Here is a 54,366-nt window from a genome sequence, read left to right as displayed (position 1 = left end):
GACAACAAGCGGTCCCCCCCGCCCGACGAAAACGGTGGCAGCCTGAATGGACATATGCGCCACCGACAGGCCGACCGCACCACCCGGCCCGGCCTGCGTTGGCCATAGCGGAGCCTGAAGCGCGGGCAGCAGCAATGGCACGGCCGCAATGTCCGCCGCGATGACCGGCAGCGCGCAGACCAGTGCAATGATACGCAGCAGGGCCGATGCCAGCCCATGGTGCCGGATCAGCCGCCACCCCCATGCCAGCAGGCAGAAAATAGCCAGGACATCCACGATCCCGAAATTCTGGAGCATGAAATCAGCCATGTACGCGCCCGGCCGGCCCAGCAGGTTGTCAGGCGGCTGCGCGCTGGATGTATTGGCCGACGGATCGCGTGGATCATAGCTCCACAAGGCAATGGCAAGACACAGCGCCAGACTCCACAACCCCAGTCCTCCCGCTTCGGTCAACCGGTCGCGCAGGCGCGACCGCACCGGGCCAGAGGACAGCGAGTCAGGGACAAAACGGCTGAAAATCGCCAAAAATCCATATCCTGATCATAGGCCCCGGCATGGGCATGCCAACAGGGACCAAACGCACAAGGGAAATGACCATTGCACTTCATTTCCGTCAAACGACACCACTATAACCCCGTCCACACCATAGACAGAAGGCCGCTGGCAAAAATACGGCAATCAATTATGCCGCGTCGTCCGCCCCGTGTCGCCATGCATACAGGCACGCGGCCCCATGCCTGCGTTCAAGCAGAAGCCGGTCAGCGGCAACCGGGGCGGATTCCGCCGCCGCCGTTTCAACCACCACCAGGGTTGCGGGATGCAGCCAGCCGCCACGTTCCAGCACCACCAGCGCGCGGGTGGGCAGATCCTGGTTATACGGGGGATCCAGAAAAACCAGATCCACCGGGCCGGATGCGCCACGCACTGGCAGGCGCAGCATATCCATCGCACGGATCATGACGCGATCGCCCATGCCGCAGACCGTGACATTTTCACGCAAGGCCCGCAGGGCGGCGCGGTTCTGTTCGATAAACACGGCACTGGCGGCACCGCGCGACAGGGCTTCCAGCCCCAGCGCCCCTGTGCCGGCGAATCCGTCCAGAACGCGCGCGCCACGCAAAAAGTCTATCCCCGCCCATGGCGCATGGGCGAGCGTGTCAAACAATGCCTGCCGCACACGGTCCGCCGTGGGGCGCGTGGTCTGCCCCGGCGGCGCATGCAGGGTGCGGCCGCGACAGTCACCCGCGATGATACGCATTACGCCCTGCGCTGCGACTTGGCGGCAGGCAGGCCGGGTACCTGTTCACGGATGACCTTGCCGGTCACTTCCTCCAGTTCACCACGCTGCAGCGTGCCAAGCTGGAACGGACCGTATGACGTGCGGATCAGGCGGCTGACATGCAGGTTCAGTCCCCGCATGACCTTGCGGACCTCGCGGTTCTTGCCTTCACGCAGGGAAACGGTCAGCCATGCATTGTCCCCCTTGGCGGAATCCAGCTGTGCCTCGATCGGGCCATAGCGCACGCCCTCGAATTCACTGCCATGAGCGAGCGAGGCCAGCATCCGTTCATCCACCACCCCGAACACCCGTACGCGGTAACGACGTATCCAGCCATTGCTGGGCAGTTCCAGCCTGCGGGCCAGTTCGCCATCATTGGTCAGCAGCAGCAGGCCCTCGCTGTTCAGGTCAAGCCGCCCCACGCTTATGACACGCGGCAGTCCCGGCGGCAGGGAATCGAACACGGTCGGGCGGTCTTCGGGATCGCGATGGGTTGTCACCAGACCATCGGGCTTGTGGTACCGCCACAGCCGCGTGCGGTCGGGCGCGCTGACCACATTGTTGTCCACCTGAACGATATCGCCCCCGTCCACGAACGTGGCCGGATGGGTGACGACCGCGCTGTTCAGCCTGACCCGGCCTTCGGCAATCATGCGTTCCGCATCGCGCCTGCTGGCAACGCCAGACCGGGCCAGCCATTTGGCAATACGGTCACCCCGTTCCTGGTTAGATGGGGGGGAATGGTCCTGTGTCATGTTCGTGTCTGCCTCGCCGCGTCGATCAACCCTTCGAACAGGAGACGGTCCCCTGCCGATATGCCAAATTCCGGATGCCACTGCACCCCGATGCAAAATGGATGGCCGGGCAGTTCAATGGCCTCGACAACCCCATCAGGCGCTGTAGCACAGATTACCGCCCGTCCTGCATCCCCTACTGCCTGATGGTGGGACGAATTCACCGCCAGCCGGTCCCGACCCACCAGCCGCGCCAGATGCGTACCGGCGACCACATCCACCCCGTGCCCGGGTTCATCACGCGGATTGGGCTGCTCATGCGCAAGGGCTGCGGGATAGGTATCGGGAATGTGCTGTACCAGTCGTCCCCCCAGCACGACAGCCAGAAGCTGCATGCCGCCACATATGCCCAGAACAGGAATGCCACGCATCATGGCGGCATGGATCAGGGCCGTTTCCGCTGCCGTACGCCGGGGCTTGGTCTGCACGCTGGCATGCTGGCCGAATGCGCCATATTGATCCGGGGGCACATCAAACGCACCGCCGGTCACCACCAGGGCATCCAGTCGCGCAACCATGGCTGCCGCCTGCGGCACGTCATGGCCCAGAGCGACCGGCAGCCCGCCGCAGGCCGCGATCATGTCCATGTAATTCTGGCGGATCGCATACCATGGAAAACGGGAATATCCGGCCCTGTCATCCGTTGCGGGCGGTTCACTGTCCAGTGTGACCCCGATCAGGGGAGGATGGGATGTCATCCTGCCTGCCATGGAAACTGTTTCAGAAGTCTGCTCACGCAATATCCTGCAGATCAGTAAGAAAATTTTTGGTGAAGCTTTTTCCAAAAAGCTTCAGGAAGTGCCCCCTTAAAAAATAGAGACACCCGAAACTTTCATTACTTTTTATCAAGGGGTTCTTTTGCAACAGTCCTTAACGGAAGATCCGGCCAAAAGAAATGGCAATGCGACTACGTGCCATTGTCCCATGCCCCACCGGAACCAGAATACAAAAAATCCCCACCGGCGATGCCGTGATGGGGATTTCTGTGATCCTGTTAAACCCTATGGTGGGCGCACAAGGGCTCGAACCTTGGACCCGCTGATTAAGAGTCAGCTGCTCTACCAACTGAGCTATGCGCCCACAGGGTTACCCGCTTGGGTGAGAGGGCTTCTAGCAGCCACCCCATTGTCTGGCAAGAGGAATTTTTGACTTTTTTGAAATTCCTACTGCTGCAGCAGTCGCAGCAGGCCATCAAACTGTTCCAGCGAACGGTAATCAATGCGAATGCTGCCGCCCTTCCCGTCAAAGGCGATCTGCACCTTCAGCCCCAGTCTGGTGGCAAGGTCGCGTTCCAGTGCAGCAATTTCAGGATTGCGCGCGATCTTTTCCGCCTTGTCACGCGCGGCAGTTGTCTTGCGTTCCTGCTGCTTGGCCAGAGCTTCCGTCTGGCGGACATTCAGCCCCTGCGCCAGAACGATTTTCAGTGCCGCAACGGGGTCGCCATGTGCCAGCAGGGCACGGGCATGCCCCGCCGACAGACTTTGATGACGCACCGCATCACGCACTGGTGGCGGCAACTGCAACAGGCGCACCATGTTGGCGACATGCGGACGGGACTTGCCAATCGCACTGGCCAGTTCATCCTGGGTCAGGTCGTAATCGTCCAGCAGGCGCTGCAGACCCTCGGCTTCCTCAATGGCGTTGAGGTCGGCACGCTGGAGGTTTTCCACCAACGCCGCCGCCATGGCGTCCCCATCATCCAGCGGGCGGATATGAACGGGCACATCATGCAGGCCCGCAATCTGCGCGGCACGCCAGCGGCGTTCCCCCGCAATGATCTGATAGACCCCCTTACGTCCCGGATGCGGCCGCACAAGGATGGGCTGCAGGATGCCACGCACGCGAATGGAACTGGCCAGTTCATCCAGCGCGCCGGGTTCCATCTGCTGGCGTGGCTGGAAAGGGCTGGGTTCCATGACATCAATCGGCAGGCTGGAAATGGCTTCGGGCGTCTTGCGTGCTTCAACCGCCGGTGCGGCAGGCAGCATGTTGACCTGCTCACCCAGCAGGGCAGCCAGTCCGCGACCGAGACGGGGGCGACCGGCATCCTTCTTGGTTTTCATAAGCTGGCTTTCCCTTTCCGTACTGCATGCAGTCCCAGACGGTCCGTGACTTCGGTGGCAAGCGCCTGATAGGCCAGACTGCCGGACGAACGCTGGTCGTAATTCATCACCGGCTGTCCATGGCTCTGCGCCTCGGAAATCCGGATATTACGGGGAATGAGGGTTTCCATCACCCTGTCCCCAAAGAAGCTGCGGGCATCATCCGCCACCAATTCCGATAGGTTGTTACGCCGATCGTACATGGTCAGCACAATGCCATCGAGCTTCAGTACGGGATTGAGTGACTGCCGCACACTGTTGACGGTCCGTACCAGCTGGCTGATGCCTTCCAGCGCGAAGAATTCACATTGCAACGGCACGATAACGGATTGTGCCGCCACAAGGGCGTTGAGGGTCAGCAGGCCCAGACTGGGGGGGCAGTCGATCAGGATGACATCATATTCCGCCCCGACCTGCGCCAGCGCATCACGCAGCCGGTATTCACGCCGGTCGGACATGACCAGTTCCAGTTCCGCCCCTGCCAGTTCCGTATCCGCCGCAATCAGCGACAGGCCAGGCACGGCGCTGGGCTGCACCACGGCGGCGGCCCGTTCGCCGTCTTCCAGCATGGCGTACGTGCCGCTGCGGCGGGCATCATACCCTACACCCAGTCCGGTCGAGGCATTACCCTGCGGGTCCATATCGACAAGCAGGACCTTCAGTCCCGATGTCGCCAGAGCCGCCGCCAGATTGATGGCCGTGGTTGTCTTGCCCACACCGCCCTTCTGGTTGGCCAGCGCAATAATGCGGGGGGAAGATGCAAGCCCGCTTCCCGTATCATTCATTGTTGTAGTCTCTGACACGCCTGATATCGCTCAATTCTAGAATCACACCATCCGCATTTGTACGGCTTGGAATCCGGGTTGCCGCCATACGCCAGTCGGCGCTGGCTGTTGTCAGTTCATCTTCTGCATTCCTTCCTTTCAGAAACAGGCAGAAGCCATCTGGCCGCAGGAAGCGCGTCCCCCATTCCAGCAGGCGCGACAGGGGTGCGAGCGCGCGCGCCGTCACGACCTGTGCGGGGGGCACGTCAGCAACCTCCAACCGCTGCGCACAGACACGGACCTGCACCCCCGCCACCCGTGCAGCCTCACGCAGGAAGGCGGCCTTGCGCTGGTCCGATTCGATCAGTGTCACCTGCGCATCCGTGGCGCAGGCAATAACCAGGCCGGGGAAACCGCCGCCGGACCCCATATCCACCAGACTTATGGGGCCGGATGGAATCAACCGCGCCAGTTGCAGGCTATCAGCAATATGACGCGACCATAAATGCGGCAGATCATGGGGCGAGACAAGATTGATCCGCTGGTTCCACCGCAACAGGATATCGGCATAGCGTTCCAGCCTGTCACGTGTTTCACGTGAAACATCGGGCGCGTCCGTCATACTGCGACCTGCCTTTGCCGCACATGCGCCAGCAGGGCAACCAGCGCCGATGGCGTAATGCCGGGAATACGCTGTGCCGCGCCAAACGTTACAGGCCGGACGCGCGACAGCCGTTCCTGCATTTCCGTGCTCAGACCACCAACCCGGGCATAATCCAGATCCACAGGCAGGGTCATGCGCCCTTCGCTGGCAAGCTGGCGAATTTCACGATCCTGCCGGGAAATGTAGCCGCTATAGCGGGCCTCGGTCGCCAGATGCTGGGCCACACGGGGCGGCAGGTCCGCAAACCATGGCGCGATCCGGGCAAGCGTTTCGGGCGATGCATCCGTAGCCAGCACATCCACAAGCGTGCGCGCGCGCCCATCAGCCGAAACATTCACCCCGGCCCTGCGCAGGATGTCCGGGTTATAGGTTTCATTGCGGGCACGCTCGGTGGCGGCTTCGATCGCGGCACAGTCCATACGGTATCGCTGTGCACGCGCCGTCCCTACGCAGCCCCATTCCAGTCCACGTGGGGTCAGCCGCAGGTCGGCATTATCGGCCCGCAGGGTCAGGCGGTACTCGGCGCGGGACGTAAACATGCGATAGGGTTCGGATACACCCTGCGTGGTCAGGTCATCGATCATCACGCCGATATAGGCATTTCCACGGTCCAGTGTGACACCTTCCTGCCCCGCAGCACAGCGGGCGGCATTGACACCGGCCAGCAGGCCCTGCGCCCCGGCTTCCTCATACCCGGTCGTGCCGTTGATCTGACCGGCAAGGAACAGGCCGGGCATGTTTTTCAGTCCCAGCGTGGGCGCCAGTTCGCGCGGGTCTACGTAATCATATTCCACCGCGTAACCGGGCCTGACGATCCGGCAATGTTCCAGGCCCGGGATGCTGCGCAGCATTTCCACCTGCACGTTTTCAGGCAGGCTGGTGGAAATACCATTGGGATAGACCAGTTCCCCATCGGGCGTGCCGGGCAGGCCTTCGGGTTCAAGGAATATCTGATGGGACTCACGCTGCGCAAACCGTACGACCTTATCCTCGATCGACGGGCAGTAACGTGGCCCCCGTCCCGAGATCGCCCCGCCGTACAGGGCGGAAAGCTGAAGGTTTTCACGTATGATCTCATGCGTGCGCGGTGTGGTAGCCGTGATGCGACATGACACCATGGGGTTGGTAATGGTGTCCGTCATGCGGCTGAAGGGTTCTGGCACGGCGTCGCCCCGGTCTTCCGCCAGAATGTTCCAGTCGATGCTGTCGCGCGCGATGCGGGCGGGTGTGCCGGTCTTCAGGCGCCCCATGCGCAGCCCCAGTGCGGCCAGACGTTCGCCCAGCGCATTCGCGGGCCGGTCCCCTACCCTTCCGGCCGGCTGGCTGTCATGCCCGACATGGATTGTCCCCCGCAGGAACGTGCCCGTCGCCAGAACCACTGCACCACAGACGAAGGTACGACCATCTTCACAGACAACGCCCTCGACCCGGCCCTGTCCATCGACCAGCAGGTCCCCCGCCGCGCCTTCGACAATATCCAGTCCTTCGGTCTGTGCCAGCAGATCCTGTATGGCCTGACGATAGAGTGAGCGGTCCGCCTGCGCGCGCGGACCATGCACGGCTGGCCCCTTGGAACGGTTCAGCAGCTTGAAATGAATCCCGGCCCGATCGGCCGCAACCCCCATCAGACCGTCAAGCGCGTCAATTTCACGCACAAGGTGCCCCTTGCCGATCCCGCCAATGGCCGGATTGCAGGACATGATGCCGATGGTCTCAAGACGGTGCGTCAACAGCATCGTCCGCGCGCCCGTACGCGCGGCGGCAGATGCCGCTTCGCACCCCGCATGACCGCCACCCACGACAATCACATCATATACGCGACTCATCCCCGCACTTCCCCTATTTGCCAATGCAGAACTGGCCAAACACCGTATCCAGCAGGGCTTCCACATCCACCGCCCCCGTCAGCCGCCCAAGGGCGCGCATGGCCAGGCGCATTTCCTCTCCGCGCATTTCAGGCCATGCCATCATCTGTGCCCGCCCGATATAATGGACCGTTTCCTCTATCGCGGCACGATGCCGGGCGCGGGTAAACGGTGCGCTGGCCCGATCGGCAGTCAGGGCACGCGCCCTGTCGGCCAGAACATCCCTTAGCACATCCATGCCCGCCCCCGTGAGCACGCTGATCCCTATTACGCCATCAGGCGCGGGTGACAGGTCGGTCTTGTTGCATACCAGTACACCATTCCCTTCCAATCGGGATGGTGGAGGATTACCTGCAAATACATGCACTACGCAATCCGCCTGTTTCACGTGAAACAATGAACGTCGCACGCCTTCGGCTTCAATCTCGTCATCGGTTTCACGCAGGCCCGCGGTATCAACCAGCGTGACCGGCACATCCCCCATCACAACCCGGATTTCAATCGCATCACGCGTCGTGCCTGCACGGGTGGACACAATGGCGGCATCCCGCCCCGCCAGCGCATTCAGCAGGCTGGATTTGCCAACATTCGGTTCCCCCACAATGGCAAAAACCAGTCCACGCCGCAGACGCTCGGCCCCTTCACCAGTTGCCAGATAATCCTGCATGGTCGCGTGCAGTACCCGCAGGCCATTCACCAGTTCCTGCTCCACTTCCGGGGGCAGTTCCTCATCAGGGAAGTCGATCAATGCTTCCTGATGCGCCAGCAGCACGCGCAGCCTGTCGGCCCATTGCTGGTACAGGCGGCTCTGTGCCCCATCGACCTGTGCCAGCGCCTGTCGCCGCTGGGCCTCGGTCTCGGCGTCGATCAGATCGGCAATCCCTTCCGCCTGCATGAGGTCAAGACGCCCGTGCATAAACGCGCGGCGACTGAACTCCCCCGGTTCGGCAGGGCGTGCGCCCAGTGCCACCAGCGTATCGGCCACGGCATTGATGACCGCTGGCCCCGCATGCAGGTGCAGTTCTGCGCTATCTTCGCCCGTATAACTTTCTGGCCCCGGAAACCACAGCACCAGTGCACGATCCAGCAGGATGGGCGCATCCCCATCCCGTCGCCACAGCCCCCGCAGCGAGGCCCGGCGTGGCGCGGGCAGACGACCGCACAGGCTTTCCACAATCCTGCCGGTACCCGTACCGCTTAACCGCATGACGGCAATGGCGGCGCGGGACAGGCCGCTGGCGAGCGCGAAAATGACGGGGGGATGACGATCACTTTCCTGCACAAACATCTCCATGGTGGCCATCATCATTTTGTCAGTTCCGGGAACGGCGTTATCGTTCACCTCTTTGTCCTGATCAAGGTGACTCATGCCACAACTTTCAATGCATTCGCCACTCGCACCCCTGACCGTCTCCGCCGAAGATGGAAAGATCGTGGCGCTGGACTGGGGCTGGGGCCGCGATCAGGAGGAAACGCCGCTACTGCTGGAATCCCGTGCCTGGCTGGACGCCTATTTTGATGGGGAGGCCACACTGTGCCGCCTGCCCCTTGCCCCGTATGGCACACCCGAGCAGCTACGCGCATGGCAGTTCATGCAGACCATTCCCGTAGGCCAGCAGGTTTCGTGGCGGGAAGCGGCCCGCCTGGCCAATGTTTCAACTGACACCATCATCAGTGCCTGTTCGGAAAATCCCATTCCCATTCTGATCCCCTGCCACCGCATCGATTTTACTGACTGTCCCCAATACGATCCCGAAACCTATCCCGGTGATGAAGGGGCGCGCGACCGGCAGTTCCTGCGTGACCTGGAAACCCTCTCCGCATCACCGCTGCCATAAACCCACCAACAGGGATTACAGGACATGAATACCGTCATCCGCATCCATGAATATGGGGGACCTGACGTCCTCCGCACCGAAACGCTTCCGGTTCCCACCCCGGCGGCAGGCGAAGTGGTGCTGCGGCAGGAAGCCATCGGGGTCAATTTCATTGATACCTATTTCCGCACCGGACTGTACAAATTCCCTACCCTACCCGCCGTGCTAGGTATGGAAGGGGCTGGAACCGTAACCGCCATCGGTCCCGGCGTGGACACGATTCAGCCCGGCATGCGCGTGGCCTATGTCACGACACCGGGTGGCTATGCCACGTTCCGCACCATTGCAGCCGACAGGCTGGTGGTATTGCCCGATGACATCTCCGCCACGACCGCTGCCGCCATCATGCTGCGTGGCCTGAGTACGCATATGCTGCTGCGCGAGGTCCATCGCGTCCAGCCCGGCGAGGACATTCTGGTCTATGCCGCCGCCGGCGGCGTGGGGCTGTTGATGTGCCAGTGGGCACGTCATCTGGGCGCACGCGTCATTGGCGTCGTCTCAACGGCGGAAAAAGCGGAACTGGCGCGGGCCAACGGGGCGGCGGATGTCATCATCGGCACGGACCGGATAAAGGAACAGGTCAGCGACCTGACCAACGGGCGCATGCTGCCGGTCGTTTATGACAGCATTGGCCGCGATACCTTTGAAACCAGCCTGTCCTGCCTTGCGCCACGCGGTCTTATGGTCAGCTATGGCAATGCATCGGGCGCGGTGACGGGTGTGAATGTCGGCACGCTGGCAGCCCATGGCAGCCTTTACCTGACGCGCCCGGCCCTTACGACCTATATCGCGCAACGCCCAGCACTACTGCATGCCGCCAACGAACTGTTTGAACTGGTAAGGCAGGATATCATCAAGCCGCGTATCGGTCAGTCCTTCCCCCTGACCGCGGCGGCACAGGCGCATATCGCCCTTGAATCACGCAAGACCACCGGCAGCACGATCCTGATCCCCTGAGATAAAGCCCGAATAACAGAAGTTTTCGGGTGTCGCCTTTTTTCAAAAAGACAGCGTCTTCTGAAGCTTTCTGAAAAAAGCTTCTCCAAAAACTTCTCCTTTCAAAAACAAAAAACCCCGGCTTTGCAGCCGGGGTTTTTTTAATCCGTCACGAAACAACCCGGTCAGGTATTCATCGCGTCGAAGAAGTCGTGGTTGGTCTTGCTGTATTTCAGCTTGTCCAACAGGAAGTCCATCGCATCCATGGTACCCATCGGGGCAAGGATACGGCGCAGGACCCACATCTTGGCCAGATCGGCCCGATCGACCAGCAGTTCTTCCTTACGCGTGCCGCTCTTGGTGATGTCGATGGCGGGGAACGTACGCTTGTCAGCCAGCTTGCGGTCAAGGATCAGTTCGGAGTTGCCCGTGCCCTTGAACTCTTCAAAGATGACTTCATCCATACGGCTGCCGGTATCGATCAGCGCGGTCGCGATGATGGTCAACGAACCGCCTTCCTCGATATTACGGGCCGCACCGAAAAAGCGCTTGGGACGCTGCAGCGCATTGGCGTCCACACCACCGGTCAGCACCTTGCCCGATGAGGGCACGACAGTGTTGTAGGCACGGGCCAGACGCGTAATGGAATCCAGCAGGATCACGACATCGCGCTTGTGCTCGACCAGGCGCTTGGCCTTTTCCAGCACCATTTCGGTGACCTGCACATGACGGGTCGCGGGTTCGTCAAAGGTGGAGGACACGACCTCACCCCGCACGGAACGCGCCATGTCCGTCACTTCTTCCGGCCGCTCGTCAATCAGCAGCACGATCAGGAACACTTCGGGATGATTTGCGGAAATGGAGGACGCGATGCTCTGCAGCATCACGGTCTTGCCGGTACGCGGCGGGGCGACGATCAGCGCGCGCTGGCCCATGCCGATGGGCGAGACAAGGTCGATTACACGGGACGTGAAATCACGGTTCGGGGTCTTGCCCTTCCCCTTTCCATTGGCGGGCGGCTCCGCAGTGCCCCCCACAGCCGAATTCTCGACTTCCATCTTCAGGCGGCGTTCAGGGTAGAGCGGCGTCAGGTTATCGAAGTTGATCCGCTGGCGCACGGCCTCGGGCGGTTCGAAATTGATCGCGTTGACCTTCAGCAGGGCGAAATACCGCTCCCCGTCGCGCGGGGCGCGGATCTGACCCTCGACCGTATCACCGGTGCGCAGGCCGAAGCGGCGGACCTGACTGGGGGAGATATAGATGTCATCGGGGCCCGGCAGGTAATTGGCTTCCGGTGAGCGGAGGAAGCCAAATCCGTCAGACAGAATTTCAAGCGTACCGTCCCCATAGATGGCCTGATCATTGTCAGCCAGCGTCTTGAGGATCGTGAACATCAACTCCTGCTTGCGAAGAGAAGATGCGTTTTCAATGTTCAGACTTTCAGCATAAGCCAGAAGGTCTGCTGGGGATTTGGCCTTGAGTTCGGCGAGTTGCATGCAGGATATGCCTATAAGTGGGCAGTTCACGAAAGGAAAGAGAAGCCAGCAATCAGTGTGAGAAGGCGCGCCGATAAGGGGCCTCTGACCATATTCTGATGAAACGGTTTGATGCAGCTTAACTGAGAGGTGGGAATCCCGGGGCCGCCATGAAATGGCATGCTCTGGAATGCGCAGACCATATGCCTTTAATCACGTGGCGTCAAGCATACGCACGCCCCTATGCCACGGAATCCCGGCATCATCGCGATGATTATACTGTCATCGCCCCTGTAACGCGCCATGATGTCAAAATATTCGCATGCCCCCTACCGGGGCTGACCGCGTCTGCACTGATGGATGCATGCGTTCACGATGCTGCCTGAAGGCTGCGTGTTCAGAACCCGATGACCGCATCCCCACCAAAGGTGAACATGCCATTGTTGCGTCCGCCATTGAACGGCATGGTGCCATTCAGCGCCCGGTCAAACCGTATTTCGGGGCGCAGCATGAAAACCCCGACATGATGGCCAAGCTGGGGACGGTAACTGACACCCAGCGTCATTTCGCCATATGTCGTGCCATGGCTGGAGGCCGATGGCCCGGGCACGACCGCCCCCCCCGTTCCGGCCAGTGCCTCCATGTAGGAATTGTTCCCGCGGAAGGTCGCAACCATGGCGTTGTTGTTGTCGCGGTATATTTCGCCACGGTAATTGAAGGTCAGGTCGCGGTTGATGCGGTAGCTGAGGAAGCTTACGAAACTTTCCGCATCCACCCCCGCGAACTGCCCGCGCGCGCCGATGCCACGCGTGCCCTCGTCATGCAGGTAATTGAATTCCGCCGTCAGGCTCAACCGGTCATTCACCTGATAATAGGCACTGATATCATTCCAGAACCGCTGGGTATGATCGGCTTCATAATGGCCAATGGCGCGCCACGAATTTTCCGGCCCGACACGGCTCAGTTCCACAATACGCAGTTTGCCATGCGCAAGGTTATTCAGGTTGAAACCGAAATATCCGGCTGGCGCGCTGTTGTTGTCCGCATGCCCGAATGATGTCTGGTTGCCGGTATCAATGCCGAATGTCACATCCACCATGGGCGTCACATGCCAGTTGAACATCGCGCCCACATGTTCAAACGGCACGGAATATTCGGATGTATAGGCCAGCGTGTAAAAGGGCCGGGATGTCGGATCCAGTCCTTCCACCCCCATCGGGGCCTGCAGGATCCCCGCCTGCATGTCCAGCCCGCCATGCGTCAGCCACGGCAGGTGGACATCCATGTGCGCCTGCGCGGGGATCAGCTGGTAGCGTGCGTTCCATTCCCGGTCACTGATGCCCAGGACCTGATAATAGCGTGCGTCCGACCCGTACATGCCCTCCAGCGTAAAACCGACCTGGTATGTGTTCCGGTGCGGATCGATCGCCTTGTTCAGCGTGAATTCGGCCTGGTTCAACTGGACCTGATTGGCATGATCGGCAAGGAAGTCGCCATAGTTGTAACCGGGCTGGGGACGTGCGGGATTGGCCATGATCCCGCCGTCGACCTGCGCACTCAGGGTAATGTCACCCAGCCACCGGGCAAGGCCCGTGTTGCCGTCATGCCGCAGGCTGGAAAAGACATGAACCTGCGCATGCGCCACGGTGGGCAGTCCACCCAGCAGCCCGGTGAGGACCACAAAACATCCCAGCGTACGGTTCGGTTTCATGATGGTCTTTATTCCTCCCCGGCATCGGCATACCCGGGCAGGCACCGATTATCCGCGCGCGCTCCGGCATTCATGAATTTTCTTTTATTTTGTTTCCCTCATCATTGAAACCTAAATCATTGAAATGATTCGATAATATAATAATCATGAAGACGATATGTCAGGAAATGATGACTATTTCCCCAGCCACCCACGCCGCCAGAACCAGATCAGCGGCAACACCACCGTGGCTGCCATCAGGGCAAGGGAATACCAGTAACCGTATTTCCAGTTCAGTTCGGGTATATCATGGAAGTTCATGCCATAGATGCCCGCTACCAGCGTGGGAGCCACGCCAATAAAGCTGACCACGGTCAGTATCTTCATGCCATTATTCTGTTCGATGCTGATAAATCCAAGCGTCGCATCAAGCAGGAACTGCACCTTGTTGGCCGTCTGGGATACGAAGTCGTTCAGTGAACGGATATCGCGCCCTACCGTGGCCAGCCGCGACTGCAGCCGTTCAGACAGGTCATGGCGCTTGTTTTCCCCCAAGAAGATGGAAATCCGTTCCAGCCCCAGCAGGCTGTCGCGCACGGATGAACTCAGGTCACCCGACCGGCCAACCCGGCGCAGCATGTTGCGCAGCAGGGCGCCCGCCTGCGCCTGGCTTGGCTCCTCGGACTGGAATACATCCTTGGACATGCCATCAAGCGCCTGTCCCAGATGTTCCAGGATATCGGCCAGCCGGTCCACGATGGCTTCCAGCAGCATGATCCCCGCCTCGTTGGCGGCCAGGGGTTCAGCCTGTCCCGCCACGTCCCGCGCAACCACGTCAAACGCGCTGAACCCGGTATAACGGATGGTCAGGAGCCGACCGGGCATGAGTACGAAACCCACGGGGGATACGAAAAAGTCATCCGGCGTCTTGCGCACCAGTGGCGTGGAAAGATAGACGCCAGTCCCTTCGGTAAAGAGGCGTGATGAACTTTCGATCTCATCCAGCTGCGCGCGGGTGGGCACACGCAGGCCCGTTACCTCGGCGGCAAGGGCCTCCTCCTCCTCGGTGGGACTGAGCAGGTCCAGCCAAGCCGCACCTGTTGCATCCTCCGCAGTCGTAACGGTCCGGGCCGGCGCACCGGGACGATGGGCTAGAAACATGGGCGGTCTTTCTGTGGTTCGGGTCGTTGTTCATCCATCATGCGACAGCAAACATGTCAAATCATGACATGCCCCACGATATGGCAGGGGGCTGGTATTTTACCGCCATCCGGTCCAGAATCGCCTGATACGCGGCCCGGGACGGCTGCATGATGATACCATTGAGCCACGCACCTATTTCTTGCGGAGTAGCGAAGTTGAGCGCAACAGACACACAGGCAGGCGCCAACAGCCTGCGCAGCGGGCCGGACGGTCGCGGCCGTTTTGGAATTTTTGGCGGCCGTTTTGTCGCCGAAACCCTGATGCCGCTCCTGCTGGAGCTGGACGGCGCGTACAAGGCGGCGCAGGCGGACCCCGAATTCCGGCGGGAACTGGATTATTACCTCAAGGATTATGTCGGTCGTCCCAGTCCGCTGTGGTTCGCGCGCCGCATGACCGAACAGCTTGGCGGCGCGAAAATCTACATGAAGCGCGAGGAGCTGAACCACACCGGTTCCCACAAGCTCAACAACGTCATGGGGCAGATCCTTCTGGCCCGCCGCATGGGCCGCACCCGCATCGTGGCTGAAACCGGCGCGGGCCAGCATGGCGTGGCCACCGCGACCGTGTGCGCGCTGTTCGGCATGAAATGCGCGATCTACATGGGTGCCACCGATGTCGAGCGCCAGAAGCCCAACGTGTTCCGCATGCGGCTGCTGGGTGCCGAAGTCGTGCCCGTTACCGCAGGTGCCGGCACGCTGAAGGACGCGATGAACGAAGCCATGCGCGACTGGGTGACCAACGTGCATGACACCTATTTCCTTGTCGGCACGGTGGCGGGGCCGCATCCCTATCCGCAGATGGTGCGTGATTTCCAGTCCATCATCGGCGTGGAAACCAAGGAACAGATCATGGCCGCCGAAGGTCGCCTGCCTGATACGATCGTGGCCGCGATCGGTGGCGGGTCGAATGCCATGGGCATCTTCCATCCCTTCCTTGATGACCCCGAAGTCCGGCTGATCGGTGTCGAGGCCGCGGGCTGCGGGCTGGACAGCGGACGCACCGCCGCCTCCATCGAACGCGGCAAGCCCGGCGTGCTGCACGGCAACCGCACCTATCTTCTGCAGGATGAAGACGGGCAGATCACCGAAGCCCATTCCATCAGCGCCGGTCTGGACTATCCCGGCGTTGGTCCCGAACATTCATGGCTCAGTGACATCGGGCGCGCCGAATATGTGGGGGCAACCGATGAGGAGGCGCTAGACGCCTTCCAGCTGTGCACCCGGACCGAGGGTATCATCCCCGCACTGGAAAGTGCCCACGCCATTGCCTACGCCGCGAAGATCGCGCCCGAGATGGGCAGGGACAAGATCATTGTCATCAACATTTCCGGCCGGGGGGACAAGGATATCTTCACCGTCGCCGAACATCTGGGAGTGAAACTGTGAGCCGCATCGCCCGCCGCTTCGCCACCCTGCGCCAGCAGGGCCGTGGCGCCCTGATCCCCTATGTCGAGGCCTGCGACCCGGATTACGACACGTCGCTTGCCATCCTGCGCGGCATGCCCGGTGCGGGTGCGGACCTGATCGAGGTAGGGGTGCCCTTCTCCGACCCGTCAGCCGATGGCCCGACCATCCAGAAGGCCGCGCTGCGCGGGCTGAGGGGTGGTTCTTCCATGAAGCGCGTGCTGGAAATGGTCGCGGCCTTCCGCGCAGGCGATGACGAAACCCCGATCATCCTGATGGGCTATACCAACCCCATCGAGGCCTATGGCCCCGAACGTTTCTGCGTGGATGCGAAAGCCGTGGGCGTGGACGGCCTGATCGTCGTGGACATGCCGCCGGAGGAAGCCGACCTGCTGGCTGGGCCTGCGGCTGCGGCCGGTCTGGACATCATCCGCCTTGTCGCCCCCACCACGCCGGACGACCGGCTGCCGGTGGTGTTCAATGGCGCGTCGGGCTTTGTCTATTATGTCAGCATCACCGGGGTGACGGGCACGCGCACCGCCAGTACCGATGAACTGGCCCATGCCCTGCCCCGCCTGCGCCGTGCCACCGACCTGCCCATCGCCATCGGCTTTGGCATCCGCACGCCCGAACTGGCCGCAAACGCCGTGCGCGCGGCTGACGCTGCCGTCGTAGCCTCCGCCCTGCTCAACACGCTTGAGGGCACGCTGGATCCGGATGGTCGGGCGACAGCCCGCACCGTACCTGCGGTACTGGAACAGCTACGCGGGCTGGCGGATGCGGTGCATGCTGTAAGCAAAACGGGTTCAAAATAATACATTGATGAAAAACAGAAGTTTTTGGGCGCCGTCTTTTTTCAGAAAGATGGCGCCTTCTGAAGCTTTTTGAAAAAAGCTTCACCAGAAACTTTCTTATGGTTTGCAGGGTGTTTTACGGATGGCTTTCCGCGACACCCCCTGCAATGACAATCTGGCCCAATCGTTCATCTGCCTGTATGGAACAGGCCTCCAGAAAGCTTAAGGGAGAGGCAACATGAGCTGGCTGACCGAATATGTCCGTCCCAAGATCCGCGGCCTGCTCAAGCGGGAAGTGCCGGACAACCTGTGGACCAACTGCGAATCGTGCGAGCAGATGATCCTGACCAAGGACCTGCGCAAGGCGATGAATGTGTGCCCGCATTGCGGCTACCACATGCGCGCCACCGTGCCCGAACGGCTGGAATGGACGTTTGACAACGGGGAATATACCCGCATCGAATTGCCCAAGGTGCCGGTTGACCCCCTCTCCTTCCGTGACCGCAAACGCTACACGGACCGGCTGAAGGATGAACGCGCCAAATCCCAGCTTGATGAATCCATGGCCGTGGCCCATGGGCAGATCGGCGGACATAACGCGGTTGTCGCCGTCATGGCGTTCGAATTCATCGCGGGCACGATGGGTGCGGCACTGGGTGAGGCCTTTCTGGCTGCCGCCCGCCTTGCCATCCTGCAGCAGTCGCCGCTGATCGTCTTTACCGCATCCGGTGGCGCACGCATGCAGGAAGGCATGATCAGCCTCATGCAGATGCCGCGCACCACCGTGGGGGTACAGATGCTCAAGGAAGCGGGGCTGCCCTATTTCGTCGTGCTGACCAACCCGACCACGGGGGGCGTTTCCGCATCCTTCGCCATGCTGGGTGATGTGCAGATTGCCGAACCCAATGCCCTGATCGGCTTTGCCGGGCAGCGCGTGATCGAGGACACGGTGCGCGAAAAGCTGCCCGAAGGTTTCCAGCGTGCGGAATACCTGCTGGAACACGGCATGCTGGACATGGTGGTCAAACGCGGCAACCTGCCTGCAACCCTTGGGCAGCTGATCGGGCAGCTCAACTACCGCCACATCGCGCCGCGACCCGCGGCCTGACCCCGAACAAGGGCGCACCCCATGAATGCTCCCGCGCTCGGGCCGGAATTCGTCGGCCGGACAGGGCAGATACTTGAACGGCTGAACCGTCTGTATCCGGCCCTGATCGACCTGTCGCTGGCCCGGCTGGAAACGCTGCTGGCGCGCCTTGGCCACCCCGAACGCCACCTGCCACCTGTCGTGCATGTGGCAGGCACGAACGGGAAAGGCAGCACCTGCGCCCTGATGCGCGCCATAGCCGAAGCGGCGGGATGGCGGGTGCATGTGCTGACATCGCCGCATCTGGTGCATGTGACCGAACGCTTCCGCATTGCGGGCAAGATCGTGACGGAACGCGAACTGGCAGGCGTTCTGGAAGAAATCGAACAGGTCAATGCGGGCGCGCCCATTACGGTGTTCGAAGTCCTGACGGCGGCAGGTTTCATGCTGTGCGCGCGCCACCCCGCCGACCTTGCGATTGTCGAGGTCGGGCTGGGCGGACGTCATGACGCCACCAATGTGCTTGAACGTCCGGCAGCATGTGCGATCACAGCCATCTCGATGGATCACGAGGCCTTCCTTGGCAATACGCTGGGGGCCATCGCGACCGAGAAGGCAGGCATCATCAAACCGGGTATTCCCGTCACCACCGGCCGCCAGCCAGCCGAAGTCATGGACGTACTCATGCGCACGGCCCACACGCACGGCAGCCCCCTGTGGCGGCGTGACCATGAATGGTCCATTGCCCCCGCGCCAGATGGCGGCAGCCTGCGTTACCATGACCGTCATGGTGCGCTGGACCTGCCCCTGCCCGGCCTGCGGGGTGCCCACCAGATCGACAATGCCGGTCTTGCCATCGCTACCCTGCGCGCCAGTGGCCTGCCCCTGCCACAACAGGCATGGGCGGGGATTGCACAGGCCCGCTGGCCCGCACGGATGCAGCGCCTGTCCGGCGATCTGGCAAGCCTGCTGCCTTTGGACTGGGAATTATGGCTTGATGGCGGCCACAATCCCGGTGCGGGCGAAGTGCTGGCACAGGTGATGGAAGAATGGACGGACCGTCCCACGCATTTGATCATAGGCATGAAGCAGACCAAGGACGCCACCGGCTTCCTGTTGCCCCTGCTGCCACGTGCGGCCTCCATTCAGGCCGTGGCGGAAAAGGACCAGCATCTGGCGCAGCCTGTGGCGGACATTATCGCGGCGGCTGGTGGCCGGGCCATGGCTGGTCCCACCCTGCATGCCGCCCTGACGCATCTGGCAGCCACAGCGGAGCCGGATGCCCCACCCGCCCGCGTCATCATATGTGGCAGCCTGTATCTGGCCGGTGTTGCCCTGCAACTTGATGGCTGGCAGCCCGACTGACGGACCAGCCCCTGCAGACGCAGCCCCTCCGCAATAGAAACCGTGTTGAAAAGGGTATCTGCCTGCGGGTTGATGCCAGACGGACCGGTCACGAAAACTGCACCAGAATATAAAAGAAGTTTTTGGTGAAGCTTTTTTCAAAAAGCTTCGAAGAACGTCGTCTTTTTGAAAAAAGGGGGGCATCCAAAGACTTTTATTCCGAAATCATTTCCACTTATCCAGTACCACAGGCCGCTGTGCCGGGACGGACAGACAATAAAAAACGGGTGCAGCCATGAAGGCTGCACCCATGCACCATATCGACCACGGTACAGATGCCATCCGGCCTGCTTACTTGCTGTCAGGCAGCAGCCTGCCCTGCCCGATTTCACGCAGCGGCAGGCCCGCCATAAGACGCTGCTCGATCTTTTCCAGGGACATGTCACGTGTCTCCGGGATGAAGCGCCACGTCACCAGCACGAAAAACAGGTTGAATACGGCAAACAGCCAGAAGGTCGGCCCATTCCCCATCCATTGCAGCAGCGACAGGAAGCTTGCCCCCACGATCATGTTGGCGATCCAGTTGGTCAGCGTGGAGATGGAAATACCCAGGTCACGCCCCTGAAGCGGCTGAACCTCCGAACACAGCACCCAGATCAGGGGACCGGCGGACATGGCAAAGCCGGAAATATAGATCAGCAGCATGAAGACCGAGATGATCTGTTCCGTCTGCCCCAGATTGTGCCGGTTCAGCATGAAACCAAGGCAGCCCATGCCCACGGCCATGATGATGAAGCCGGTATACAGGATGGGCTTGCGCCCCCAGCGGTCCACCAGGCCAATGGCGATAAAGGTGGCCAGCATGTTCACCAGCCCCACCATGGCGGTGCACCACAGCTGCGCAGGCCCGACGTAACCGGCCAGCGCGAAGATCTTGGGGGCGTAGTACATCACCACATTCACACCCGCGAGCTGCTGCATGACCTGCAGCGTCATGCCCAGGAAGATGGAGCGGCGGAAATTACGGTTGTTGCGCAGCAGGCTCCAGCCGCGCTGCTTCTGCTGAAGCTGGCGGCTGATATTCTGGATTTCCTGCATGGCGGCGCTACGGTCGTCACGCAAATCCACCAGTACTTCCAGCGCTTCCTTACGCCGGCCACGCATCATGAGCCAGCGCGGGCTGTAAGGCAGGAACAGCACACCGATCAGGAACAGCACGCCCGGCACGGCGGCAATGGCGAACATGCCGCGCCAGTTACCGGAATAACTGAACATGGTATTGCTGAGGAACGCGATGAAAATACCCGCCGTGATCATGAGCTGATACGTCGAGATCATGGCGCCACGCGCCTGCTCACTGGCGATTTCGGACAGGTACAGGGGGGCCGTGAATGCCGCCACCCCGATCGCCAGCCCCATGATCAGTCGCCCCACGATCATGGTCGGGATCGACCATGCCAGCGCGCAGGCCAGTGACCCCACCACAAACACCGCAGCCCCCACCAGCAATGCATGCTTGCGCCCGATCTGGTGCGACATCCAGCCACCGCACAGGGACCCTACGGCCGCGCCACCCATCATGGCGCTGACAATCCATTCCTGCTGCATCGTGCTGGCATGGAATGTCTGGGCCAACAGGTCCAGCGCACCGGATATGACCCCGATATCCAGCCCGGCCATAAGGCCGGCAAGCGCCGCAAGGCAGCCAATGATGAGATTACGCAGACGCGCCGTGTCGAATCCGGTCGCTGCGGGCTGATTTTCCATGAAAGCCGGTCCTTTGATATTGTTCTTGTTTGCCGGTGATCAGATTATTCCTGCCGGTTAAGGCCGGTCAGTAGAAAGAACGATACACCATATCTTCGCGTCCGGTCAGGATCATGTTCCAGCAATTCATCCATTACAAATCGTTTTACCCTAAAAACGACCGGAATATCCGCTATATGCCCTGCCATATCGTCCGCTTCCATGACTTCCATCATGTTTGCAAGCCATAGTGCCACGCCGGGACGCTCCGTCAGCACCAGTGGCGCGCGCGGTGAAAACACGATGGTGCCCCGGGCCCGGATCGTTTCCAGGTCCGCCTGCGTCGTGACATGGTACAGATATGCATCCGCACCCTCACCCGCCCGTAACTGTCGCACGTCCACCGTGGCCAGGCCAATCGCCGCGATATCAAGATAGGTCAGCACATGGCGGATGCCGGGCATGGGTGCAGCAAACATGTCAGGCTGGTCCGTAGCCGACGGGACGGCCGGGGCATCGGTCGCGCGTCGCGACGTCCTGCCGGGCTTCCGACTGCGTGTGAGGGCGGCAAAGGGCAGTTCGGCCATCCGGCCTTTTCGGCGTTGCACCATGTCCGTGCCCCATCCATGACGGGCCGTTACGGCCTGTTGTGGTCAATCCGGTCCTTCACGCGCATGCCGCGCACAGGCCCTCCGCCTCTATGGTGGTCTGGCGGACTGAAAAACCACGCGCCCGCGTAACCTCCAGCAGCGCCTTGAGGATATGGGGATCATCCAGTTCCGTCACACGGCCGCATTTGCTGCAGATCAGGAACTGCGCGGCATGGACATGCCCATGACAGCCATGCCCCGATTCCAGCATGTGCCGGCAGCCGGCAAAGGCGGACAGGCGTTCGATCTTGTGAATCAGCCCCTGTTCCATCAGGAAGTCCAGCGCCCGGTACACCGTGGGCGGCGCCACGGGCCTGCCACGGGTCGTGCGGATCTGTTCCAGCAGGTCATAGGCCCCCAGTGGCCGGTCCGCCGCCAGAACCAGCCCCAGCACCAGCCTGCGGATTTCCGTCAGCCTGACGGCGCGCGCCAGACATACAGCCGCCGCCTGATCAAGCAGGGTTTCCACCCCGTCGGGCAGACCGGTTCCGGCCGTCTGTATCGTGCGGGCCACTTCTGGTGCTCCTGTGTCCGGTTACCGGCATGCTCCCCGCGCCCGATCTCAGCCGGGCCGGATCAGTCCGGCAGATGATCCGCCCACATGGCCATAAGCGCCACGAAAAGGGCAAGGCCAGCATGTATCCAGATCAGCCCACGCAGCGTCAAGACAGGAACCCGGTCCGTACGCATGCCTGCCCTGCCGGGTGTATCCTCCATGCCGTCGCCTCCCTGCGCCTGTCGGTCCATCTGGTCCGTCATGGCGCAAAAGACTGGATTTTTCCTTAATCCGGAACGTGCGGCCTATTTATCATCATCATGGGGCAACATGTGGTAGGTACGGTTGAAATAGACCAGCCCACCGCGCGGGCTGCTGTTACGCAGGCTTTCCACCGCGCCAAACATGACGCTGTGGGTGCCGACTTCCACAATGCGTTCGATCCGGCAGTCCAGTGACAGCACGGCCTCATCCAGCACCGGCGCGCCGGTGGTCAGCGTGTCCCAGTGGCCGGAACGGAAGCGTTCCGCCTGTTCCAGCGGGCTTGCGAACACACCGGATATGTCCTGCTGGTCGGCGGCAAGCACGTTGATGCACATGGCCGCATCGACACGAAAACGATCGCGCACCCGTGAACTGCGGTTCAGGCAGACCAGCACGGTCGGCGGCGTATCGGTGACCGAACAGACGGCCGATGCCGTAAAACCCGCCGGATCATCAAGTGTTCCGGTCGTGACAACGTTTACCGCCGCGCCAAGCCGCGCCATGGCGTTGCGAAAGGTGAGGGCGTCAATCCCCATGGTGCTTATGCCTCAGTAGCTGTTGCATGCCTGTGGTCCGCACGCAGCCGTGACGCCGGACGTTAGCGGGGGTAGCGCATTCTGTACCGGTTGAACACAGCAAACAGCACAAGGAGGCACCATGGACACCGGACTGATCCACATAAACCATACCGGCCGGCTGGGACGCATCACACTCAACCGGCCCTCGGCACTCAATGCCCTGAACATGGACATGCTGGCATGCCTTGATACCTGCCTGCGCGCATGGCGCGATGACCCGGCTATCGAGACCGTGCTGATCGACAGCGCAAGCCCGCGCGCCTTCTGCGCAGGGGGCGATATCCGCGCCATCCGCGACCGGCTGGAAACAGGGGGGCTGGAAGACGGGGCCATGCCATTCCGGCGCAGCTACCGCCTTGCCTCCGTGCTGGCCGGGTATCCCAAGCCGGTAGTGTCCTTCATGGATGGCATCGCCATGGGGGGCGGTATCGGGCTGGGCGGGCATGTCCGCTACAGGGTCGTGACCGAACGCGCCATCCTTGCCATGCCCGAAACCGCCATTGCGCTGACGCCGGATGCGGGCGGGTCCTACCTGCTGTCCCGCGCGCCGGGACTGAGTGGCCTGCGCCTTGCGCTGACGGGGGGACGAATGAACGCGACACAGGCCATTGACGCGGGCTTTGCCGACCGGATGGCCCCTTCCGGCATGCTGGACACCATAAGGCAGGCCCTGACCCACCTGCCTGCGGGACGGGTGATGGACAGCCTGCCGCCATGCCCACCCATGGACGCAGGACCGGATACGGCGACCATTGCTGCGGTATATAATGCCCCTGACATGCCCGAACTGCTGCGCAGGCTGCAGGCCCATCCGGCCGCATGGGCGCGCGATGATCTGGCCGCCCTGGGCCGTGCGTGCCCGTTTTCGCTGTGCCTGACCCTGGCTGCCTGGCATGCCGCCCGCGCCCTGCCGGACCTGGACCATGTGCTGGAGCAGGAATTCCAGCTGGTCTGCCACCTGCTGCAACGCCCGGATTTTACCGAGGGCGTACGTGCCCGCCTGATTGACAAGGATAATGCCCCCCACTGGATACCCGACCACGTCGATGCCGTTTGTCCGCATGACATTGCGGCCTGCCTGCATGACCATGCCTGTCTGCCGCTTGGGCTGGTGACCGCCAGTCCGGATCGGCAATGATTAATTATCACACGTAAAGTATATGAAAATGCCATTTTCCGATCATTACACACCCCTTGCCCATCACAGCCGACTTGGGAATGAATTCTATGACGTGGTGCAGGCCGCGACTTTCCCTGCCCACATCCTGCGCTACCGTAATGATGACGTGTCGCCCCGTATCGGTCTGGACACGCTGACCGATGCCGAATGGGTGCGCCATTTCGGGTATTTCGATCCCCTGCCCGGATCGCTGCCACAGCCACTGGCCCTACGCTATCATGGCCACCAGTTCCGGTCGTACAACCCCGACCTTGGCGATGGGCGGGGCTTCCTGTTCGCGCAGCTTGGGGACAGTGTTGACGGCCGTGTGCTGGACATCGGGACCAAGGGCAGCGGCACCACGCCATGGTCACGCGGCGGCGACGGCCGCCTGACGCTGAAGGGGGGCATACGCGAAATCCTGGCCAGTGAACGGCTGGATGCGGCAGGCGTGCGCACGTCACGCACGCTGAGCGTGGTGGAAACGGGTGAAAACCTGCATCGTGGGGATGAACCATCCCCCACGCGATCATGCGTGCTGGCCCGCCTGAGCCATTCCCACATCCGCATCGGCACGTTCCAGCGCCTTGTCGCCAATGACGACCGCGCAAGCCTGACCCGGCTGGTGGAATACGTGATCGAAACCTATTACCCCCACCTGACGGACGCAGCCGACCCCGCCGCCGCGCTGTATGACGCCGCCACAACCCGCATTGCCGAAATGACCGCGCAGTGGATGACCGCGGGCTTCGTGCATGGCGTGCTCAACACCGATAACATCAATATTACCGGCGAGAGTTTCGATTACGGCCCCTGGCGGTTCGTGCCCACGTTCAACCCGACCTTCACCGCCGCCTATTTTGATCATTCCGGCCTGTATGCCTATGGCCGCCAGCCCGAGGCGATGATGTGGAACGTGGCCCGTCTGGGGGAATGTCTGCTTTCCCTTTCCACACTTGAGAAAATCCAAAGTATTTTTGATGACTTCTTGGAACGATATGAACGTTTTCTTGATATTTCAGTGCTTAATCGGCTTGGACTCAAGGAGATTTCAAGAAAATCCTCCACCGACCTGCGTGAATGTCTTTTTTCTTTCATGGATGAAAGCCAGATTGGATTTGAATTTCCGTTTTTTGACTGGTATGGTGGCGAACAGAGCCAGAAACGTGCCATAACAGGACCGCGTGGAGACTTTTATGGGCAGGACAGTTTCCGTCCCCTGCACGACCGGATCATGCAACATGAACCGGCACGGGGCGTGGACCTGTCACAGCCATATTTCCACAATGGGGCCGCGTGCGTGATGTCTGTCGAGACGGTGGAAGCCATCTGGCAACCCATCGCGGCAACAGATGACTGGTGCCGCCTGCATGACGCTATGCGTCAGGTTGCCAGCATGAAAGCCGCCCTGCAGGTCCATCACACCCGGGACGGTTGACGCCACCCCGGGAACCCGGCCGTTACGGACGAATTATAAGAAGAAGGAAGGAACAGGCACCCGCATGAATAACCAGACCCCATCCGTACAGCACCCCACGCCACAGGCAACGGAACCGTTGCCTGACATGTCCCAGATCGATATTTCCCCCAACGCGCGCAAGACCTTATGGCTCGCAGCCATCGTGGCCGCAATCTGCGGCGGCCTCTATGGTTACGATACCGGGATCGTCTCGGGCGCGCTGCTGCTGATCACGCGTGATTTCCACCTCAGCAGCTTCTACCAGGAGATGGTGGCCTCCGCCATTCTGGCTGGCGCCGTGATGGGTTCGTTGCTGACCGGGTGGATGTCCGAACATTATGGACGCCGCAAATCCATCATGATCGTCACGGCCATTTTCGTGCTGGGCGCGCTGGCCTGCGCCTTTTCGCCCGATGTGTACATGCTGATCATCTCACGCGTGTTCCTGGGGCTGGCGGTTGGCGGGTCCACGCAGGTGGTGCCCATGTACATCTCGGAACTGGCGCCAGCGCACAAGCGCGGGCACATGGTCACGATGTTCAACATCGCCATCGGCATCGGCATCTTTGCCGCCAACATCATCGGCTTTGCCGCGCGTGATGCATGGGGCTGGCGACCGATGGTGGCCATTGCCGCCATTCCCGCCGCCGTCGTGTTCGTTTCCATGTTCTTCCTGCCCAAAAGCCCGCGCTGGGCAGCGGAACATGAAAGCCTGGATTCCGCGCTGGAGCAGTTGCAGCGTATCCGGACCTCCGAACGCGACATCCGCCGCGAAATGCGCCGTATCCACGCCAACGCGAACGAGGAAACCGACCCGCGCGACATCGGCTGGCGCGGCCTGCGCCAGCCCTGGGTGCGTCCCGCACTTGTGGCTGCCCTTGGCGTCGCCTTCTTTACGCAGGCGGGTGGTCTGGAAATGATGATCTACTACGCACCGACCTTCCTGTCGGATGCGGGGTTTGGCAGTTCATCCGCGTTGATGGCCAGTATCGGCATCTCGATCATCTATCTGGTCATGACGGTGCTGGGGTCGAACATTGTTGACCGCATCGGCCGCCGCAGGCTGGTGCTGGTGATGGGGCCGGGCAGCGTGGTCAGCCTGATCGGGCTTGGCATCATGTTCCTGCTGCACCCGCAGCCCGGCAGCATGGGCAGTTGGCTGATCATCGCCTTCATGCTGCTGTTCATGGTGTTCAACGCCGGTGGCATCCAGGTCGTGGGCTGGCTGCTGGGGGCGGAGATGTTCCCGCTGTCCATGCGCGGCAACGCCACCAGCCTGCATTCGGCCATGCTGTGGGGCAGCGACCTGCTGGTGACCAGCACGGCGCTGACGCTGGTGACCAAGATCACGCTGGGCGGGACGATGTGGTTCTATGCCGGCGTCAACCTGCTGTCAGTCCTGTTCGTGTATTTCATGGTGCCCGAAACACGCGGGGCCTCGCTGGAGGATATCGAGGAAGCCCTGCGCGAAGGCCGCTTCCGCCCGACACGCGGCAATACCGCCATTGTCGAGGAAGAAGAATAATATCCAACGCCGTCACATACGGCTGGCACCATTAAAAAAACGGGCGTTCCGGTCAGGGAACGCCCGTTTTGCAGCAGGTCTGAAATGATAAAAGTTTTTGGGTGCCGCCTTTTTTCAAAAAGGCAGCGTTCCCTGAAGCTTTTTGAAAAAAGCTTCACCGAAAACTTCCTTCCGTTCAAACGGCTTTTACGGATTGCGGGGCCGTCAGGTCCACATGCGGGGCAGGGGAGACAGGTAGCTTGAGTACCTGCTGATAGAACGCCAGTTCCAACTCCCATGCCCTGCGTATGGTGGTTTCCTGACGGAAGCCGTGGCCCTCGCCTTCAAATTCATACAACGCACAGGGCACCTCGCGCCCACGCAGCGCCGCGACCATCGTTTCCGCCTGCGCAGGCGGCACGACCCGGTCATCCAGCCCCTGCAGGAACAGGACCGGCACCCTGATATTCGCCACCTGCGTGATGGGTGAACGGGCAAGATAGGTCGCCTCATCCGCGGGGTAGGGGCCAACCAGCGTATCCAGATAACGTGACTCAAACTTGTGCGTATCCTGCGCCAGCGCACGCAGGTCGGTCACGCCATACAGGCTGGTGCCCGCCGCGAACAGGCGTGAGCGCGCCAGCGCCAGCAGCACGGTCAGGCCACCCGCGCTGCTGCCCCGTATGACAATGCGGGCGGGATCGACCTGCCCGGTCGTGGCAAGGTACTGGCAGGCGGCGATGCAGTCATCCACATCCACCACGCCCCACTGCCGTTCCAGCCGCTGCCGATAGGCGCGGCCAAACCCGGTTGAACCGCCATAATTGACATCAACCACGGCAAAGCCCCGGCTGGTCCACCACTGCACCTTGAATGAAAAGGCCGGATTGGCCCGCCCCGTCGGGCCGCCATGCGCGACGACGACCAGCGGCGGCTTTTCCCCCTCCGGCCCATGATAACGGGCATTGGCGGGCGCATAGAAAAAGGCGTGTCCCGTGCCCTCACCATCGGGCAGGGGAAAATGGATCGGGGCAGGGCGGGCAATGTCGGCCGGGGACAGCGGCAGTTCGGTTGCCCGGCGCAGGACCTGCGGCATCTGTCCCGGCTGGCCACGAACCACGGCGGCCGCGTTATCGGGCGGCGCATCCAGCCATGCGAACCCGTCCCCTTCCACCGGAACGGGACAGCCGGAGGGATGGCCAAGACCCAGCGGGGTCACCTCCCCGTCACGGATGGAAACCATACGGGTATCGCCATCGTTGATGACCATGGCAAGGATGCTGCCATCGGGCAGCGGTACGTAACTGCGCAGGCCGAACACCCAGTGCGGCTGACCGATTTCAGCGTCCATGGGGGCCAGCGCCACGGGAGAGGAGGACGTCGTATCGAACCGGTAAAGATTCCACCACCCGCTGCGATCGGACAGCGCCAGAAGCCGTCCCGCTGCGTCCCAGCATGGTTCGATGACCGATTCCGCCTGCCCGTCGTCGCCTGCCGCGCTCCACGGGGCGGCAAGGCGCGGTGGGTCATCGCCTTCCTGCAGCAGGGTCGCGACACGCAGGCGGGTGGCGTCCCATGGCATGGCCGGATGGTCCCATTCAATCCAGGCCATATACCGCCCATCGGGCGAGGGACGGGGAGATGACAGGAAATCCGGCCCCATGACCAGCGGCGTGCCACCATTGAAAGCCGGGTCAGCCGTAATGGTGCAGTCCAGCACCACGATGGCGGCGGCAGGTTCCTCGTCTTCCGCGCGATGGTCTTCCCGTACGCAGAACAGGAAACGGCCATCGGGACTGAATGTCAGGTCGGCATACCACAGCCCCGCCCCGGTCGAGAGGCAGCGGGGCTTTCCCCCTTCCACCAGCCACAGGCTGCCGTCGCGGCGGTTGCTGAACGCAATCACCCCCTGGCATACGGCATAGGCCCCGCCGCCATATTCATGCACACGTGTGCCGACATCAAACGGGGCAGGGGTCACGTCGGCCACCTGTCCCGCGCGGGCACAGACCAGTACACGGCGTCCACCCTCGGCCGGGCGTCCCTCGATCCAGTAGATGTCACGTCCGTCCACCCGCACATCCGACAGGGAAACCGTCTTTCCTGCCACAAGCGCCGCACTGACGGGTGAGGGCCATGTGCCATAGGGACGTGTTCCGGTATTCGTCGTGGCGCTGGTGCCGGACTGGGTCATGTTCTTGCTCCTGCCATTTGTGCGTGCCAATGGTATCGGAATTGCACACACCGCGTTTTACGTTCTGTCGTCCGTAACCTACATACTCTTTTCATTTGTGACAGGTAGTCCGCTGCTTCAGCATCTTGAACATCTTTTCCAGCATTACGGCTATGGCGTGATTGGCGTTATTGTCATGCTGGAAAGCATGGGCATTCCCCTTCCGGCTGAAACCCTCGTCATTTCGGCCGCGATCTACTGCGCCACCACCCACCGGCTGGATATTGCATGGGTGGCGACAGCCGCCATCATTGGTGCGATTACGGGTGACAATCTTGGCTACCTGATCGGGCGCGGGCTTGGTTACCCGCTGCTGGAACGCCATGGGGCAAAGGTGGGGCTTACGTCACAACGCCTCCAGACCGGGCAGTTCCTGTTCCGGCGGTATGGGGGGATCATTGTATGCGCGGGACGGTTCATTGCCATCCTGCGCGTATTCGTGGCCCTGCTGGCGGGGGCGAGCCACATGCCGTGGCCCCGGTTCCTGATATATAATGCGGTCGGCGGCACAGTATGGGCTGGTGGATACGCCTATGCCGCCTATTACCTGGGCCACAGGATCATGCGCATTTCCGGCCCCGTGGGAATAGCCGTCGCAACCGGGGGCGGAATCATGATGGTATGTACCATTATTTTCCTGCGGCGGCATGAAGCGCGCCTGACGGCACAGGTGGAAGCCGAAGCCCGGAAGGCAATGCACCAATCCAGAGAACAGGCGGACACATGACCAGACATTGGACCATCGAACAGGCGCCCCGCATGGACGGACGCCTTGCCCTTGTCACCGGTGCCACGGGCGGCCTTGGTTACCAGACGGCCCTGGGCCTGGCCTCACGCGGGGCACGGGTCATGCTTGCGGGCCGTAATCCCGACAAGGGGCTGGCCGCCCTGACCCGCCTGCAACATGATGTGCCGGGGGCGGACGCCACTTTCCGGCTGCTGGATGTCGCAAGCCTTGACTCGATCGCGACCTTCGCACGCGAACTGGCTATGGAAACTGACAGGCTGGACATTCTGGTCAACAATGCCGGTGTCATGGGCACCCCCCGCCGTCTGGAAACCCGCGACGGGTTCGAACTGCAATTCGGCACCAATTTCCTTGGTCCCTTCGCGCTGACGGCACGCCTGCGGCCCCTGCTGTGTGCCGCCCCGCATGGTGGGCGCGTGGTCACGGTAGCCAGCCTTGCCGCGCTGACGGGCCAGATCGTGTTTGACGACCTGCAGGGTCGTCGCCGCTATGCCCCGTTCCGCGCCTACAGGCAGAGCAAGCTGGCGGACCTGATCCTGGCGCTGGAACTGGACCGACAGGCCCGCGCCCATGGCTGGCCGCTGCATTCCATTGCCGCCCATCCCGGCTGGGCCATGACCGATATCGCGGCCAGCCGCCTGAATACAAAGCAGGGTCTGCACGAACGCCTGACCCGTTTTGGCGCGATCTGGGCCTTCCGCCTGATGGGACAGTCCGCCGCCCATGGCGCACTGCCCATTGAATTCGCCGCCATGGCACCGGAAGCACGCGATGGCGGCTATTACGGACCCGGTGGCCGGGGCGAACGGCGGGGCCATGTGGCTGAAGCCTTCGTTCCGCCCGCCGCCCGTGACCTGACCATTGCGCGACGGCTGTGGCAGGTAGCGGAACGGCTGACCGGCACGTCGCTGTCATAGATGGAAATGATAAAAGTTTTTGGGTGCCGCCTTTTTGGAAAAAGGCGGCGTTCCTTGAAGCTTTTTCTTATTGGCTGATTTCTAAATAACTGCTCAGCGGCGGATGAAGGTCCAGTACAACGGCTGGCGTCCCGCCTTCAGCGCCTTGGCTTCGTAACGGGTGGGCGGCCAGCCTTCGGGGCGCACCCTGGCGGGCGGAGCAGTGTCAAACAGGTCCTGCGCGCCCATCACTTCCTCAACCCATGCCTGGTAGGTCGGGTCGTCACTGGCCACGCGCCAGATCGCACCGGGACGCAGGATCCGCGCCGCCATCCTGACCGTTTCGGGGTGCACGAAACGCCGCTTTGCATGGCGGGACTTGGGCCACGGATCAGGAAACATAAGAAACAGACGGTCAATCGACGCATCGGGCAGGCCGCGCAACAGGATACGCGCGTCCTCATCCCAGATCCGCAGCATGTCGGGGACAGGGGCGGTTGCTTCCTCATCATCCGGCACAACGCGGGACAGCAGGGAACACAGTCCGTTTTCAAAAACCTCACACGCGATATAGCCGACATCCGGATGGGCGGCATGCTGGGCCAGTGAATGTTCCCCGCCACCAAAGCCGACTTCCAGCCAGATCTGTTCGGGCACATGCCCGAAGGCCGATGCCGGGTCCGGTATCGCCGCCTCGGGGAAGCGCATGCGCGGCAGTGTCTGGTCCAGAAGCCGCTGCTGGCGCGGGCGCAGCGGATGGCCGCGCTGGCGTCCGTAAAGCCGGTCAGGAGATGCCTTTACATCCACAGAGGCCGTCATATGTCTGAAAATCCTGCTCCTGCTGCCGTGGCGCACGCCGCACGACATGATTGAAAAACACAGCGGGGGCCGCCACGACCGGCTTTTGCAAGCAGTCACGGCAGGCCCCCAATGGCTCCGGCACGTTATAGGCCAAAGCGGACGGATTCATGAACCCGCCAGATCGCCAAAAAGTTTTTGGTGAAGCTTGTTTCAAAAAGCTTCAAGGAACGCCGCCTTTTTGAAAAAAGGCGGCACCCAAAAACCTTTCCTGTTTTTTAGCGGTTGAACGCGCCACGCAGGGCATCGACCAGATCGGTCTGCTCCCACGTGAAATCGTCCTTCGCCGCGTCCGGCGTGCGACCAAAGTGACCGTAGGCGGAAGTCTGGGTGTAGATCGGGCGGTTCAGGCGCAGGTGCCTGCGGATACCGCGCGGGGACAGGTCCATGACTTCGCGCAGCACGCGGCCCAGCTTTGCCTCGTCCACGTCCTTGCCGGTGCCATCCAGGTCAACATAGACCGACAGCGGGTGCGACACGCCAATGGCATAGGAAATCTGCAGCGTGCAGCGATCAGCCAGGCCGGCCGCCACGACGTTCTTTGCCAGGTAACGGCAGGCATAGGCCGCCGAACGGTCAACCTTCGTCGGGTCCTTGCCCGAGAACGCACCGCCACCATGCGGCGCCGCACCGCCATAGGTATCCACGATGATCTTGCGCCCGGTCAGGCCGCAGTCACCATCCGGGCCACCGATGACAAAGACACCGGTGGGGTTGACGTAGAATTCATCTTCCGGCGGCATCCAGCCTTCCGGCAGGACATCACGCACGATGCTGCCCAGTTCGTCACGGATGGTGGCCTGGCTGGCCCCTTCAACGTGCTGGGTAGAAATCACGACGGAGGTCGCACCAACCGGCTTGCCATCGACATAACGCAGGGTGACCTGGCTCTTGGCATCGGGCTGCAGGGCGGCTGCGCGCGGGTCACCCGCCTTGCGCAGGTCACGCACGCGGTGAAGGATGTCATGTGCGTAGAACAGCGGCGCCGGCATCAGGCTTTCGGTTTCACGCGTGGCGAAGCCGAACATGATGCCCTGGTCACCAGCGCCCTCGTCCTTCTCGCCCGCGCTGTCCACGCCCACGGCAATATCGGCAGACTGTGCGTGCAGGTAATATTCCACCTCGGCATTGCGCCATGAGAAACCGGCCTGATCGTAGCCGATGTCCTTCACCGCGTCGCGCGCGCCCTGAATCAGCAGATCAGGGGTGACAGAAGCCGGGCCACGGACTTCACCAGCCAGAATGATGCGGTTGGTGGTGACCATCGTTTCACACGCAACGCGCGATTCACCGTCTGCGGTCAGGAATGCATCAAGAACGGTATCACTGATCCGGTCAGCGACCTTGTCGGGATGCCCTTCGGATACCGATTCCGATGTAAACAGAAAATCGCCTTTATTACGCATGATGGTCCTGTCTGCCTCGTATGGAGTAGGAGAAATAACGCCTGCGAAACCCGGCGTACGATCGCATGCGTTTGGCGGAAACCAGATCAGGCGTCAAGCCATTTCCCTGAATACCACCCTCCCGAGACACGGGTCCGGCACACCCGGTTATGCCGGACGTTCCAGCCCCAGTACATCTTCCATATTATAAAGACCCGCCACGCGCCCCTGCAGCCAGCGCGCCGCCCGCACGGCCCCGGTAGCATAGACCCGGCGGTCAAAAGACCGGTGAGTCAGGCTGATCTGTTCATGCCCCGATGTAAAAATGACGGAATGCTCACCCACGATCTGCCCGCCACGCAGGGCGGCAAATCCGATAGCCCCGTCCGCACGCGGGCCGGTATGGCCGTCGCGACCGCTTTCGATATGATCTTCCAGCCGGATGCCCCGGCCTTCGGCCACTGCACGGCCCATGGCCAGTGCCGTGCCCGACGGGGCATCGACCTTCTGCCGGTGGTGCATTTCCAGTATTTCGGCATCATATTCGCTGCCGGGCAGGACGGCGGCCATCTGCCGGGCCAGACGGGTGACCAGTGTTACACCAGGGGAGAAATTGGCCGCCTGCACGATCCCGATCTTTTTCGCGGCCGCATCGACCGCCTGCTGCTGGACCGGTGACAGGCCAGTCGTGCCCAGGACCCATGCGGTCCCGCTTCCAGCCAGTGCGGTGGCATGCGGAATGACCGTATCGGCATGGGTGAAATCGATCACGACATCGCAATGGCGCGCAAGTTCGGCAATATCGGCATAAACGGGACAGTCCATACCAGCGACCGACTGACCATTACGTGTCGTGCCCCCGGCCAGCACGGCGCCACCCGATGGCACTTCTTCCGCCAGAAGGCGACCGACACGCCCATTCAGGCCCGCGATCCCGATACGCAATGGCTGCGCGTTCATTCAGCGTTCTCCACCAGTGTCCAGATATAGAAATAGCGGCGCGACCGGGGGATCGCGCCGCCTGAACCTATCCATGGTGCAAGTTGGGGGGATTCACCATGAATAGTGTGATGACCCTACACCTGAATAATCAGTCATTTCAACTGCCGCCCTGTCATGACAGGGCGGGGGAAAGGGCAGGCTTACAGCTTGCCTTCAAAAAAATCCTTCACCTTGCTGAAGAAACCGGTGCTTTCGGGGCTGCCCTTGGCATGGCCCGCGGCGTCGCCCTCGAATTCCTCCAGCAGTTCACGCTGGCGCTTGGTCAGGTGGCGCGGTGTTTCCACCACGACCTGAATATACATGTCTCCACGCGCGGAAGATCGCAGGACCGAAAAACCCTTGCCACGCAGGCGGAAATGTTCGCCCGTCTGGGTTCCCGCCGGGATCTTAACCTTGGTGCGTGACCCGTCCACGACCGGCACCTCGATCTCGGTTCCCAGGGCTGCCTGCGCCATGCGCACGGGCACGCGGCAGTAGATATTGGCACCATCACGCTGGAAGATCGCGTGCTGTTCAACCGATACATGGACATACAGGTCGCCCGCGGGCACGCCCTTGCCGCCGGATTCCCCCTCACCGGAGATACGGATACGGGTGCCGTCTTCCACACCGGCGGGGATCGCGACCTCGATGGTACGGTTCTTTTCCACCGTGCCGGTGCCGTGGCATTCCTTGCACGGGTTGCGGATCAGGTGGCCCGAGCCATGGCAGGTGGGGCAGGGACGTTCAACAAAGAAGAAGCCCTGCTGCGCGCGCACCTTGCCCGCGCCATGGCACGAAGGACAGGTTTCGGGCTTCGCATCCTTGTCCGCCGAGCCGGTGCCGTCACAGCTTTCGCAGGTGACACGGGTGGGAACGGTGATCTTTTTCTTAACGCCGGCAAAGGCTTCGGCAAAGGTAATGGTGACCTGCACCTGCAGGTCGGCGCCCGAACGGCGGCCACCACGCCGGCCGCCCATCATGTCGCCAAACATCTGTTCAAAGATGTCACCTAGGCCACCGCCGCCGAAATCGAAGCCGCCAGCACCGGGGCCGCCACCCTCGAACGCCGCATGGCCGAACCGGTCATAGGCCGCGCGCTTCTGGTCATCCTTCAGCACGTCGTAGGCTTCGTTGATTTCCTTGAACCTGTTTTCCGCATCCGTATCCCCGGGGTTCCGGTCGGGGTGGTACTTCATGGCCAGCTTGCGATACGCCCGCTTGATCTCGTCACCATTGGCATCGCGAGAAACTTCAAGGACTGCGTAATAATCTATCTTGGTGGCCATGTGGGTCCTCTAGCAAACGCGCTCGCCCGGTATCCTCGCGGCACGATCTTCGCGTTCCAGAATAGTGTTGCTGGGCAGAATATGAAAAGCGCCCGTCTTCACAGAAGCACGGGCGCCACCCTGGTGGAAAGGTCGGGCGGACCCGAAGGTCCGCCCCCATTCCGGAGCCTGTATGACGCCTTGCGGCGATCAGGACTTCTTGGAGTCGTCCACGTCTTCGAAGTCGGCGTCGACAACCTTTTCGTCCTTCGGTGCGCCGCCCGGTGCGGCACCAGCAGCACCCGGTGCGCCTTCGGCCTGGCCTGCCTTGTAGACGGCTTCACCAACCTTCATGGCAACCTGCGTCAGGCGATCAGTCGCCGTCTTCAGGGCTTCGGCATCGGTACCTTCCAGTGCCTTGCGCACGTCGGCAATCGCTGCTTCCGCTTCGGTCTTGTCAGCCGCCGGGACCTTGTCGCCTGCTTCACTCAGGGACTTTTCGACCTGGTGGGTCAGACCTTCGGCCTGGTTACGGGCCTCGACCTGTTCCTTCTTCACCTTGTCGGCGGCGGCGTTGGCTTCGGCGTCCTTCACCATCTTTTCGATGTCGGACTCGGACAGACCACCAGAAGCCTGAATCTTGATCTGCTGTTCCTTGCCGGTCGCCTTGTCCTTGGCCGAGACGGACACGATGCCGTTGGCGTCGATGTCGAACGTCACCTCGATCTGCGGCACGCCACGCGGTGCGGGGGCGATACCGGTCAGGTCGAATGTGCCCAGCAGCTTGTTGTCAGCCGCCATTTCACGCTCGCCCTGATAGACCTTGATGGTCACGGCGTTCTGGTTGTCTTCCGCGGTAGAGAAGGTCTGGCTCTTCTTCGTCGGGATCGTCGTGTTGCGGTCGATCAGGCGGGTGAACACGCCACCCAGCGTCTCGATACCCAGCGACAGCGGCGTCACGTCGAGCAGCAGCACGTCCTTGACGTCACCCTGCAGCACCGCGCCCTGAACCGCGGCGCCAATGGCGACCACTTCGTCGGGGTTCACGTTGCGGGCGGGTTCCTTGCCGAAGAACTCCTTAACGGCCTCGATCACCTTGGGCATACGGGTCATGCCGCCGACCAGGATGACTTCATCAATCTCACCCGCGGAAACCGACGCGTCCTTCATTGCGGCGCGGCAGGGTTCCAGCGTGCGCTGGATCAGGTCGTCCACCAAGCTTTCCAGCTTCGCACGGGTCAGCTTGACTACAAGGTGCTTCGGACCGGATGCATCGGCCGTGATGAACGGCAGGTTGATCTCGGTTTCCTTGGAGGAGGACAGCTCGATCTTTGCCTTTTCGGCCGCTTCCTTCAGGCGCTGCAGGGCCAGCTTGTCCTGACGCAGGTCGATGCCCTGCTCACGCTTGAACTCATCAGCCAGGAAGCCGATGATTCGGGCGTCAAAGTCTTCACCGCCGAGGAACGTGTCACCGTTGGTGGACTTCACCTCGATCACGCCGTCGGAGATCTCGAGGATGGACACGTCGAACGTGCCGCCGCCAAGGTCATAGACCGCAACCGTGCCGCCGTTCTTCTTCTGCAGGCCATAGGCCAGTGCGGCAGCCGTCGGTTCGTTGATGATGCGCAGGACTTCCAGCCCGGCGATACGGCCGGCATCCTTGGTGGCCTGACGCTGTGCGTCGTTGAAGTACGCGGGCACCGTAATGACGGCCTGCGTAACCTTTTCACCCAGATAGGATTCGGCGGTTTCCTTCATCTTGCCCAGGATGAAGGCGGAAATCTGCGCGGGGGCGTATTTCTTGCCCTGTGCCTCGACCCATGCATCGCCGTTGTCACCCTTCACGATGGCATAGGGGACCAGTTCCTTGTCCTTCGCCACGGTGGGGTCGTCATAACGGCGGCCGATCAGGCGCTTGACCGCATACAGGGTGTTGGACGGGTTGGTGACCGCCTGGCGCTTCGCTGCCTGACCGACCAGCATTTCGCCGTTGTCGGTGAACGCAACCATGGACGGCGTGGTGCGTGCGCCTTCGCTGTTCTCGATAACCCGCGTCTCGTCGCCTTCGCGCACGGCAACGCAGGAATTGGTCGTACCAAGGTCGATACCGATAACCTTGCTCATTCAGATACTCTCCTTTTCAGCGGCCTGTCCTGACCCGAAGCATCGGGACAGACCCTTTCTTTCATATCGTCCGGTGATGGGATGGACTGTCTGTTTTCACATCCACCCGGCAACACCGCTGTTACCATCCGATGTAGGCAGCCCCCGCGCAGCTTTCAAGGGCCTGAAGGCGTGCGCGGAAACGATTTCACCCTGCCTGCGCCGGTCCCTTTGACACGACAACCATGGCCGGCTTGAGCAGCCGCCCGTGCAGCGTCCATGTGGGGGTCCATGCCTCCATCACGGTGCCATGCGCGTGTTCGTCGCTGTGCTGTTCCGCCATGGCCTGATGGTGGTTGGCGTCAAAGGGCTTGCCCTTCGCGTCTTCCGCCTTGATGCCATTGCGTTCCAGGATGCCGATGAACGACCGCTCGGTGCTTTCGATCCCTTCGCGCATGCGGGTCAGGATGCTGTCCTCGCCCTCGGTGGGCTGGGGCAGGCTGGCCACCGCGCGCTTGAGGTTGTCAGCCGCCTCGACCACATCCTTGGCGAATTTCTGCACGGCGTACTGCCGGGCGTCTTCCACCTCACGCTTGGCGCGGTTGCGAACGTTCTGGGTCTCGGCTTCCGCGCGGACCCATTTGTCACGCAGGGTCGCGACCTCGGCCTCCAGTTCGGCCACGCGCGGATCGACCGCGTCGTGCCCGGCTTCGGCCTCCGGCGCATGGCCGGAATGCTCACCAGTCGCGGGATTGGGTGTGCCGTCGCCGGTTGCGGCATTGGCAAAGGGGTTGGGGTCTGTGTTCTCGCTCATGCTCTTACAAGTAGGTAACGGCTGGCCAATGGACAAGGCATTGCGTTCCCGGCAGGCATGCCGTTTTTGCGCAACTTGTCCTGATCCGATGGAACAGCCGGAACGCCAGCGGCGTTCCAGTGAAGCAGGATGCCCGCATCCCCTCATGACATGCGGGCGGATATGACGCTATGGTACATACGTGCGCCGGACAAGGGACCGGCAGACATGCCCCCCATCGGCAGAGGAGCGAAAAGAGAGCCCCCATGGAGCCAACGAAACAGACGATCGTGCTGGTTGACGATGACAGGAACATCCTGACCTCCGTGCAGATGACACTGGAGGCGGAGGGATTCATTGTCCGCACCTATACCGATGGCGAAAGCGCGCTGCACGGTCTGTCGTCACGCCCGGCGGATCTGGCGGTGCTGGATATCAAGATGCCGCGCATGGACGGGATGGAACTGCTCCAGCGCCTCCGTGCGCGTTCGCAGCTGCCGGTGATCTTCCTGTCATCCAAGGATGAGGAAGTAGACCAGCTCATGGGCCTGCGGCTGGGGGCGGATGACTACATCACCAAGCCCTTTTCCCAGCGCCTGCTGCTGGAACGCATCCGTGCGCTGCTGCGCCGCAACGAAGTCAGCCGCAGCGAGGCCGCGGGGGTCAGCCCCACCGGCACCATGGTGCGCGGCGGGCTGTCGCTGGACGAAACACGCCACCAGTGCCTGTGGCACGGGCGTGACATCCAGCTTACGGTGACCGAATTCCTGCTGGTCAAGGCGCTGGCGGCGCGCCCGGGGCTGGTCAAGTCGCGCGACCAGCTGATCGATGCGGCATATGGCGAGAACATCTATGTCGATGACCGTACGATTGACAGCCACATCAAGCGCGTGCGCAAGAAATTCCGCCAGGTGGATGAGGAATTCAACCAGATCGAGACCCTGTACGGGATCGGCTACCGCTACAAGGAAGAATGATACAGCCGGATGCCGCATCCCGTTCTTTCCCTTACATCTGCAGTACCGCCCCGACTGCGCCGCCTGATCCCGCGCCGGTGGAGCGGGGAGGGCAGGAACGCGGTCGCGGAATTCATGGAATATCGCACGCGTCTGGTCTCGCCGCTCATGCGGCGCATCCTGCTGGTCAATACGCTTCCGCTGGGACTGCTGGCGCTGACGCTGCTGTACCTGACGCAGTTCCAGAACAGCCTGCTGGAAGCCGAGGTCTCGGCACTGCGTGAACAGGCGCGGATCTATGCCGGCGCGCTGGGACAGAGCGCCGTCATCATTTCCCGCCGTGATGTCACGCTGGAACCCACGCTTGCCCGCCCGCTGCTGCTGCGCCTGACGGAACCAAGCCCCAGCGCGCATGCCCGCCTGTTCGCCCCTGACGGGCAGGTCGTGGCCGACAGCCGCGTGGAACAGGCCGACCACCATGGCGATGCGGGCAGGCAGGCCCCGCCACCGGCGGAAGAGGACGAGCATTCGCCCCTGTACCCCCCATCGGTCAACATGGGCGAACGGCTGTACAACTGGCTGCTGGCGCAACTGCCCACCCTGTCGGGTGAGCGAATCATGACGCTGGACACGCCGGATTCCGATCCCTCCATCCAGCCCGTGACCCAGCCCGATGGCACACGGGTCATGGAAATCCCGCCCTATATCCGCCGCAACGCCAACCACCAGCTTATGGTCACGGTGGCCGAACCCGTCATGCATGACGGGCGGACGACGGTGGGCATCATCCAGCTTACGCGCGAAGCGCGCGACGTGGACCGTTCGCTGTTTGCCGTGCGGTCATCCATCCTGTCGCTGTTCCTCATGGCGCTGGCGCTGACCATCCTGCTGTCATGGTACCTGTCGCTGACCATTGCACGCCCGCTGCTGCGGCTGGCGGCGTCGGCCCATACCATGCGCGAATCCTCCAACCGGACGGACATGGTGCCCGAACGCCTGCTGGCGCGACGCGATGAAATCGGGGAAGTCGCCCGCGCGCTGCAGGACAGCGCCAGCGCGCTATGGGCCCGCATGGACGCCATCGAACGGTTTGCGGCCGATGTCAGCCATGAAATCAAGAACCCGCTGTCCTCCATCCGCTCGGCCATTGAAAGCCTGCTGCGCATCGACGATCCCGAACGCCAGCGACGCCTGCTGTCGATCATCAATGACGACGTGCGCAGGCTTGACCGCCTGATTACCGATATTTCCGACGCCAGCCGCGTGGATGCGGAACTGTCGCGCGCGCGGGCCGAACCGATTGCCATCGTGCCATTGCTGTCGGTACTGACGGAAATACACCAGGCGACCCGCCAGCCGGGACAGCCCTACATGGCCGTGGCCAGCAGTGGCGATAGTCCCGAACGGCGGCTGACCGTCCTTGCGGTGGAAGACAGGCTGGTGCAGGTGCTGCGCAACCTGATCGGCAACGCGATTTCCTTCTCCCCACCCGATGGCAAGATCCTGCTCAGCGCGGTACCGGCGGGCAGCATGGTGGAAATCGCGGTCAGTGATGACGGCCCTGGCATTCCGCAGGCCAAGCTGGACAACATTTTTGACCGTTTTTATTCCGAACGTCCCAGCAGCGAGAATTTCGGGCAGCATTCAGGCCTTGGCCTGTCCATAAGCAAGCAGATCATCGAAGCCCTGCGCGGTAACATCAGTGCGGAAAACCGTATTGATGCCGATGGTCACATACTGGGTGCGCGCTTCGTGATCTGCCTGCCGCGGGTAGATGTGAAGGCGGAGGTCAGCCGACCTCATCCGTAGCACGCGTGTAACGACGATACCGGAAGGGTGGCGGTTCGGCAGGCAGGGTTTCCAGCACCCTGACAACCCGTTCATGGTCGGGCGCGCGGCTGCAGACGGGATCGGTCGCCGCAGCATCCCCTGCCAGCGCCAGCGCCTGACAACGGCAGCCACCCCAGTCCTTTTCCCGCTGGTCACAGCTACGGCAGGGCTGCGGCATCCAGTCCGTGCCACGGAACATGGTGAATAGCGGGGAATCGCGCCAGATATGCGCCAGCGTATCGTGCCGCACATCGGGAAAGGCGACATTGGGGATCGTTTCGGCTGCATGACAGGGCAGCACCCGGCCAGACGGGGAGATATTGATGAACCGGCGTCCCCAGCCCCCCATGCACGGCTTGGGACGGTCGGCATAATAATCCGGCGTCACGTAATCTATGGCCAGGCGGCCCGTGTATTTTTCACGCGCGGCCTCCACGGCCTGCGTGGTCTGTTCAAGCTGCTGCGCCGTGGGCATGAGGGCCGCGCGATTGGCCAGCCCCCAGCCATAATACTGCGTATGCGCGATCTCGACCCGGCGGGCACCCATTTCCACCGCGGCTTCAAGCATCTGCGGCACGCGGGCAGCGTTTTCGCGGTAAATGACGAAATTCAGCGTCAGCGGCATGCCATCCGCCACCACCAGCCTTGCCGCTTCCATCTTGCGTGCCTGGGCACCCTTCATACCACCCACATGTTCGGCATTGGCGGTGTCGATATCCTGAAAGGACAGCTGGACATGGTCCAGCCCGGCTTCCACCAGTGCCGGAAACGTCTTTTCGTTCAGCAGCACGCCAGAGGTGATGAGGTTGGTGTACAACCCCAGCCCCACCGCATGCCGGATCAGGTCCGGCAGGTCCGGGCGGCTCATGGGTTCCCCGCCGGAGAAATGGACCTGCAGCACGCCCATTTCGGCAGCCTGGTCCAACACGCTGATCCAATCCTGCGTGGGCAGTTCATTACGGCGGGGTTCAAGTGCGATCGGGTTGGAACAGTACGGACACTGCAACGGGCAGCGATGCGTCAGTTCCGCCAGAAGGCTCATGGGGGAAAGAATGGTTTCTGTCATGCCACCAGCACCTGCCGGGTAATAAGGTCACTGACCATGACATGGACATCGTGACCGATCACATCAACCGGGGCGGCAAACCGGGTGGCCAGTTCGGACACGATCTGGCCCAGCGTGCGGGTGCCATCGACCAGTTTCAGCACCTCGGCTGCAATGGGATCAGGTATGAAGGCCCGTTCCGGGGCCTGTATGATCCACCGTTCGCGCACGCGGTCATGCTGCAGCCGGACCCCGCGCACGAAACGGATGATACTGTCGTCTGTCAGGTCCGTGGTGGTCATGCCGCGTCCGGACGGAAGGCACCGGGGGGAATACGCGCAGGATTGACGTAGGCGTATTCCAGTTCATCCAGCATGGCCCACAGGACGCCGCACTTGAACTTTAGCGCATCCAGCACCGCTTTCTGCTGTTCGGGTGTGCGGGCATGTTCTTTCACGTAACCCAGCGCGAAATCGGAATCCCGCGGGGCCTGTGTCAGGCGCGGCTGGAAATAGGCCAGCGTCTCAGGCGTAATGAAGTCATAATGCCGCAGCATGCCGGCCACACGCTCGCTTATGATGGTAGGCGAGAACAGTTCGGTCAGGGACGAGGCAATGGCTTCCAGGATGGAACGGTCGCGCACGAAGGCTACATAGGCATCCACCGCGAAACGGGTGGCGGGCAGCAGCCCCTCCAGCGACTCCACATAGGCGCGGTCCAGCCCCAGCCCGTCGGTCAGCTTGAGCCAGCGCGCAACACCGCCGGTGCCCGGTGCATCACCATCATGGTCCACCAGCCGCCTGCGCCATTCGCGCCGCAGTTCCGCCGTGGGCAGGCGGGCCAGCAGGGTTGCGTCCTTGGCCGGAATGCTGGCCTGATAATAATAGCGGTTCAGCGCCCAGGCCTGCACCTGCGCACGGTTGAGCCTGCCGTCGTGCAGGGCACGATGGAAGGGGTGCAGGTTATGGTAGCGTTCCGCCCCGATGGCGCGCAGTGCGGTTTCAAGTTCATCGGGGGAAAGCAGTTTTCCGCTCATGCCGTAATCCTCATCCCGTCATGGGAGATTTCCCACCCCGCCGCCTCGACGGCGGCGCGTTCGGGCGAATCCGCCAGCAGAACGGGGTTGGAATTGTTGATGTGTATGAAAATCCTGCGCTTGATGCCCAGGTCACGCAGGGCGGCGATGGTACCGTCCATGCCATCCATGGACATGTGACCCATGCGGCGGCCGGTCTTTTCACCCAGGCCCGCGCGCACCATTTCGTCATCCACCCACAGCGTGCCGTCAAAGAACACAGCATCCGCCCCACGCAGGCGCACCCGCAGGTTATCGGTCATGCGCGCGCAGCCCGGCACGAAACAGACACGATGTTTGCCGTCGGATATTTCCAGCCCGACCGTTTCACCATTTTCACAGATTGCAGCCGGATCAGGCCCGGATTCGGCATAAAGCGGCACCTTGCCCGGCACCGCGAACGGCACGATGGTCAGGCCCGCGGGGGTGCCATCGGTCAGCTTCAGCGCCAGTGGCGTGTCGAGTCCCATGGGCGTGCGGGTTACGACCGCGCGGTTCAGGGCTTCAAAAATGGGATTGGCATCCAGCATGGACAGCACTTCTGGCGTGGCCAGCAGGGTAAAGGGCTGGCGTTCACGCAGGGTGAGCAGCCCGGTAATGGTATCCACCTCACCACCCGTCAGGATGACACCGGCGATGGGCGTTGAACGCAGGCCTTCGCTTGGGTGCAGGGCAGGTGTCTGGTTTATCTGGGTCCGCAGGTCAGGGGAAGCGTTGACCACGAACCAGTTCTTTCCATCCCCACTTATGGCAATGGAAGCCTGTGTGCGGGGCAGGGCTGCCGGATCGCCGGCCCTGGCCCGCCTGCAACCGGGAGCATTGGAATTCCATTGCGGAAATCCGCCACCCGCCGCCGCGCCGAGAACGATAATGTCGATCATGGACGCAGACTGTAAAAGAAAATCGCCGCCTGTGCGAGACAGGCGGCGATGTTCCTTACTTCTTTTCGCCGCAGACGTAGCTGTTGATCTCGGCGCCCAGGGGGACTTCAACGATCTTGGGGGTATTCCAGGCCATGGGACTCTCCATTGGTTTATGGTGCCAGAAGGCCGCAGCCTCCGTGTTGAGGTATTTGAGCCCTGTCCAATCGTGCTTTCAAGTGCCGTCTTCCGCCATATGGGGTCCAAAAATTCACGTTACCGTGTACGTGCAGCCTCCCCCTGCAATGGTTGCGTAGCGGGAATGTGCCAAAAACCTTGGTCCTGCCTTTCATATGCCGCCATAAGGAACGGATTGGTACGATACGAATGAAGCGGGCACAGGAACGCCAAACCCCGTTGGGGCCACGCCAGCACGACCTCAGGACCTGATTGATGCCGCCCGAGACAGAGCCAACCCCACCACAACCCTCTTATGAACAGATACAGCAGCAGCGTGCCATCGAGGTCATGCGCCACAGCCGCATCGACACACGCACCGCCTGCCTGCTGCTGCTGAGTGTACTGGCGGTTTTCTATACCCTGTATTTCGCATCCGCCATCATCCTGCCCATGATCCTGGCGCTGGTGGTGAACCTGCTGCTGTCCACGCCGCTGCGCTTCCTGCATACGCGCCTGCATCTGCCCAAGCCGCTGGCGGCACTGTGCCTGATCCTGTGTGTATTCGGTGTTGTCGGCGCGGTGGGCACCGCCATTTCCGTGCCCGCCACCGGCTGGCTGGAACGCGCGCCCGAGGCGATCAATACGCTACAGGAACGGCTGGCCTTCCTGCGCGGTCCGTTCCAGCTGATGAACAGCGCATCCGACCGCATCCACAATTTCATGACCATTGCGGGCGGCCATGTGGACCACCCGACATCCGTGACCGATACGCCCGACGGGCATGTGATTGTGGTCTCGAATCCCGGTGGGGGCGGGCTGGACCGGTTCAGTTCCTCCATCCTGCTGGGCACGCAGGCATTCATGGGCCAGTTCTTCACCATGATCCTGATGCTGTTCTTCCTGCTGGCGCAGGGGGACAGCCTGCTGCGCCGCTTTGTGGAGATCATGCCCACCTTTGCCGACAAGCGTCGCACGGTACAGATCGCCTACCAGATCGAACGCAATGTCTCGCAGTACCTGGCCACCATCACCATCATCAACAGCCTGGTCGGGCTGGTGAACATGGTGCAGTGCTGGCTGCTGGGCATGCCCAACCCGCTGCTGTGGGGGGTCATGGCGTTCCTGCTGAACTACATTCCCATTATCGGGCCGATGATGGGGATCATCATCTATTTTCTCGTAGGGCTGTTCATTTACCCGTCCGCGTGGCAGGCGCTGCTGCCACCCGCCATCTATCTATGCATCCACCTGACGGAAGGTGAGACGATCACCCCCATGGTGCTGGCGCGGCGTTTCACGCTCAACCCGGTTCTGGTCATGGCATCACTGATGTTCTGGGACTGGCTGTGGGGTATTTTCGGGGCATTCCTGTCGGTGCCCCTGCTGGCGGTGTTCAAGATCATCTGTGATCATGTGGAGATCCTGACCCCGATCGGCCACATCGTGGGGGGGCCGGCACGCACCACCCCACCCAAACCGCTCTTTACGGATACATCCGACCTGTCCGATGACAGGCCGGCGGAACACGATGATTAGGTATTGCCCGCGGCCAGCACATCAAGCTTCGCCACCGACAGGATGGTGATGGCATAGCCCTTGCCCACTTCGATCATGCCCTGGCTGCGCATCCAGCTCAGCGTGCGGCTGACGGTTTCGATGGTCAGGCCAAGGTAGTCGGCAATATCACCCCGCGTCATGGGCAGGTGCAAGCGACCGCCAGTACCTTCCTGCCCGGGCAGCTGGCTTGCATGCATCTGGTCCAGCAGGAAGCTGGCCACGCGTTCACGCGCGGTCTTGCGCCCCAGCAGCAGCATCTGGTTCTGGGCCGCGACCAGTTCATTGGATGCCTCTTCCAGCAGGCGGCGTTCCAGCTTGGGGAAATCGTCCAGCAGGTCGGCCATCTTGTCGCGTGAAAAACGGCATACCCGCACCGTATCCACCGCTTCCGCGCCAAAGGCGTAATTGTCCGATACCGCAAGGCCAAGGAAATGCCCCGGCGAGGCGAAACCCGTGATCTGGCGCCGTCCATCGGGCAGCGCCTTGAACAGCTTGACCGTGCCGGATGTGACATTGAAAAAGTCGGTCGCCGGGGCGCCTTCCTCGATAAAGCCACGACCGGGGGGAATGATGGTTTCCACCGCCGCATCCGACAGGCGGGAAATGTCATCCGGCCCGATCACGCTGCATACGCTGGTGGGGCGGACGCTGCACGTCGTGCAGAAATCGGTCTGTGCACCACCCGCGCCGATGACGATACGCCGAGGCCTCGATTCAAACTGACACGAAGGCATATCCGACATAATTATTCCTAATCACTTTCAGGCGCCTGCGTTCCGGCGCCGAAGTAACCGGACATGCCTGGCTCCCTAGAAATACACTAATGCATTTGCCAAGAGCGCCGAGTATGGCGGATGGTTTGATGTAAATCAATGCGTCCCGCCGGGAAATATCAGGTAAACAGACACGTATCATAGAAAAAATCCCCAAGCTCTTGAGGAAAATCCGACGCGTGCAGGCCGTCCCCCCGCCCATGGTCCGACGACTGGACCGAACAGATGTGCCGCTCCTTTATCCCCTGATCCGGATATCGCTGCCGCATATCTCGCTGCGGGACTGGATACGCATCGGACGCAGGATGACCCGGTCGGGGACCCGCGTGCATGAGGGCATCCTGGTCGCCCATTACGGCCCCGGCCGCCCGCCATGCGCCATGGCCACCTTCCGCCGCGGGTTCGACCTGTATTCAGGCGACACGCTGACGGCGGATTATATCCTGACCCTGTCCTATACCCACCAGCAGCAGATCATTGATGCACTGCTACCCGCCATGGAAACACTGGCCCGGGAAATGGGGTGTGATGCAATACGCACACTGTCCCATAGTAACCGGGTGCTAAATCAGGACGCCACGGTCCGGAAACTGTGTTCAACAAGCCACATTACCGAAAGAACAGTCAGGCTGGACCCTAATAAGGAAATACTTCACCCATCCTGATTGATTCACATCAAAGCCGAATGTTAGGTGGGCGTGATTTCTGCACCTGACAAATCAAATTGAACATTCTTAACGATCCCGCCTGCATGCCAGCCGGAATAAACTAGGGTCCGCTCACGATGAAGAACATCCGTAAACTCGCCATGTCGGCTGCACTGGGCGCCACGGCACTGGCCCCCGTCGCGGTCCATGCGCAGACGACAGCGCCCTCCACCTACGTCAACGCACCGCTGGCGCAGCCCGTACCGGTGGCGCAGCCCAAGGGTCACTGCGGTATCTTCCAGACCTGCTCCACCACCAAGATCGGCCTGGGCAAGGGTGACTTCATGATCCGTCTGTCCGCCGTTGGCGTCCTGCCGGAAGATCGTGACAGCCGTGCATGGCTGAACACCGGCAGCGGCTATACCCCGCTGAACGGCACCCGCATCAAGACCACCAACCAGGTCATGCCGGAACTGACGTTCGAATACTTCCTGACCGACAACATCTCGCTGGACCTGATCGCGACCAGCACCCGTCATGAAGTGGCGGCCGAAGGTGGCCGGGTGGGTGGCAAGCTTGACGTGGGCAGCGCCTGGGTGCTGCCGCCGACGGTGACCGTCGCGTGGCATTTCCGTCCGCACAAGCGCCTGAACCCGTATGTGGGTGTTGGCGGCACGTTCATGTGGTTCCATAACATGAGCGCTGCGAACAACGGCATTACCGGCAAGCTGAACGCAGGCTTCACCGGTGGCCCGTCCATCAATGCCGGTGTGGATTACCAGCTGGTTGGCAACTGGTTCTTCAACTTCGACGTGAAGCAGATGTTCGTGCGCATGCACGCATGGGCCGAAGGCAACAATGCACAGGAAATGCCCCGCGTCACGGCCCACGACTCGCTGGACCCGACCGTCGTTTCCGCCGGTATCGCCTACCGGTTCTAATGGCATGAATGCGGCGGACAGTTCCCTGCTTTCCCGCTATGGGGGCAACCTGCCGCGTTACACCAGCTACCCCACCGCAGCGCAGTTCAGTGATGCGGTGGGACCGCAGGACAGCCGCACATGGCTGTCCTCCCTCCCGGCGGACCAGCCGGTCTCCCTTTACCTGCATGTTCCCTTCTGTGACACGCTGTGCCGGTTCTGCGGGTGCAATACCGCCGTGCTGCGCAATGCGGATGCCCGGGCCGCTTATGCCGCCCTGCTGCATGAGGAACTGCGCCGCATCATCGCCCTGATCGGCCCCGGTCGCCGCGTCACTCACCTGCAATGGGGTGGCGGCACGCCCACGACCCTGCCGGGCAGCGCCATGCGCCGCGTGATGCAGGCCATCCGCCGGGATTTCGACATTGCCCCGGATGCTGAAATCAGCATCGAGGTCGATCCCCGCCACCTTCCGCCCGACTACCCGGCCCTGCTGCATGAACTCGGGTTCAATCGCGCAAGCATGGGCGTGCAGGATCTTGATGCGGACGTGCAGGATGCCTGTGGCCGGATCCAGAGCTGGGAACAGACCAGCGACTGCCTGAACGCCCTGCGGGCGGCGGGGGTCGACTCCATCAACATCGACCTGATCTATGGCCTGCCACGGCAGGATACGGCAGGCGTGGCGCGGACGGCGCGCGCGGTGGCCAGCCTGCGCCCGGACCGGCTGGCGGTCTTCGGTTACGCGCATGTGCCCTGGAAGCAGAAGCGCCAGACCCTGATGCCGGTGGGCGACCTGCCCGGCCCGCAGGCACGCATCGACCAGCGCGCGGCGATTGACGCGGTCCTGCGTGACGAAGGGTTCCTGCCTGTCGGACTGGATCATTACGTCAGCCCGCGTGACAGCATGGCCCGCGCCCTGGCCACGGGCACACTGCACCGCAATTTCCAGGGCTATACCACCGACAGCGCGCCGAACCTGATCGGGATCGGGGCATCGGCCATTTCCTCGCTGCCCGGCGGCATGACACAGAATGCGGCGTCATCCGCCGCCTATGCCCGGCTTATGGCCGCAAATGCGGATACGCTGCCCATCGTGCGTGGGGTGCGCCTGGGACCGGACGATCATGTCCGCGCTGCGATCATAGAACAGGTGATGTGCGACATGCAGGTCAATCTGGGACAGGTCTGTGCGCAGCACCACCTGCCTGACAGCCATTTTGCCCCCGAACTGTCCCGTCTTGCCCCCATGGTGGCGGACGGACTGGTCCACATTGCGGGCCAGCAGGTGCAGGTCACGGAGAAGGGGCGTAGTTTCGTACGCCACGTCGCGGCTGTCTTTGACCGTTACCTGACGGCCGACAGCGCCACCCGCCACGCCAGCGCCCTGTAACCTCAGGCCGCAATCCCCCGTGGCAAAATAGCCCAAGCAGCAGAATCCCCGTTCATGGAAACGAATTGCGTCATCGCGGCCCTTGCCACCACACCGGTCACGCCACGGCCCTTTCCGCACTGGCAACTGTATGATGTGCTGCCGGCCCCGGTGGCTGCCGCACTGATGGCATGGGTCCCGGATCCCCATTTCATGGGGGGTGACAGTGGTGGACAGCGGGCGGGACGCAACGGACACCGGCTGTTCATCACCCCGGCCCAGCAGGCGGCCAACACAGCGCTGGCGCAACTGGCAGCCCTGTTTGACAATACCCAGACCCGTGCCGCCTTTACCGACATATGCGGCGCACACCTTGAAAACGCGGCCCTGCGGCTTGAACTATGCCTTGATACGGATGGGTTCTGGCTGGAACCCCATACCGATATCGGGGCCAAGCGGCTGACGCTGCTGGTCCCGCTGTCCATGGGGGCGCAGGCGGCACAATGGGGAACGGACCTCATGACACCGCAGGGCGATCCGGTTGCGCGGGCTTCGGGCCTGTTCAATTCGGGGCTGCTGTTCATTCCGTCCGCGCATTCATGGCACGGCTTCGTCCCCCGCCCGCTGGCAGCCACCCGCAGGACACTGATCGTCAATTACGTTGGCCCCGAATGGCGGGCGAGCGAAGAACTGGCCCGCAGGATACAGGCGGTGTAAACGCACCTCGATTGCACGCCCGTAGGGCACGGAATGCGCAACAAGCCTTTATTCGTGCCCCAAACGGTTCTAGGAAGCACAGTTATAAAATGTAATCCCATTCATCCCATGTCATCCCGGTCATGACGCAAGAGGACAACAGAGGTATGAGCGAGACCCCGCGCGAGACTATGGAATTTGATGTCGTTATTGTCGGCGGCGGCCCATCGGGCTTGGCTGCGGCAATCCGGCTGCGACAGGTCGCACCCGATGCCAGCGTCTGCCTGATTGAAAAAGGCAGCGAGATTGGCGCCCATATCCTGTCCGGCGCCGTGATCGAACCGCGCGCGCTGGAGGAACTCCTGCCACACTGGCGCGAGGAAGGGGCCCCGCTGAACACCCCCGTGACAGAGGAGCAGATGCTCTACCTGACACAGAAGGGCAGCCTTGAAATCCCGTTCCTTGACCGCGTGATGCCGCATATGAGCAACCACGGCAACCATATCGTAAGCCTGGGCGATTTCTGCCGCTGGCTTGCGGGCCGGGCCGAGGAACTGGGGGTCGAAATCTATCCCGGTTTTGCCGGTGCGGAAGTGCTGGTGGATGACAGCGGCCGGGTGACCGGTGTCGCCACGGGTGACATGGGGATCGGTCGCGATGGCCAGCCGAGCGACAATTACGCGCCGGGCATGGAACTGCGCGCGAAATACACCCTGTTTGCCGAAGGCTGCCGTGGATCGCTGACCAAGCAGGTCACGGCGATGTATAACCTGCGCAAGGGCGTGGACCCGCAGACCTACGGGCTGGGGATCAAGGAACTGTGGGAAATCCCCAAGGAAATGCATCGTCCCGGCCTGGTGCAGCACAGCTTTGGCTGGCCGCTGGATGACCGGACCTATGGCGGCGCATGGATGTACCATTTCGGGGACAACCTGGTGTCCTACGGCTTTGTCACGGGGCTGGATTATCCCAACACCTGGCTGTCGCCATTCGATGAAATGCAGCGCGTGAAGCTGCATCCGGCCTTCCGCCCGTATTTCGAGGGCGGGCGTCGCATCGCCTATGGCGCGCGTGCGCTGTCCGAGGGGGGGATCCAGTCGATCCCACGCCTGACCTTTCCCGGCGGGGCGCTGATTGGCGATACGGCGGGCTTCCTGAACGTGCCCAAGATCAAGGGCACCCACACAGCCATGAAGTCGGGCATGCTGGCGGCGGAAGCCGTGGCGGAAGCGCTGGCGACAGACCGGGTGGAACCGGGATCCTATACCCGCCGCATCCGGGATTCCTGGCTGTGGACGGAACTGCGTTCGGTGCGCAACATCCGCCCCGCCTTCGCCAAATTCGGCATGAAGGGCGGCGCGCTGTATTCCGGTATCGACGCCATGCTGCTGCGCGGGCGCGCGCCATGGACGCTGCATACGCGCCACAGCGACAACGAAGTGCTGGAACCGGCCTCGATTTCGGAAAAGATCACTTACCCCAAGCCCGATGGCAAGATCACGTTCGATCGCCTGTCATCGGTATTCCTGTCCAACACCAACCATGAAGAAGACCAGCCGGTCCACCTGAAGGTCCGCAACATGTCGCTGTGGAAGACGGTGAACTGGGATGTCTTCCGCGCGCCCGAAAGCCGGTACTGCCCGGCAGCCGTGTATGAAGTGGCGGATGAGGCCACGGACCCGCATCTGCAGATCAATTCGCAGAACTGCGTCCACTGCAAGACATGCGACATCAAGGACCCCGCCCAGAACATCGACTGGGTCACGCCGGAGGGGGCAGGCGGTCCGAACTATCCCGGCGGGATGTAATCATGCGGCGGGTACGGTATGTAGTCCGCCACACCGATTGCCCTTATCCGAAGACAGACAGGCAAATATGCAATGAAGGTTCTTGTACCCGTTAAGCGCGTGATTGATTACAACATCAAGCCGCGAGTGAAAGCCGATGGTTCCGGTGTTGAAACCGCCGGCGTCAAGATGTCCATGAATCCGTTTGATGAAATCGCGGTCGAGGAAGCCGTACGCCTGAAGGAAAAAGGCGTGGTGAGCGAAATCATCGCGGTTTCGATTGGTGAGCCCAAGGCGCAGGACACGCTGCGCACGGCCATGGCCATGGGCGCCGACCGTTCCATCCTGGTGGAAACCGATGTGGTGACCGAGCCGCTATCGGTGGCCAAGGTGCTCAAGGCACTGGTGGAAAAGGAAAAGTCCGACCTGGTCATTCTTGGCAAGCAGGCCATTGATGATGACATGAACGCCACCGGGCAGATGCTGGCCGGGCTGCTGGGCCGCCCGCAGGCCACCTTTGCATCCAAGGTGGACGTGGCTGACGGCGCTGTCACGGTCACGCGCGAGATTGATGGCGGATCCCAGACCGTAAAGCTGGCGCTGCCGGCCATCATCACCGCCGACCTGCGTCTGAATGAACCGCGCTATGCCTCGCTGCCCAACATCATGAAGGCGCGCAAGAAGCCGATGGAAAAAATCACGCCTGCCGACCTGGGCGTGGACATGACGCCGCGGCTGAGCGTGGTCTCGGTTGCCGAGCCGCCCGAACGCAAGGCGGGGATCAAGCTCGACTCGGCAGCGGAACTGGTGTCGCGTCTGCGTAACGAAGCAAAGGTGATCTGATCATGACCGTACTCGTTTATCTGGATCATGAAGGCGGGGCGATCCGCCAGGCATCGCGTTCCGCCATTGCCGCAGCCAGCAGGCTGGGTGATGTCGATGTGCTGGTCACCGGGCCGGACGCGGCTGCCGCTGCAAAATCCGCTGCCGCCATTCCGGGCGTGAAGAAGGTGCTGCAGGTGACCGACACCACCGGCAACAGCGAACTGGCGGAACCGGTAGCAGCCCTGCTGGCGGAACTGGCGGCGGGTTACACGCATATCCTGGCGGCGTCTTCCGCCACGGCGAAGAACGTCCTGCCGCGCGCGGCCGCCCTGCTGGATGTGCAGCCGATCCCCGATATCGTCGCCATCAACGACGCTGACACCTTTGTCCGTCCCATTTATGCCGGCAGCGCGCTGGCGACGGTCAAATCGGCGGATGCGAAGAAAATCATCACGGTCCGTGCGTCCTCCTTCGACCCGGTTGCAAGCGAAGGCGGCACTGCAACGATCGAGGAAGTAGCCCTGCCCGCGGGGCCGGGTGGATCGACCTTCATCGCCACTGAACTGTCGAAATCCGAACGGCCCGAACTGGAATCCGCCCGCGTGGTCGTATCGGGTGGCAACGGCATGCTGAACGGTGAAAACTTCAAGCTGCTGGAACCGCTAGCCGACCGTCTGGGTGCCGCCATTGGCGCATCGCGCGCGGCCGTGGACAAGGGCTTCGTTTCAAACGAATACCAGGTGGGCCAGACCGGCAAGATCGTGGCGCCGGAACTGTATATCGCCATGGGGATTTCGGGCCAGATCCAGCATCTGGCCGGGATGAAGGACAGCAAGGTCATCGTTGCGGTCAACAAGGACCCCGAAGCGCCAATTTTCCAGGTGGCGGATTACGGGATCGTGGGCGACCTGTTCACCATCCTGCCGCAGCTTGAAGCGGAACTGGACAAGGCGGGCTGAAGCCAGAACGCTTCATAAAGCACGCCGAAGGGGCGCGGAGGGAAACTTCCGCGCCCCTTTTTCATGCGAAGCTATTCGTCTTCCAGCACGGCATGGGCACGGGCGACCACGGTATCGTATTCCTGCTGTGTCAGGTCACCGCGATGCAGCATTTCACTGGCACGGGCCAGCGCGTCACGCGCGTGGGTTGCATCCGGTATCGGATAACGCCGCCCCGGCAGGGCAAAGGCTGAATCCGGCAAGGCGTTGCGTTCGGCCGCAGTCAGTCTGGACATTGGTATTCCTCCCTAAACGGAATGGCTTCCACAGGCGTGGAAACCAGCGACAGGGTAGAGAAAGCCAATGGCGACAAGATACGTAAAAGACGGATGGCACCCCATTATTTTATGCCATACGCAAAAAAACAGGGTTCCCCCGTTATAAGGGGAACCCTGTCAGTGGAATGCTGACACTGGGGGTGTTGCATCCATTTCGGTATTTTTACCG

52 protein-coding genes and 1 tRNA gene are annotated in these 54,366 nt (G+C 61.8%); 21 read left to right on the top strand and 32 right to left on the bottom strand.

Annotated features, from left to right (window positions below):
- The 10 genes from F1542_RS11495 to mnmE all read right to left on the bottom strand — a co-directional run.
- Nucleotides 1–525: DNA translocase FtsK 4TM domain-containing protein (locus F1542_RS11495; RefSeq protein WP_193733153.1), on the bottom strand; the 525-nt coding region annotated here is incomplete at its 3' end.
- 157 nt (nt 526–682) lie between these two features.
- Entirely contained in the window at nt 683–1,258 is a 576-nt protein-coding gene (gene rsmD / locus F1542_RS11490) for a 16S rRNA (guanine(966)-N(2))-methyltransferase RsmD (protein WP_193733152.1), read from the bottom strand.
- Nucleotides 1,258–2,034 carry a pseudouridine synthase gene (locus F1542_RS11485; RefSeq protein WP_193733151.1) on the bottom strand — a complete coding sequence of 259 codons (777 nt, stop codon included), beginning with the start codon at nt 2,032–2,034 and terminating at the stop codon, nt 1,258–1,260. Before F1542_RS11485 ends, rsmD begins: the two co-directional genes overlap by 1 nt.
- A complete protein-coding gene (locus F1542_RS11480; RefSeq protein ID WP_193733150.1) occupies nt 2,031–2,771 on the bottom strand; it encodes a gamma-glutamyl-gamma-aminobutyrate hydrolase family protein in 741 nt (246 codons plus the stop codon). The genes F1542_RS11485 and F1542_RS11480 overlap by 4 nt, the downstream gene beginning before the upstream one ends.
- 306 nt (nt 2,772–3,077) lie before the next feature.
- A tRNA-Lys gene (locus F1542_RS11475) sits at nt 3,078–3,153 on the bottom strand.
- 83 nt (nt 3,154–3,236) lie between these two features.
- A complete protein-coding gene (locus F1542_RS11470) occupies nt 3,237–4,136 on the bottom strand; it encodes a ParB/RepB/Spo0J family partition protein (RefSeq protein ID WP_193733149.1) in 900 nt (299 codons plus the stop codon).
- A complete protein-coding gene (locus F1542_RS11465; RefSeq protein WP_193733148.1) occupies nt 4,133–4,960 on the bottom strand; it encodes a ParA family protein in 828 nt (275 codons plus the stop codon). The genes F1542_RS11470 and F1542_RS11465 overlap by 4 nt, the downstream gene beginning before the upstream one ends.
- Nucleotides 4,953–5,561, bottom strand: coding sequence for a 16S rRNA (guanine(527)-N(7))-methyltransferase RsmG (rsmG, locus tag F1542_RS11460; RefSeq protein WP_193733147.1), 609 nt, complete (start codon nt 5,559–5,561; stop codon nt 4,953–4,955). The genes F1542_RS11465 and rsmG overlap by 8 nt, the downstream gene beginning before the upstream one ends.
- Nucleotides 5,558–7,429: a tRNA uridine-5-carboxymethylaminomethyl(34) synthesis enzyme MnmG gene (gene mnmG / locus F1542_RS11455; protein ID WP_193733146.1), complete on the bottom strand. Its 1,872-nt coding sequence runs from the start codon at nt 7,427–7,429 to the stop codon at nt 5,558–5,560. The genes rsmG and mnmG overlap by 4 nt, the downstream gene beginning before the upstream one ends.
- A gap of 13 nt (nt 7,430–7,442) precedes the next feature.
- Nucleotides 7,443–8,777 carry a tRNA uridine-5-carboxymethylaminomethyl(34) synthesis GTPase MnmE gene (gene mnmE / locus F1542_RS11450; protein WP_193733145.1) on the bottom strand — a complete coding sequence of 445 codons (1,335 nt, stop codon included), beginning with the start codon at nt 8,775–8,777 and terminating at the stop codon, nt 7,443–7,445.
- A 73-nt stretch (nt 8,778–8,850) separates the two neighbouring features.
- Between mnmE and F1542_RS11445 the strand changes: the two genes are divergently transcribed.
- Together F1542_RS11445 and F1542_RS11440 are read left to right on the top strand one after the other, a co-directional pair.
- Nucleotides 8,851–9,306 carry a methylated-DNA--[protein]-cysteine S-methyltransferase gene (locus F1542_RS11445; RefSeq protein ID WP_193733165.1) on the top strand — a complete coding sequence of 152 codons (456 nt, stop codon included), beginning with the start codon at nt 8,851–8,853 and terminating at the stop codon, nt 9,304–9,306.
- A gap of 24 nt (nt 9,307–9,330) precedes the next feature.
- Nucleotides 9,331–10,302 carry a quinone oxidoreductase gene (locus F1542_RS11440; RefSeq protein ID WP_193733144.1) on the top strand — a complete coding sequence of 324 codons (972 nt, stop codon included), beginning with the start codon at nt 9,331–9,333 and terminating at the stop codon, nt 10,300–10,302.
- Between the two features lie 164 nt (nt 10,303–10,466).
- On the opposite strand, the gene rho is transcribed toward F1542_RS11440, so the two are convergent.
- The 3 genes from rho to F1542_RS11425 all read right to left on the bottom strand — a co-directional run bounded on the left by rho (nt 10,467) and on the right by F1542_RS11425 (nt 14,607).
- Nucleotides 10,467–11,777 (bottom strand): transcription termination factor Rho, encoded by a 1,311-nt coding sequence (gene rho / locus F1542_RS11435; protein WP_193733143.1) that lies wholly within the window; start codon nt 11,775–11,777, stop codon nt 10,467–10,469.
- Nucleotides 11,778–12,153: 376 nt separating this feature from the next.
- Nucleotides 12,154–13,467 (bottom strand): outer membrane beta-barrel protein, encoded by a 1,314-nt coding sequence (locus F1542_RS11430; protein WP_193733142.1) that lies wholly within the window; start codon nt 13,465–13,467, stop codon nt 12,154–12,156.
- 174 nt (nt 13,468–13,641) lie between these two features.
- Nucleotides 13,642–14,607 (bottom strand): magnesium transporter CorA family protein, encoded by a 966-nt coding sequence (locus tag F1542_RS11425; RefSeq protein ID WP_193733141.1) that lies wholly within the window; start codon nt 14,605–14,607, stop codon nt 13,642–13,644.
- 197 nt (nt 14,608–14,804) lie between these two features.
- Here F1542_RS11425 and trpB point away from each other — a divergent pair, with 197 nt between their 5' ends.
- The 4 genes from trpB (at nt 14,805) to F1542_RS11405 (ending at nt 19,298) form a co-directional block, all read left to right on the top strand.
- Entirely contained in the window at nt 14,805–16,034 is a 1,230-nt protein-coding gene (gene trpB / locus F1542_RS11420) for a tryptophan synthase subunit beta (protein WP_193733140.1), read from the top strand.
- Nucleotides 16,031–16,867 (top strand): tryptophan synthase subunit alpha, encoded by an 837-nt coding sequence (gene trpA, locus F1542_RS11415; RefSeq protein WP_193733139.1) that lies wholly within the window; start codon nt 16,031–16,033, stop codon nt 16,865–16,867. Before trpB ends, trpA begins: the two co-directional genes overlap by 4 nt.
- Nucleotides 16,868–17,084: 217 nt before the next feature.
- Nucleotides 17,085–17,954: an acetyl-CoA carboxylase, carboxyltransferase subunit beta gene (gene accD, locus F1542_RS11410; RefSeq protein WP_193733138.1), complete on the top strand. Its 870-nt coding sequence runs from the start codon at nt 17,085–17,087 to the stop codon at nt 17,952–17,954.
- 21 nt (nt 17,955–17,975) lie between these two features.
- Complete coding sequence (locus F1542_RS11405; protein ID WP_193733137.1) at nt 17,976–19,298, top strand: folylpolyglutamate synthase/dihydrofolate synthase family protein; 1,323 nt, start codon at nt 17,976–17,978, stop codon at nt 19,296–19,298.
- Between the two features lie 330 nt (nt 19,299–19,628).
- On the opposite strand, the gene F1542_RS11400 is transcribed toward F1542_RS11405, so the two are convergent.
- The 5 genes from F1542_RS11400 to F1542_RS11380 all read right to left on the bottom strand — a co-directional run bounded on the left by F1542_RS11400 (nt 19,629) and on the right by F1542_RS11380 (nt 22,969).
- Nucleotides 19,629–21,044, bottom strand: coding sequence for a sugar porter family MFS transporter (locus tag F1542_RS11400; RefSeq protein ID WP_193733136.1), 1,416 nt, complete (start codon nt 21,042–21,044; stop codon nt 19,629–19,631).
- Nucleotides 21,045–21,088: 44 nt separating this feature from the next.
- Nucleotides 21,089–21,610, bottom strand: a complete 522-nt coding sequence (locus F1542_RS11395; protein WP_193733164.1) for a hypothetical protein — start codon at nt 21,608–21,610, stop codon at nt 21,089–21,091.
- A gap of 79 nt (nt 21,611–21,689) precedes the next feature.
- On the bottom strand, nt 21,690–22,187 hold the full coding sequence (locus tag F1542_RS11390; RefSeq protein WP_193733135.1) for a transcriptional repressor: 498 nt from the start codon (nt 22,185–22,187) through the stop codon (nt 21,690–21,692).
- Between the two features lie 62 nt (nt 22,188–22,249).
- A complete protein-coding gene (locus F1542_RS11385; RefSeq protein ID WP_227672680.1) occupies nt 22,250–22,390 on the bottom strand; it encodes a hypothetical protein in 141 nt (46 codons plus the stop codon).
- 84 nt (nt 22,391–22,474) lie between these two features.
- Complete coding sequence (locus tag F1542_RS11380; RefSeq protein ID WP_193733133.1) at nt 22,475–22,969, bottom strand: flavin reductase; 495 nt, start codon at nt 22,967–22,969, stop codon at nt 22,475–22,477.
- 121 nt (nt 22,970–23,090) lie between these two features.
- On the opposite strand from F1542_RS11380, the gene F1542_RS11375 reads away from it, so the two are divergent.
- From F1542_RS11375 to F1542_RS11365, 3 genes are all read left to right on the top strand, one after another.
- Nucleotides 23,091–24,149, top strand: a complete 1,059-nt coding sequence (locus F1542_RS11375) for an enoyl-CoA hydratase/isomerase family protein (RefSeq protein WP_193733132.1) — start codon at nt 23,091–23,093, stop codon at nt 24,147–24,149.
- Nucleotides 24,150–24,177: 28 nt separating this feature from the next.
- A complete protein-coding gene (locus F1542_RS11370) occupies nt 24,178–25,608 on the top strand; it encodes a protein adenylyltransferase SelO family protein (protein ID WP_193733131.1) in 1,431 nt (476 codons plus the stop codon).
- Between the two features lie 127 nt (nt 25,609–25,735).
- Nucleotides 25,736–27,154: a sugar porter family MFS transporter gene (locus F1542_RS11365; RefSeq protein ID WP_193733163.1), complete on the top strand. Its 1,419-nt coding sequence runs from the start codon at nt 25,736–25,738 to the stop codon at nt 27,152–27,154.
- A 175-nt stretch (nt 27,155–27,329) separates the two neighbouring features.
- On the opposite strand, the gene F1542_RS11360 is transcribed toward F1542_RS11365, so the two are convergent.
- Nucleotides 27,330–29,327 carry a prolyl oligopeptidase family serine peptidase gene (locus tag F1542_RS11360; RefSeq protein WP_193733130.1) on the bottom strand — a complete coding sequence of 666 codons (1,998 nt, stop codon included), beginning with the start codon at nt 29,325–29,327 and terminating at the stop codon, nt 27,330–27,332.
- On the opposite strand from F1542_RS11360, the gene F1542_RS11355 reads away from it, so the two are divergent.
- The gene (locus F1542_RS11355; protein WP_193733129.1) at nt 29,326–30,093 is read left to right on the top strand and encodes a DedA family protein; all 768 of its coding nucleotides are present in this window, start codon (nt 29,326–29,328) and stop codon (nt 30,091–30,093) included. The two genes, F1542_RS11360 and F1542_RS11355, sit on opposite strands and share 2 nt — an antisense overlap.
- Nucleotides 30,090–31,031, top strand: a complete 942-nt coding sequence (locus F1542_RS11350; protein WP_193733128.1) for an SDR family oxidoreductase — start codon at nt 30,090–30,092, stop codon at nt 31,029–31,031. The genes F1542_RS11355 and F1542_RS11350 overlap by 4 nt, the downstream gene beginning before the upstream one ends.
- Nucleotides 31,032–31,124: 93 nt before the next feature.
- On the opposite strand, the gene F1542_RS11345 is transcribed toward F1542_RS11350, so the two are convergent.
- The 6 genes from F1542_RS11345 to F1542_RS11320 all read right to left on the bottom strand — a co-directional run bounded on the left by F1542_RS11345 (nt 31,125) and on the right by F1542_RS11320 (nt 38,419).
- A complete protein-coding gene (locus tag F1542_RS11345; protein WP_193733127.1) occupies nt 31,125–31,829 on the bottom strand; it encodes a tRNA (guanosine(46)-N(7))-methyltransferase TrmB in 705 nt (234 codons plus the stop codon).
- A gap of 257 nt (nt 31,830–32,086) precedes the next feature.
- The gene (gene metK / locus F1542_RS11340) at nt 32,087–33,274 is read right to left on the bottom strand and encodes a methionine adenosyltransferase (RefSeq protein WP_193733126.1); all 1,188 of its coding nucleotides are present in this window, start codon (nt 33,272–33,274) and stop codon (nt 32,087–32,089) included.
- Nucleotides 33,275–33,421: 147 nt separating this feature from the next.
- Complete coding sequence (gene dapB / locus F1542_RS11335) at nt 33,422–34,213, bottom strand: 4-hydroxy-tetrahydrodipicolinate reductase (protein ID WP_193733125.1); 792 nt, start codon at nt 34,211–34,213, stop codon at nt 33,422–33,424.
- A gap of 182 nt (nt 34,214–34,395) precedes the next feature.
- A complete protein-coding gene (gene dnaJ, locus F1542_RS11330; protein ID WP_193733124.1) occupies nt 34,396–35,523 on the bottom strand; it encodes a molecular chaperone DnaJ in 1,128 nt (375 codons plus the stop codon).
- A 189-nt stretch (nt 35,524–35,712) separates the two neighbouring features.
- The gene (dnaK, locus tag F1542_RS11325) at nt 35,713–37,626 is read right to left on the bottom strand and encodes a molecular chaperone DnaK (RefSeq protein ID WP_193733123.1); all 1,914 of its coding nucleotides are present in this window, start codon (nt 37,624–37,626) and stop codon (nt 35,713–35,715) included.
- Nucleotides 37,627–37,813: 187 nt separating this feature from the next.
- Nucleotides 37,814–38,419 (bottom strand): nucleotide exchange factor GrpE, encoded by a 606-nt coding sequence (locus F1542_RS11320; RefSeq protein WP_193733122.1) that lies wholly within the window; start codon nt 38,417–38,419, stop codon nt 37,814–37,816.
- A gap of 245 nt (nt 38,420–38,664) precedes the next feature.
- On the opposite strand from F1542_RS11320, the gene F1542_RS11315 reads away from it, so the two are divergent.
- The gene (locus F1542_RS11315) at nt 38,665–39,375 is read left to right on the top strand and encodes a response regulator transcription factor (RefSeq protein WP_010508610.1); all 711 of its coding nucleotides are present in this window, start codon (nt 38,665–38,667) and stop codon (nt 39,373–39,375) included.
- Between the two features lie 9 nt (nt 39,376–39,384).
- Nucleotides 39,385–41,163, top strand: a complete 1,779-nt coding sequence (locus F1542_RS11310; protein ID WP_193733121.1) for a stimulus-sensing domain-containing protein — start codon at nt 39,385–39,387, stop codon at nt 41,161–41,163.
- Here the strand turns inward: F1542_RS11310 and pqqE are convergent.
- The 5 genes from pqqE to pqqA are packed head-to-tail and all read right to left on the bottom strand — an operon-like array spanning nt 41,144 to nt 44,321.
- Complete coding sequence (gene pqqE, locus F1542_RS11305) at nt 41,144–42,250, bottom strand: pyrroloquinoline quinone biosynthesis protein PqqE (RefSeq protein ID WP_193733120.1); 1,107 nt, start codon at nt 42,248–42,250, stop codon at nt 41,144–41,146. The genes F1542_RS11310 and pqqE overlap by 20 nt on opposite strands.
- On the bottom strand, nt 42,247–42,531 hold the full coding sequence (gene pqqD / locus F1542_RS11300) for a pyrroloquinoline quinone biosynthesis peptide chaperone PqqD (protein ID WP_193733119.1): 285 nt from the start codon (nt 42,529–42,531) through the stop codon (nt 42,247–42,249). The genes pqqE and pqqD overlap by 4 nt, the downstream gene beginning before the upstream one ends.
- Nucleotides 42,528–43,265: a pyrroloquinoline-quinone synthase PqqC gene (gene pqqC, locus F1542_RS11295; protein ID WP_193733118.1), complete on the bottom strand. Its 738-nt coding sequence runs from the start codon at nt 43,263–43,265 to the stop codon at nt 42,528–42,530. Before pqqC ends, pqqD begins: the two co-directional genes overlap by 4 nt.
- On the bottom strand, nt 43,262–44,185 hold the full coding sequence (pqqB, locus tag F1542_RS11290; RefSeq protein ID WP_193733117.1) for a pyrroloquinoline quinone biosynthesis protein PqqB: 924 nt from the start codon (nt 44,183–44,185) through the stop codon (nt 43,262–43,264). Before pqqB ends, pqqC begins: the two co-directional genes overlap by 4 nt.
- A gap of 55 nt (nt 44,186–44,240) precedes the next feature.
- A complete protein-coding gene (gene pqqA / locus F1542_RS11285) occupies nt 44,241–44,321 on the bottom strand; it encodes a pyrroloquinoline quinone precursor peptide PqqA (RefSeq protein WP_010508617.1) in 81 nt (26 codons plus the stop codon).
- Between the two features lie 296 nt (nt 44,322–44,617).
- Between pqqA and F1542_RS11280 the strand changes: the two genes are divergently transcribed.
- Nucleotides 44,618–45,880 carry an AI-2E family transporter gene (locus F1542_RS11280; protein WP_408886254.1) on the top strand — a complete coding sequence of 421 codons (1,263 nt, stop codon included), beginning with the start codon at nt 44,618–44,620 and terminating at the stop codon, nt 45,878–45,880.
- On the opposite strand, the gene F1542_RS11275 is transcribed toward F1542_RS11280, so the two are convergent.
- Entirely contained in the window at nt 45,877–46,644 is a 768-nt protein-coding gene (locus F1542_RS11275) for a Crp/Fnr family transcriptional regulator (RefSeq protein ID WP_193733116.1), read from the bottom strand. The two genes, F1542_RS11280 and F1542_RS11275, sit on opposite strands and share 4 nt — an antisense overlap.
- A 230-nt stretch (nt 46,645–46,874) precedes the next feature.
- Between F1542_RS11275 and F1542_RS11270 the strand changes: the two genes are divergently transcribed.
- From F1542_RS11270 to F1542_RS11240, 7 genes are all read left to right on the top strand, one after another.
- Entirely contained in the window at nt 46,875–47,339 is a 465-nt protein-coding gene (locus F1542_RS11270; protein ID WP_193733115.1) for a hypothetical protein, read from the top strand.
- A 119-nt stretch (nt 47,340–47,458) separates the two neighbouring features.
- Complete coding sequence (locus F1542_RS11265) at nt 47,459–48,262, top strand: OmpW family protein (RefSeq protein ID WP_193733114.1); 804 nt, start codon at nt 47,459–47,461, stop codon at nt 48,260–48,262.
- 4 nt (nt 48,263–48,266) lie between these two features.
- Nucleotides 48,267–49,634, top strand: coding sequence for an oxygen-independent coproporphyrinogen III oxidase (gene hemN, locus F1542_RS11260; RefSeq protein ID WP_193733113.1), 1,368 nt, complete (start codon nt 48,267–48,269; stop codon nt 49,632–49,634).
- A gap of 54 nt (nt 49,635–49,688) precedes the next feature.
- Entirely contained in the window at nt 49,689–50,330 is a 642-nt protein-coding gene (locus F1542_RS11255) for a 2OG-Fe(II) oxygenase (RefSeq protein ID WP_193733112.1), read from the top strand.
- Nucleotides 50,331–50,476: 146 nt separating this feature from the next.
- Nucleotides 50,477–52,117, top strand: a complete 1,641-nt coding sequence (locus F1542_RS11250; protein ID WP_193733111.1) for an electron transfer flavoprotein-ubiquinone oxidoreductase — start codon at nt 50,477–50,479, stop codon at nt 52,115–52,117.
- Nucleotides 52,118–52,189: 72 nt separating this feature from the next.
- Nucleotides 52,190–52,939, top strand: a complete 750-nt coding sequence (locus tag F1542_RS11245) for an electron transfer flavoprotein subunit beta/FixA family protein (protein WP_193733110.1) — start codon at nt 52,190–52,192, stop codon at nt 52,937–52,939.
- 2 nt (nt 52,940–52,941) lie between these two features.
- Nucleotides 52,942–53,880, top strand: coding sequence for an FAD-binding protein (locus tag F1542_RS11240; RefSeq protein WP_193733109.1), 939 nt, complete (start codon nt 52,942–52,944; stop codon nt 53,878–53,880).
- A gap of 71 nt (nt 53,881–53,951) precedes the next feature.
- Here the strand turns inward: F1542_RS11240 and F1542_RS11235 are convergent, their stop codons facing one another.
- Complete coding sequence (locus F1542_RS11235) at nt 53,952–54,155, bottom strand: hypothetical protein (protein ID WP_193733108.1); 204 nt, start codon at nt 54,153–54,155, stop codon at nt 53,952–53,954.
- Nucleotides 54,156–54,366: the final 211 nt, after the last annotated feature.

The sequence above is a fragment of the Komagataeibacter sp. FXV3 genome (genome assembly GCF_015155755.1).
Classification (GTDB): Bacteria; Pseudomonadota; Alphaproteobacteria; order Acetobacterales; family Acetobacteraceae; genus Komagataeibacter.
Note: the sequence above shows the minus strand (reverse complement) of the source record. Positions and strands in the feature narration are given on the sequence as shown.

Excerpts from the sequence above, each read along its gene's own strand:
- F1542_RS11430 (WP_193733142.1), bottom strand. The coding sequence starts at position 13,467 with ATGAAACCGAACCGTACGCTGGGATGTTTTGTGGTCCTCACCGGGCTG.
- pqqB (WP_193733117.1), bottom strand. The coding sequence starts at position 44,185 with ATGATCGACATTATCGTTCTCGGCGCGGCGGCGGGTGGCGGATTTCCG.
- F1542_RS11345 (WP_193733127.1), bottom strand. The coding sequence starts at position 31,829 with ATGACGGCCTCTGTGGATGTAAAGGCATCTCCTGACCGGCTTTACGGA.
- F1542_RS11235 (WP_193733108.1), bottom strand. The coding sequence starts at position 54,155 with ATGTCCAGACTGACTGCGGCCGAACGCAACGCCTTGCCGGATTCAGCC.
- F1542_RS11240 (WP_193733109.1), top strand. The coding sequence starts at position 52,942 with ATGACCGTACTCGTTTATCTGGATCATGAAGGCGGGGCGATCCGCCAG.
- accD (WP_193733138.1), top strand. The coding sequence starts at position 17,085 with ATGAGCTGGCTGACCGAATATGTCCGTCCCAAGATCCGCGGCCTGCTC.
- dapB (WP_193733125.1), bottom strand. The coding sequence starts at position 34,213 with ATGAACGCGCAGCCATTGCGTATCGGGATCGCGGGCCTGAATGGGCGT.
- hemN (WP_193733113.1), top strand. The coding sequence starts at position 48,267 with ATGAATGCGGCGGACAGTTCCCTGCTTTCCCGCTATGGGGGCAACCTG.
- F1542_RS11365 (WP_193733163.1), top strand. The coding sequence starts at position 25,736 with ATGTCCCAGATCGATATTTCCCCCAACGCGCGCAAGACCTTATGGCTC.
- dnaJ (WP_193733124.1), bottom strand. The coding sequence starts at position 35,523 with ATGGCCACCAAGATAGATTATTACGCAGTCCTTGAAGTTTCTCGCGAT.
- F1542_RS11270 (WP_193733115.1), top strand. The coding sequence starts at position 46,875 with ATGGTCCGACGACTGGACCGAACAGATGTGCCGCTCCTTTATCCCCTG.
- rsmD (WP_193733152.1), bottom strand. The coding sequence starts at position 1,258 with ATGCGTATCATCGCGGGTGACTGTCGCGGCCGCACCCTGCATGCGCCG.
- F1542_RS11275 (WP_193733116.1), bottom strand. The coding sequence starts at position 46,644 with ATGTCGGATATGCCTTCGTGTCAGTTTGAATCGAGGCCTCGGCGTATC.
- F1542_RS11445 (WP_193733165.1), top strand. The coding sequence starts at position 8,851 with ATGCATTCGCCACTCGCACCCCTGACCGTCTCCGCCGAAGATGGAAAG.
- F1542_RS11400 (WP_193733136.1), bottom strand. The coding sequence starts at position 21,044 with ATGGAAAATCAGCCCGCAGCGACCGGATTCGACACGGCGCGTCTGCGT.
- F1542_RS11375 (WP_193733132.1), top strand. The coding sequence starts at position 23,091 with ATGGACACCGGACTGATCCACATAAACCATACCGGCCGGCTGGGACGC.
- dnaK (WP_193733123.1), bottom strand. The coding sequence starts at position 37,626 with ATGAGCAAGGTTATCGGTATCGACCTTGGTACGACCAATTCCTGCGTT.
- F1542_RS11395 (WP_193733164.1), bottom strand. The coding sequence starts at position 21,610 with ATGGCCGAACTGCCCTTTGCCGCCCTCACACGCAGTCGGAAGCCCGGC.
- pqqA (WP_010508617.1), bottom strand. The coding sequence starts at position 44,321 with ATGGCCTGGAATACCCCCAAGATCGTTGAAGTCCCCCTGGGCGCCGAG.
- F1542_RS11245 (WP_193733110.1), top strand. The coding sequence starts at position 52,190 with ATGAAGGTTCTTGTACCCGTTAAGCGCGTGATTGATTACAACATCAAG.
- rho (WP_193733143.1), bottom strand. The coding sequence starts at position 11,777 with ATGCAACTCGCCGAACTCAAGGCCAAATCCCCAGCAGACCTTCTGGCT.
- mnmE (WP_193733145.1), bottom strand. The coding sequence starts at position 8,777 with ATGATGATGGCCACCATGGAGATGTTTGTGCAGGAAAGTGATCGTCAT.
- F1542_RS11405 (WP_193733137.1), top strand. The coding sequence starts at position 17,976 with ATGAATGCTCCCGCGCTCGGGCCGGAATTCGTCGGCCGGACAGGGCAG.
- F1542_RS11465 (WP_193733148.1), bottom strand. The coding sequence starts at position 4,960 with ATGAATGATACGGGAAGCGGGCTTGCATCTTCCCCCCGCATTATTGCG.
- F1542_RS11320 (WP_193733122.1), bottom strand. The coding sequence starts at position 38,419 with ATGAGCGAGAACACAGACCCCAACCCCTTTGCCAATGCCGCAACCGGC.
- pqqD (WP_193733119.1), bottom strand. The coding sequence starts at position 42,531 with ATGACCACCACGGACCTGACAGACGACAGTATCATCCGTTTCGTGCGC.
- F1542_RS11250 (WP_193733111.1), top strand. The coding sequence starts at position 50,477 with ATGAGCGAGACCCCGCGCGAGACTATGGAATTTGATGTCGTTATTGTC.
- mnmG (WP_193733146.1), bottom strand. The coding sequence starts at position 7,429 with ATGAGTCGCGTATATGATGTGATTGTCGTGGGTGGCGGTCATGCGGGG.
- F1542_RS11280 (WP_408886254.1), top strand. The coding sequence starts at position 44,618 with ATGCCGCCCGAGACAGAGCCAACCCCACCACAACCCTCTTATGAACAG.
- F1542_RS11470 (WP_193733149.1), bottom strand. The coding sequence starts at position 4,136 with ATGAAAACCAAGAAGGATGCCGGTCGCCCCCGTCTCGGTCGCGGACTG.
- metK (WP_193733126.1), bottom strand. The coding sequence starts at position 33,274 with ATGCGTAATAAAGGCGATTTTCTGTTTACATCGGAATCGGTATCCGAA.
- F1542_RS11385 (WP_227672680.1), bottom strand. The coding sequence starts at position 22,390 with ATGGAGGATACACCCGGCAGGGCAGGCATGCGTACGGACCGGGTTCCT.
- F1542_RS11440 (WP_193733144.1), top strand. The coding sequence starts at position 9,331 with ATGAATACCGTCATCCGCATCCATGAATATGGGGGACCTGACGTCCTC.
- F1542_RS11485 (WP_193733151.1), bottom strand. The coding sequence starts at position 2,034 with ATGACACAGGACCATTCCCCCCCATCTAACCAGGAACGGGGTGACCGT.
- F1542_RS11265 (WP_193733114.1), top strand. The coding sequence starts at position 47,459 with ATGAAGAACATCCGTAAACTCGCCATGTCGGCTGCACTGGGCGCCACG.
- rsmG (WP_193733147.1), bottom strand. The coding sequence starts at position 5,561 with ATGACGGACGCGCCCGATGTTTCACGTGAAACACGTGACAGGCTGGAA.
- F1542_RS11350 (WP_193733128.1), top strand. The coding sequence starts at position 30,090 with ATGACCAGACATTGGACCATCGAACAGGCGCCCCGCATGGACGGACGC.
- F1542_RS11425 (WP_193733141.1), bottom strand. The coding sequence starts at position 14,607 with ATGTTTCTAGCCCATCGTCCCGGTGCGCCGGCCCGGACCGTTACGACT.
- F1542_RS11315 (WP_010508610.1), top strand. The coding sequence starts at position 38,665 with ATGGAGCCAACGAAACAGACGATCGTGCTGGTTGACGATGACAGGAAC.
- F1542_RS11370 (WP_193733131.1), top strand. The coding sequence starts at position 24,178 with ATGCCATTTTCCGATCATTACACACCCCTTGCCCATCACAGCCGACTT.
- F1542_RS11380 (WP_193733133.1), bottom strand. The coding sequence starts at position 22,969 with ATGGGGATTGACGCCCTCACCTTTCGCAACGCCATGGCGCGGCTTGGC.
- F1542_RS11480 (WP_193733150.1), bottom strand. The coding sequence starts at position 2,771 with ATGACATCCCATCCTCCCCTGATCGGGGTCACACTGGACAGTGAACCG.
- pqqE (WP_193733120.1), bottom strand. The coding sequence starts at position 42,250 with ATGACAGAAACCATTCTTTCCCCCATGAGCCTTCTGGCGGAACTGACG.
- F1542_RS11255 (WP_193733112.1), top strand. The coding sequence starts at position 49,689 with ATGGAAACGAATTGCGTCATCGCGGCCCTTGCCACCACACCGGTCACG.
- F1542_RS11355 (WP_193733129.1), top strand. The coding sequence starts at position 29,326 with ATGTTCTTGCTCCTGCCATTTGTGCGTGCCAATGGTATCGGAATTGCA.
- pqqC (WP_193733118.1), bottom strand. The coding sequence starts at position 43,265 with ATGAGCGGAAAACTGCTTTCCCCCGATGAACTTGAAACCGCACTGCGC.
- F1542_RS11360 (WP_193733130.1), bottom strand. The coding sequence starts at position 29,327 with ATGACCCAGTCCGGCACCAGCGCCACGACGAATACCGGAACACGTCCC.
- F1542_RS11310 (WP_193733121.1), top strand. The coding sequence starts at position 39,385 with ATGCCGCATCCCGTTCTTTCCCTTACATCTGCAGTACCGCCCCGACTG.